Genomic DNA, 57,260 nt, shown 5'->3' with positions numbered 1-57,260 from the left:
ATCGCGTAATTGCTCTTCGTCTAAGCCGCGTACGGCTTGGCGTAGGCTGGGATCGGCAACATAGTCGTCGACTGCGAAGAATAACTTCTCAAGGGTGTTGAACTCGGAACCAGCCACTTGATCCTCATCGTACTTGAATAACCTAAGATAGGCAGGTTCGAATTCCTCGACGTCAATCTGCCGATTCGCGAATTTGAAAATCAGGTCCCTGTACTTTTCAGTCATACGCTGGACCTTTGCTCTATCGGCCGACATTAATCTCCACCTCCCAATTTTCCGCCATTCATCACATGCTGAAGTTGTTCGGGACTGAGCTTAAAGCCCGATACGAACGAGCCATCAGGGGCCTGGATGACACACAAGCCAGTTTTGGGATCATAGTTGAGAATAGCCGGATTGCCGCGATACTCGCCACTAATATGCACTGTGGCGGGATCATCGACGAACTGCTTCAATGCGTCATCGAATTTATTGAAGCCTGCACTTCCACGGGGGTCCGTGACGCCGAAGTCCACGGCATGCTTGTATTTAGATTCGACTTGACGGCGGTCGGTTTGTAGCGGAACTTCTCCGATCCGCGGAGGACCTGGCGGTCCGCTCGGACCACCCTTCGGTGACTCAGCGCCGCCGCTGCCTCCTTTGCCGCCTGCGCTGGAGCCGCCTTTCCCGCCTGTGCCAGGACCTTTTCCGCCAATGGGACCGCCGCCGCCCTGGACCGTTCCTGTTTTCGGATCGAACTGCGTCGGGCCCGGCGAGACCGGCTCGAATGGTCCATGCGCGGGCTGATCGGTGTAGGGGTCCCATTCGTGGTCCAGCTTGAAACCGGCGCCCAGCGCCCGAGCCGCGGCTGGCGCTTGTGATTCGGCGAACGTGACAGCACTCAGAGGTGCGCTGGCGGTGGTGATCTTGGCGGCGATCGCTTGGTCGTGGGCGACCAGTAGCGCGGCGCGTTGTTGGATGTCGGCGGCGTACACCTGCGCTTGCGCCTGCGCTGCCACACTGGCTCGCGGCGGTGTGACCGAAAGATCTTCGCCCACAGCGTATCCGGCGCTGCTGGCGTCTTCGACCGCGTCGAGCACGCTGCGCTTGGCGGAATCGAGTGTGTCAGCTCCCCGGCGCGCTATGTCAGCGGATTCGTGCAGGACATCGGCCAGTCCTCGTACCTTGACCAGATCGGCGAAGGCTCTTTCCTGTGCGGCCTCAGCGGCGACGCCCTCCCACACCGTTCCGCCCGGCGACACGGTAACCCGATGAATCGAACTGAATGAGGACTCCCAATGCTCGGCAGTGGCTTTCCAGTCCGTCGCCGCACTTTCCAGGTGGGCGACATCCCAGGCCCGGATCTCCGACAGGGTCGGAACCCCCACGCCGCCGACCCCCGCCACCGGTCACACCCGGGGTATCGAGGCGGCGATAGCGGCGGCTTGTTGCGCGCCATCGGTGTCCGTCGTGGCAAACTCCGCGCCCGCCATGGCCGATTTGACCGCGCTTGTTTGCGCGCGTTGGGCTAACTTCGCGATGACGCCACCAACGGCCGCACGGGTAGCGCCGACGGCACCCGATGTCGCCTGGATCGGTAGCCCAACTTTGGGCAGCGGAGTCGCGGCCACCAGCTCCGCCGACACTGTCTCGCAGTGTGCCGCCAATGCCTGCAGCCCCTCATCACTGACCCGAAGAACGTCGGCCACCTCGACAAGTTTCGGCCGGTACTGCCGATTAGCACTTCACCTCGTTCGAAGGCGGATCGCCCGGCTATTAGGCTGCCCTGCATGACCGAAGTAACTTCGTCGGCCCAGGTGACGACCGACCAGGTCGAGGCCGCCCGGCACGACACCAAGCTGGCCCAGGTGCTCTACCACGACTGGGAAGCCGAGACCTACGACGAGAAATGGTCGATCTCGTATGACCAGCGCTGCGTGGATTACGCCCGCGGTCGCTTCGACGCCGCGGTGCCCGACGAGGTCCAGCGTGAACTCCCCTACGACAACGCTCTCGAATTGGGCTGTGGCACAGGATTTTTCCTGCTCAACCTAATCCAGGCCGGCGTCGCGCGACGCGGATCGGTTACTGACCTGTCACCCGGCATGGTCAAGGTCGCCACCCGCAACGGGCAATCGCTGGGCCTGGATATCGACGGCCGGGTCGCCGACGCCGAGGGCATCCCGTATGAGGACAACACCTTCGACCTGGTGGTCGGGCACGCCGTGCTGCACCACATTCCCGACGTCGAGCTGTCGCTGCGTGAGGTGATCCGGGTGCTCAAGCCGGGCGGGCGGTTCGTCTTCGCCGGCGAGCCGACCAATGTCGGCGAGATCTATGCCCGCAGGTTGTCCACGCTGACCTGGCGAGTGGCCACCAACGTCACCAAGCTGCCCGGCCTGGGCGGCTGGCGGCGCCCGCAGGTCGAGCTCGACGAGTCCTCGCGGGTCGCGGCGCTGGAAGCCATCGTCGACCTGCACACCTTCGCGCCGGAAGACCTGGAGCGCATGGCCGGCAACGCCGGCGCGGTGCAGGTCGAAACCGCCAGCGAGGAGTTCACCGCGGCGATGTTCGGCTGGCCGGTGCGCACGTTTGAGGCATCGGTGCCGCCGGGACGCCTGGGCTGGGGCTGGGCGAAATTCGCCTTCAACGGCTGGAAGACGCTGAGCTGGGTGGACGCCAACCTCTGGCGGCACCTGGCACCGAAGGGTTGGTTCTACAACGTGATGGTCACCGGGGTCAAACCCTCCTGAGTGCTGGCCTGCGCTTCACCACCGACGACGTCGGTTACCTGCGCTCGGATTCGGGTATCGCGGCGCTGGCATTGGTCGCCGCATTCGCGCTGACCGACGCGACCCGGATCGCCGATATCGCCGCCGCGCGGGCCCGCTTCGGTGACCGGGCACCCGTGCTGGTGGAGACCACGTTGCTGCGCCGCCGCGCCCCCGAAAAGCTGGGGAAGTTGCGTGACGTCTCGAACTGGCTCTTCACCGACGAGGCGTTGCAGCAAGCGACCGTGGCACCGGTGGCCCAGCACCGGGCCAGGCGATTGAGCGCATTCGAGACCGTCGTACACGATGCGACCTGCTCGATCGGCACCGAAGTGGCCGCGCTTCGCGACGCGGGCGCCGTCGCGGTGGGCAGCGATATCGACGCGGTGCGGCTGGCGATGGCGGCCCACAATCTGGGGCCCGCCACGATTCTCTGCCGCGCCGACGCGCTGCACCCGGTAACCCGCGACGCGGTGGTCGTCGTCGACCCGGCGCGGCGCAGCGGCGGGCAGCGCCGGTTCAACCCGGCCGATTATCAGCCGGGCCTGGGCGAGTTGATCGACTGCTACCGGGGCCGCGATCTTGTCGTAAAGTGCGCTCCCGGAATAGATTTCGAGTCACTGGGACGGCTCGGCTTCGACGGCGAGATCGAGGTGACGTCGTATCGCGGCTCGGTGCGGGAAGCGTGCCTGTGGTCGGGCCGGTTTGTCGAGCCGGGTGTCCGCCGGCGAGCCAGCGTCCTGGATCGCGGCGAACAACTCACCGACGCCGAGTCCGACGAGTGCGCAGTGCGGACCGCCGGGCACTGGATCGTCGACCCGGACGGGGCGGTGGTGCGGGCCGGGCTGGTACGCCACTACGGCGCGCGGCACGGCCTCTGGCAACTCGACCCCGACATCGCCTACCTGTCCGGCGACAGCCTGCCGCCGGGCGTGCGCGGCTTCGAGGTGCTCGAGCAGCTGGACTTCGACGAGCGCCGGCTGCGGCAGGCACTCTCGGCGCGCGACTGCGGTGTGCTGGAGATCCTGGTGCGCGGTGTGCAGGTCGACCCGGACGCATTGCGGCGACGGCTACGGCTGCGCGGCAGCCAATCTCTGTCGGTGGTCATCACCCGCCTGGGCTCCGGTGCCGCCGCCCGGGCGACGGCGTACGTCTGCCGCCCGTCGCGGTAGCGCCCGGTACGCTGTCGGCGGCCACTTTCCGGGGGGCCTCTTCGTCGACGGGGACAATCGAGTTATGCGCTATCTGATCGTGGCCGCGGTGCTGGTCGGGACTGTTCTGCTGGGCTGGCCCGCTGCCGCCGAGCCGCCGTCGTGTGTAAGCCTGGGCGGCAGCGTCGGGGACGGACAGCTGTGTCACATCCGCGCGACCGGGCCCAACTACACGCTGAACATGACGTTTCCGGCCGACTACCCCGATCCGCAGCCGCTGATGGACTACATCACACAGAACCGGGACGGGTTCCTCTCCGTCGCGCAGACGTCCGGGCCGCGTGACCAGCCCTATCAGCTGGAGGCGACCGCCGAGCAGCACTTCGCCGGTCAGCCGCCGCACAACACCCGCAGTGTGGTGCTCAAGTTCTTCCAGGACGTCGGCGGATCGCACACGTCCACGTGGTACAAGACGTTCAACTACAACCTCGGGACCAAGCAGCCGATCACCTTTGACAACCTGTTCGCCCCCAACACGCCGGCGCTCGAGGCGATCTTCCCGCTGATCCAGCGTGACCTGCAACGGCAGAACGCGCTGGGTGCGGCCATCTTGCCGTCGTCGGGCCGCGACCCGTCGCACTATCAAAACTTCGCGATCACCGACGACCAGCTGATCTTCTACTTCGCACCGGGGGAGATGCTGCCCGCCTTCGCCGGCCCGTGCCAGGCCCAGGTACCGCGCAACGCGATCCCCCCGCTGGCCGTCTGACGGATTCAGGCTGGGGCGAAGCCGTACACCTGACCGTCGCTGGTGGCGGCCACGACCCGCCGATCGTTGCCGATCGCGAGGCCGACGGGATAGCCGGTGGCCGCGGGCAGCGGATAGCTGTTGATCGTGTGGCCGTTGCCCGGATCGAACACCAGCAGCGACATGCCGGGGACATCATCGTGCGGCGGCCCGCTCACCACCGTGTAGCCGACGCCCGGACCGGCCAGGCCCGCCGCCGACAACGGCGTGACGTCATCGCGGTGCCACACCTGATCGCCGTGATCGCCGGCGTCCTTGAAGGCCGTCAGCTTGGTGTCGGGTCCACCGCCGGAGACGATCAAGCCCTGCGGGGTGATCGCGGGCGGCGTCTGCGCCAGGAAGCCCAGCGGTGCCGACCACTTCGGCTTGCCGTCGGCGGAGTTGAGCGCCCACAACCGTTGGTCGCGGCCGTTGACGTAGACGGTTGACCCGTTGGCGGACAACACCGGGCTGCCGATCACCCCGGCGGCAACCGCGTCGCTGGTCCACTCGCGGGTCAGCAGGGGAGTCTGCCCCCGGTGGTATTTCAGCCCGATCAGTCCCGCCGCCGGGGCGCCCGGCTGCCACACGCCGAGCACCGCCATCCCGCTGGCTGCCGAGAAGGCGGGGGCCGCCGCGACCGGGCAGCCCGGCCGCGCCGGGCCGCAATCGGTCAGCCCGCGCGTCGCGTCCGTCGGGTCGATCCCGTCGACCAGGTCCAGCGGACTGCCGACCACCATGCCGCGGTGTGCGTCGAAAACCAGCACCTGTCCCAGGTGCGTGCTGACCAGAAGTTGGCCGTCGGCGAGAAACCGTGGGGTGGAAGGCATTCCGATCACCGGCTGGCGCCAGCGCGTCCATTGCGTCACCGGGAACGACAGAAAAGCGCCCGGCTGGCCGACGTAGAGATTATCGAAGCCGTCGAACAGGGGACCGCCGACGCCGCCGCCCTGGAACAGCCGGACGCACCAGCGTTGCCGGCCGTTGTCGTTGTTCTCCCATTCCATCAGCGAACATCCGGCCGGCGTCTGCGCGTTCAGGGCGAGGTAGTTGCTCGAGCCCAGCGCCGGTCCGGCTCCGAGGCTGCCCTTGACCGACCGCGTCCACTGCAGCGACAGCTTGTTGGCGCCAGCGGTTGGCGTGTAGCTGCTGTTGGCCGCGTCGGCGTATTGCGCGGACCAGCCCGGCGCCGCCGCCGCCTCGACCCACGAGTCGGTATTGCCGCAGCCGGCGAGCCCCGCCGTGAGCACGGACGCGAGCGCCGCAGCTGACCAATGCCGGAGTTGTCGGGCAAACACCTCGATTTTCCAAATCCTTTCGGCACGCGGGTCGCTCGGTACAGGTGAGGGTAACCCGTGGCGGTTCGCGCACTGTCGATTGACCGGGCTAGGCTTTCCGGCTGTGACAAGCATGTGGGGAGCCCCGGTACACCGTCGCTGGCGGGGCCACCGGCTGCGAGACCCACGTCAGGCCAAGTTCTTGACGATGGCCTCGCTGAGGTGGGTGCTGCGAAACCGCGCCTACACGCCGTGGTACTTGGTGCGCTATTGGCGGCTGCTGAAATTCAAGCTGGCCAACCCGCACATCATCACCCGCGGAATGGTGTTCATCGGCAAGGGCGTCGAGATCCATGCGACACCCGAGTTGGCGCAGTTGGAGATCGGCCGCTGGGTGCACATCGGCGACAAGAACACGATCCGCGCGCACGAGGGCTCGCTGCGGTTCGGCGACAAGGTCGTGCTGGGCCGTGACAACGTGATCAACTGCTACCTCGACATCGAGCTCGGCGACTCGGTTCTGATGGCCGACTGGTGCTACGTCTGCGATTTCGACCACCGGATGGACGACATCAACCTGCCGATCAAGGATCAGGGCATCATCAAGTCCCCGGTGCGGATCGGCCCGGACACCTGGGTCGGGGTCAAGGTGACCGTTTTACGTGGCACCTCGATCGGGCGGGGCTGTGTGCTCGGCTCGCACGCGGTGGTGCGCGGCGTCGTTCCCGACTATTCGATCGCGGTCGGTGCGCCGGCCAAGGTGGTCAAGAACCGGCAGCTGTCCTGGGAGAGCTCCGCCGCGCAGCGGGCCGAATTGGCCGCCGCCCTCGCCGATATCGAGCGCAAGAAGGCCGCGCACTGACCTCCCCGGGCCAATACGGTCCCGCGCCGACGCGTCCCGGCTGGGACGTGGCACTGTCCGTCGTGCTGATGGTCGTCACCGTCGTGGGCTGGGGGGCGGGCGCCGGCATGGAATTCATGTTCCTGGCATTCACCGATTACTGTCCGCCACAACACTGCAGCGCCGACCGGGCCGTCACCTCGGTCCTGCTGTCGGTTTCGCTCGCGGCCGCGGTAATGGTGCTCGGGTGTATCGCGACGGTCATCCGGCTGGTGCGCCGGCGGTCGGGCTGGCCTTACGCCGTCGCGACGCTGGCCATCTGCGCGCTGGCCGAATTGCTGGGCGTGGTGGGGTACTTCGCCGCGGTCGGTTACTGACCCCTAGGGCGAGGACGGCGTGTCGTCGACGACGAAGTGATAGTCGACCGTGCCGGCGTCAACGCCGGTGACGGAAACATTCACGCCGTAGTTCTGGCCGCCCGTGACGAGGCGGCACCGCAACGTCGCGCCCTGCACGCCTTTGAGGTTGTCGGGACAGGTCACCGATTCGGGCTTGGTCCCGACCTGTTGGGTGATGTTGTCGCTGATCGCTTTCTCGACCTGAGACTTGTCGACGGTCTCCACCATGTCGAACTTGACATTGCTGCCTTCGACGCTGGTCACCGTGACGTTGACGCCGTAGTTGGCGCCCTTGACCATCATCGAGCAGTTCAGCTGCGCACCGACCTTCGCGGGAAGGTCACCGGGGCAGTCGACCGAATCGGGCTTGTTGCCTTGAGCGTCGGTCAACTTCTGGGTGATCTGGCTTGCGACGTCCTTCTTGTCCACCGCGTGCGACGACGACGAACCGACCGAGCACGAACAGGCGCCGGCGGTGGCCATCAGGCCGGCGGCAGCACCGGAAATCAGTAACGTCTGAACGATCGAATGGGCCATATCGCCTCCCTGGCGCTTGACTTGACGACTGTGAATCGGCTGATGATTACATGCCAAATAGGTATGGGAAGGTGATTTCGGCAAAACTTTGTTTCGGTCTGCCGTATATTCCGCGCGCCAGGTGAGCGCGGGGTGGCTAAGAGCCGATGTCCTGGTAGCGGCGCAGCGCCTCGGCGCGCTCGGTGCCGTGGTCGACGATCGGTTCCGGATACCCTTGCGGCCGTTCGCCTTTGCGTAAGTGCACATCCTCGGCACCGCGGAGTTCGGGGACCCAGTGCCGGATGTAATCGCCTGCGGGATCGAACTTTTGGCCCTGGGTGGTCGGGTTGAAGACCCGGAAGTAAGGTGCGGCGTCGGTGCCACAACCCGCGCACCACTGCCAGCCGTGCTGGTTGTTGGCCATGTCGCCGTCGGTGAGCTGGTCCAGGAACCACTCGGCGCCCCACTGCCACGGCAGATGCAGGTCTTTGACCAAAAACGACGCGACGATCATCCGTACCCGGTTGTGCATGAAGCCGGTCTCGTGGAGTTGGCGCATGCCGGCGTCGACGATCGGGAATCCGGTCCTGCCAGCCTTCCACGCTTCGAGCCGACGTTTGGCTTGCGCGCCCGTATCGGTCTGGATGCCGTCGAAGTCGCTGTTCCAATTGCGCCAGGCGCTGGCTGGCCAATAGTGCAACACCCCGGCGTAGAAGTCACGAAAGGCCAACTCCCGCAAGTATGTCTGCGCTCCGGCTGCACCCAGGTTCATCGCCGCCACCATGGTGCGGGGATGAATGGTGCCGAACTTCAGATGGGCCGACATCCGGCTGGTGCCCGGCAGGTCCGGCCGGTTGCGGTCCTCGGCGTAGCGTTGCAGCCCGTCGTCGGCGAACTGCTTCCACTGCGAAAGTGCCGCCGCCTCACCGGTTTCGAGACCCAGCTCGACGCCGGGGTCGGGGATCTCGCACCGTTTGACCACGTGGGTCGGGTCGAGCCAGCGTGCCGAATCGGCGCTCGACTGTGCGGGTTTGCGCCATCCTTCTTCTCGCCACTTCCGCAGAAACGGGGTGAACACCTTGTAGGGTTCACCGTCGTCTTTGGTGACGCGACCGGGCGACACCAGATACGGCGATCCGGTCGCAACCAACGGCACCGAACCCAGTGCGGCGCGCACCTTTTCGTCGCGGCGTTTTCCGTAAGGCGCGAAATCCTGCGAAATATGCACTGCTGTCGCGTCGATCTTCTTGGCGATGCGGGGAATCTGCTCCTCAGCGCGGCCCCGGGTCACCAGTAGCCGGCCGCCCAGGTCGTCGTGCAGTCGTCGCAGTGTGTCACCCAGGAACTGCAGGCGGCGCTGCCCCGACGAGTTCTCGAGCCGGGGGTCGACCACAAAGCAGGCGAGCACCTCCTCGGATTCGGCCGCGGCGAGCAGCGCGGGATGATCGCGCAACCGCAGATCGCGGCGAAACCACAAGAGGGCAGGCACTATCGGTTCAGCCGCCAGATGTGGGTGGACAGCACCGTGGCGAAGGCACACCACAGCGGGTAGGGCGCCAGGGCCGCGCCGGCGCGAGGGTCGGCCGCGGCGGCTCGGCGGGCGAGATCGGCGCTGCTGACCGTCAGCGCGGCCGCACCGAGCACGGCCGCGCCGAGTTTGTGAAACCGGAAGAACAGCCAACTCCATCCGGCGTTGAGCAACAGGTTGACGGTGAGGGCGGCGGTATAGCCGCGCGCCTTGTCATGCTGTCCCGCCGCGCGGAACTTGTCCACGGTCACCGCGGACGTGGTCGCGATGTCCGCGTAGAGCGCGGTCCACACGATCGGAAAGGCGACGCTAGGCGGCTGGTATGCGGGTTTGCGTAGTCGCGTGTACCACCCGGGCACGCGTCGGGGGCTGGCGATGCTTCCGGTGCCCGCGGCGACGGCTACGGCAAGTGACGTCACGGCCAGAGTTGAGCGCTTCACAGCGTACTCCGTTCATATTGGATCGAATTGCGCTGTTGCGCAATGACTGTCGATTCAGTTGGCTTTGCGGGCCACCAGATGCGATCGCCGATGAGGGCGAACAGAGCGGGTATGACCAGCGTGCGCACCACAAAGGTGTCGAGCAGGACCCCGAGGCCGACGATGATCCCGAGCTGGGTCATCACGATCAGCGGCAATACTCCCAGCACACAGAAGACCGCTGCTAGAACGATTCCCGCGCTGGTGATCACGCCGCCGGTCGCCGACACGGCTCGAATCATGCCATCGCGTGCCCCGTGCCGTGCCGATTCTTCACGGGCTCGGGTGACCAGAAAGATTGTGTAGTCCACGCCGAGGGCGGCCAGGAACAGGAACGCGAACAATGGGGTGCTGTTGTCCAGGGCCGGAAATCCGAAGACATGCAGGCTCGTCCAGCCGCCGAGACCAAGCGCCGCCAGCGCGCCGAGAATCGTCGCGGACAGCAGGTTGGGCGGGGCCAGTGCCGAGCGCAGCAGCACGAACAGGACGACGAGTATCACGATGAGGATCGCCGGGATCAACGTCAGCCGGTCGTGCACGGCGGCGTCGCGGACGTCGAGGGCTTGGGCGTCGGGTCCGCCTACCAGCGCAGCGGGGGAGGCGGATTTCGTCGAATTGCGCAGTGCGGCAATGGTGGCGAATGCTCGGTCCGACGAGGGCGCGGCGCTGGTCACCACCGACCATCTCGTCAGACCGGAGCTCGACTGACCCGCTTCGGTCACCGAGACCACCCCGGGAGTCGCGGCGATCGCCGTCCGCACCTGGGCTGCCTGGGAGCTGGGGGCCACGACCACCGTGGGGTTGGCCAAGCCGGCGGGAAAATGCGCGGCCACGACGTCGTAGCCGGAGACCGAGTCGGCCTGTACCCGGAATTGTTCGTTCTGGGACAAGCCGATTCGAGTTCCCAGCAGGCCCCCGGCCAATGCCGCCAGCACCGCGATCGCCACGACGGCAACGACGGCGGGACGACGGGCCACCTGTTCGGCGACCCGGTGCCATGCTCCGGATTCCACAGTGGCGGCGCCGTCGGGCCGGGGAATCAACGGCCAGAACAGTCGCCGGCCGCACAGCGCGAGCAGCGGTGGCAGCACCACCAGTACCGACAGGGCCGCGATGACCAGGCCGCAGGCTGCCAGTGCGCCCAGGCTGCGGGTGCTGGGAGTCGACGCGAAGAGCAGGGTGAGCAGTGCCAGCACCACGGTCGCATTGCTGGCGACGATCGCCGGCCCCGCCCTGCGCACCGCCAGGCGCAACGCGTCGCGGTGGTCGGGATGGCTCCGAAGTTCTTGCCGGTAGCGGGAAATCAGGAGCAGCGCGTAATTGGTGCCCGCCCCGAACACCAGCACGCTGGTGATCCCGGAGGTCGCGCCGTCGAAGCTCAGGCCCGTCACCGACGACACCGCGGTCCCCACCGCCGCCGCCACCCGATCCGCGAAGCCGATGACCAATAGCGGTGCCAGCCACAGCACCGGTGAGCGGTAGGTGGCGATCAGCAGCAGCGCGACCACGGACGCGGTCACCGCCAGCAGCGTGATGTTGGCGTCGGTGAATGCGTTGGCGATATCGGCGCCGAACGCCGGGCCTCCGGTGACATGGGCCGCCAGATCGGCGGGCAGGCCGTCATGTGCCGCCGTGCGCAGCGCGGCGACTCCCTGGTTGAGCACCATGCCGGACAGATCGGCCCGGATGGTCACCAGGCCGATGGCCGCCTTGCCGTCCGCCGACACCATCGGCGGCTGCATGTTTGCCGCCGCGAACGGTGCGACGACGCGCTGCATTCGGTCACGGGCGGCCTGGGTCGCGGTCACGTCGGCAGAGTCCAGTGGCGCGCCGTCGACACGGCTCACCACCAACAGCAGCGGAGCCTCATCGCCGCCGGGGAACTGCCTGGCCAGAGCGTCGATCTTGGCCGATTCCGAGTCGCTGGGTACCGACAGCGGCGCCTGCCCGGCCGATGCGTTTGCGCCGATCAACACGATCAACCCAATGCCTAACAGGGCCGCGGCCAATCCCAGCCGCCACGAGCGACGGTTGGTCACCCACGAGGCGAGAGTGTACGACATCGGCACCATTATTTCAGTCAGTTAATCATTAATCAACTTAACATTCTGGGTCAGAAAGCGCTATGCTGCGATTCTGATGTACCCCAACGAGGGCTCCACCGAACGTGTTCGGCTCGAAGCACTGATTGCGGCCGACGCACGTAGCCTCAGCGCCGAGTCCGACCAGATGGGTCGAGTGTTCGCGGCGGTACACCGGTTGCATCCCAATGACTTTCGCGCCCTTTTGCACATCCTGGTGGCCGAGACTTCTGGCGCGCCACTGACATCGGGGGAGTTGGGTCAACGGATGGGCTTGTCCGCGGCGGCCATAACCTACCTGGTCGAGCGCATGATCAATTCGGGTCACATTACCCGCGATTCGGACGCCAACGATCGGCGTAAGGTCATCCTTCGGTACTCCGATCCCGGTATGGCGACCGCCCGCTCGTTCTTCAGCCCGTTGGGCATCCACACTCGTGCGGCGCTGGATGACTTACCTGATGCGGATTTGGCTGCGGCGCATCGGGTCTTCACGGCACTTATCGCCGCGATGCGCCACTTTCAGGGTGAGTTGGGTTCAGCCCAACCCTAGCCGCGCCGCACGGTCACCAAACGTTCGATCGTGCCATCGCGCCAGCGGCGCGGGTGCCCACCAATTTCGGCCGCCAAGCACATGCATGAATGCCGGCACGAGTAGCACGCGCACCACAGTCGCATCCATCAAGACGGCGATCGTCAGCCCCAAACCGAACATCCGCATAAACGACACCCCGGCGGAAATCAGCGCCGCGAACGAGATCGACATCAGCATCGCCGCGGCGGTGATGATGCGGCCCGTGCGGGCCAGACCCCGGGCGATACTTTCATCGTTGTCCGACCGTGTCCGCGGTGAGCTGAGCCAATACTCGCGGATCCGGGCCAGCAAAAAGACCTCGTAATCCATCGACAACCCGAATGCGATGCAGAACATCAGCACCGGGACGTTGACCGCCAGCGTGCCCGTCGATGTGGTTCCTGCTGCGCCGAGGTGACCGTCCTGAAAGATCCACACCAACGCACCGAACGTCGCAGTCAGCGACAGCATATTGAGTAGTACCGCCTTGACCGGAAGTATCACGCTGCCGGTAAGCAGGAAGATCAGCACCATCGTCACGACAGCGATGAAGGCGAACACGAACGGCAACCTCGACGTGATGCCGTCGATGCAATCACGATTCGTTTGTGCCAGCCCGGTGATCAGGACAGGCCGCTCTTGCGGCGGGACGACCGCGTGCAATCCAGCCAATTGTGCCTCTGACGCTCGGGTGAAAAGCGGTGCCGTGCTTTCAACGGTCAGGTAAGCGCTGCCGCCGGCGATCCCGGCGGGAGCCGACGGCGGACCCTTGGCCGCACCGGCGACGAAGGTTCCGGTTGGAGAGGACACCGCCGAGACATCGGTGACTCGGGACAGCCGCATGGCGTAGTTGTCCAGCTCCGTGGTTGTCAGACCGTCGGATTCGGGAAAGACGACCTTCACCCGGGTCTCAGAATTCGTGCCGAATTCGGTACGGACTCGATCGTTGACGACGCGGGCCGACGACGATCTCGGCAGCACGCGGTCGTCGGGATAGCCCCACCTGACACCGAGGAACGGCGCACCGAGTACAAGCAAGACTGCCGTGAGGGCCATCCCCACTGGGATTGCTTGACGCATAACGAATTTCGCGATGCAGTACCAGAAGCTCTGTTCCAGGGTCCGTTGTGCTGACGGGCGAGAGAGCAGCCGACGACCCCATTGCCCGACGTTCAGAGCGTCGAGCCGGTCTCCGATCAGCGCGATCGCTGCCGGCGCCACCAACACCGCCGCCACGGCGGCGAACACGACCACTGCCGTACCGGCGTACGCGAAGGACTTGAGGAAGTACATCGGGAACAGTGCCGTCGCGGCCAGTGCGAGGGCGACCGTGCACGCCGAGAACAACACGGTCCGGCCGGCCGTGGTCACGGTTTTCACCAACGCCTCGTCGCGGCCCACCCCGTCCGCGCGCTCGTCGCGGTAGCGGCTGATGATCAGCAAGGTGTAGTCGATGGCCAGGGCGAACGCCAGTGCCACCGTCACGTTGAGGGCAAAGACCGATACATTCGTCAGCAACGCGATCGCGCGCAATACCGCGAGTGAACCCGCGATCGCCAAAGCGCCTACGGCCATGGGAAGCGCCGCGGCCGGTATCCCGCCGAACACCCAGACGAGAGCGATGAAACTCAGCGGTATCGCGATGACCTCCATGCGAAGTAAGTCTTTTGCGGTCTGCTGATTGATCTGTTCAAACACCAACGCCGAACCACCCGCCCGCACGGTCACACCTTGCCGGTCGCCGACGTAACGCTCTGCGAGTGTCTGAGCATGTTTAGGAGCGCTGTTCTCATCCCCCTTGAGTGCGACGAGGATCATCGCGGTGTTGGCGTCGGGGGTGAGTAGCCCCGGCGCAGAAGGGGAGTCCCAGGGGGATGCCACCTGAGACACGAAGGGAGATTTCGCGAGTTGCCCGACGATCTCGGTACCGACCGCCCTCGCCGGGCCGTCCCGGGCGCCGCCCGGCGAAGTCACCAGCAGAATGAGTTCCAGCTCACCCTGACTGAACTTTTTCGCGAGTACTGCCGCCCCGCGGGCCGATTCGGAGGCTGGGTCCATGAATCCGCCGGCCGACAGGCTGTCGGCAGCGGGCAGGCCGAATACGCTGCTGGCAAACAGGACCAAGAGTGCTATTCCGATAACTCGCTTGGGGTGTTGCACACACAATCGTGCCGCTCGGGCCAAGGGGCCGCGGCCGGAATCGACCCGCGGCGGGCGACTGCGGGCGAGCAAGCGCCGGTTGCGCGGTCGGGTTATCCGGCGATACTTCACCGACTTCTGGCGGACGGCGAATCCCACGGCGAGTGCGACCTCCAACCGTTGATTCCCGCGGCTTCGGCGCCGATGATCGATCCCGAGATTACGTTAAGTAAATGAAATATTCAAGTATTTAACTAATATGGAATTTGCGTTAGGCTGGCGTCGTATTCCCAATGAGTGAGGTCGCTGTGTTCGGGTCGATTGCAAGCATGGTCGGACAGCTGCTCGAGGCGGCTGGTTCGGTGGTTGGTTACCGTCACGGCACCGAGGAGCCCGACCACAGCGTCGAGAAGCTGACGGACAACGTAGAAATCCGCCGCTACGGTGCGCGGATCGCCGCGGAAACGACGGTGCGAGCCGACGAAGAGAGTGCCCGCAACGCCGGCTTCCGGCGACTTGCCCGCTACATATTCGGCGCCAACCGCGACAGCCAGAAGATCGCCATGACGGCACCAGTTGAACAGCACACCGGAGAGGACGAGGACGTCGCGACTGCGGTGGCGAACTCGCCGTCGGACAACGCAGACTGGGTGATCAGGTTCTTCATGCCTGCCGACAAGACCCTGGAGTCATTACCGGTGCCCGACGACGCGGAAATCAGGTTGGTGCCCTTGCCGCCGGAGACGATGGCAGTGCGTCGCTTCTCCGGCAGTCGCAGTGCCAGCGCTGTCGCCGCGCAGGCCGCTGAGTTGTTGAGCACGTTGCGCGACCACGGATTCGAAGCCACCGATACGCCCGCGGCGTGGTTCTACGATCCGCCGTGGACAGTTCCGCCGTTGCGGCGCAATGAAATTGCGGTGCCGGTCAAGCGGACCGGATGACAATGACGGCCGATCGCGCTGAGTTGACCACGCGCAAACGCCGACACATCGACGTTTGTCTGCACGATGACGTCGGGTATCAGGGCACGACGACGGGTTTGGAACGCTACACGTTGCCCTACAACGCCTTGACCCAGACCAACCTCGACGATATCGACTTGTCCACCGAATTTCTCGGGGTGCGGCTGCGGGCGCCCGTGCTGCTGGGCGCGATGACCGGCGGCGCACAGTTGTCGGGCACCATCAATCGACATCTGGCCGCTGCCGCGCAAAGACTCGGCCTTGGGATGATGCTGGGGTCACAGCGGATCATGCTCGAAAGTGCGTTGGGCGAGCGGGCCGCTCCCAGCTTCACCGTGCGTGACGTGGCACCCGACGTGCTGCTGTTCGGCAACATCGGGCTGTCGCAGTTCACCAAGGATGCGATAGGCGACATCGCGCAAGCGCTTGACCGGGTGGGGGCGAATGCACTTGCCGTGCACACCAACCCGTTGCAGGAGGCGATGCAGGACAACGGCGATACCGACTTCGCCGGTTCACTGGACCGACTCCATGACCTCACCGATAAGCTCGGTTACCCCGTGCTGTTGAAGGAGGTCGGCCACGGCATCGGCGCCACAGCGATCGCCGAATTGTTACGGCCGACCGGTGCGGCGCCGGTGGCGGCCATTGATGTGGCGGGCGCGGGCGGCACGTCGTGGTCGCGCGTGGAGCAATTCGTCCGCTACGGCGAGCTGCGCTATCCAGATCTGGCGGACTGGGGCATACCCACCGCGCAAGCGGTGCGCGAGGTGCGTGCGGCCCTGCCGGCCATACCGTTGGTCGCCTCCGGTGGAATCCGAACCGGCACCGATGCCGTCAAAGCGCTGTGTCTGGGTGCTGACGTCGTGGCCGTTGCTCGCCCGCTGCTGTCGGCTGCCGTCGAATCAGCCTCTGCGGTAACCGACTTCCTGCAGGGATTCATCGACGAGATGCGCATATGCCTGCACGGATGTGGTGCACGAGATCTGGGCGCACTCCGAGAGATCGGCGTGAGCACAGTCCCGTGAGGCAAGCGCGAGTTCTGGCGTACGGGTCGCCCGCGCTCGGCCACGTGTATCCGCTGGCGGCGCTGCTGCGGGAAATGGCGGCGCGCGGTCACCAAGTGCACTTGCGCACCCAAGCGGCGCAGGTGCAAGCCATGGCGGCCATCGGATTTCGCGCCGAGCCCGTCGATCCGCGGATCGAGGCGATCACCGGGCAGGATCGGCTGGCCACCAACCCCTTTGGGATGTTGAAGTCCACCATCGACGTGCTGTGCCGGCGGGCAGTCGTGGAGGTCGACGACCTGCGCCGTGCTATCGAGTCCGTGGCGCCCGACGTGATCATCGTCGACGCCAACTGCTGGGGGGCTATCTCGGCTGCCGAGGCCAGTGGCGTTGCGTGGCTGGTGTTTTCCCCCTTCACCCCGTACCTGAGTTCACGCGCGGCCCCACCGTTCGGCCCCGGTTTCCGGCCCATGGCCGGCCTGGCCGGACGCGTCCGTGACGCACAGGTACGTCCAATGGTCCACCATCTCTTCGATCGCCGGATACTGAAGAGCGTCAATCCGATTCGGGCAGCGTTGAAGGTGAGCCCGGTCGGCTCGGTGGATGAACTGATGAGACGCGCTCCGCTGCTGTTGGCGGTGGGGGGTGAACCCTTCGAATATCCGCACCCCGATTGGGACGACTCGGTGCACTTCCTTGGTGCGTGTTTTTTCGAGCCCACCCCGGTGGTGGTGCCCGAGTGGTTATCGGCCATCGACGATCCGATCGTATTGGTGAGTACGTCCTCGATCCCGCAGGCCGACGCCAAGCTGGGGCAGATGGCGTTGCGCGCGTTGGCCGATCAGCCCGTCCACGTGGTCGCCACCTTCCCGGCCGGCGTGCCCGCGGAGCTGCCGCGCACAGCCAACGCCACCGTGTGCCAATTCGTGCAGCACAGCGTGGTACTCGACCGCGCGATCTGCGCGGTGACGCACGCGGGGATGGGGGCCACGGTGAAGGCGCTCAGCCGGGGTGTGCCGGTCTGCGCGGTGCCGTTCGGGCGCGATCAGGCCGAGGTCGCGCGCCGCGTTGAGGTGGCGCGGTGCGGCACCCGGCTGCCGGCGCGAAGGCTGACACCCACCCGGCTCGCCGACGCGATCCGCAAGGCATCGGCGATGACCGATGGTGCGCGCCGGGTGGCCGAGGGTTTCGCCGCTACCGGGGGCGTGGTACGCGGTGCCGACCTGATCGAGCAACGCTTGTTGGGCACCGCACGGCTTACTGCGCCAGACCCTGACGCCGACGTGACTCCGCGGGTTCGGAGTTCTCAGACGAGTTGGGCACCGAGGTGAGGACTTCCTGCTCGAACGTCGACATCGCCGTGATCATCGCGGTGAAGACACGGTGTGCGGCCATCAAGTCCTCGTCGCTGAGGTCGGCCATCGCAGTGGTGAAATGCGCACCGAGAGGTTTGAAGAAGGAATGCGCCATGGTCATACCGGTGACCTCGTAGCGCAATAACCACTTGCGCCGGTCCTTCGGGTCGGGTTCACGCCGGATATGTCCGGCTTCGATCATCCGATCGACGAGATAGGTGACCGCCGCGGGAGAGACGTCCATTCGCTGCCGCAACTGCGCCAACGTCAACGGCTCCCCGGCCGTCTCGGCGACCATGATGTGCAGCAGCGCGTGGAAGTCGCTGTTGCTGACTTCGTTCATGCGCGCGAAATGACGGCCCACCCGGTCGGACCGCGCGGTCATGGCCCGCAGATCGGCCGACAGCGATCTCTCCAGCTCAGCACGGCTGAGTTGGGGGTCGTGCGCACCGCTGTTGGTCACTTACCGGATCCTTCACTAGTTACACCAGGGTATCCGCGCGCTTTGCCGAGAACGACTCGAGCGGCGTGCCAGAGGTGAACCTAGCGCAGCGGCCGAGTCAAACGCGTCAGGTTCGGGTCGGGTCGTGGCCCTTGTCGGTCAATACCTGCGCCTTTCTGTCGGTCGAGTTCGGCCACCGGGCGGATCATGGTCAGCTGCCGGAGCGGATCCGATATCGGCGTTCGGCGTAGTCGATGTCGTCGCGCCACAGCCGCTTGGTGGCGAAGCGCACCAGGCGCGTGATGATCGGTGCCGCACGCCCGGCAAATCGGAATCTGGGTCGCTCCGAATGCGCGACGACGGCTTCAATGACGGCGACCCGCGGACGTCCATCCGGCCCCGGGCCCAGCGGCGTGGCATGGGTTTCCACGACGCTGCCGGTTCCTTCGCCTTCGACGATGCGCATCACGACGGTGCGGGCCTCCGGGCTGGTGAATTCCGCTATCACCGGAACGCCGACGGGGCCCATCCGGAACGTGACCGCGACGATGAAACGGTCGTCGTGCTCGGTCGGGGCGGTGAGCACCTCCAGCTCGGTGAACGAGTAAGGGTGAAACCATGCGCCGTGCCAGGGGTCGAGCCGGTTGGCGATGATGTCGGCCGGCTCGCAGCGGCCGACCAGGTGGGCGACGGTGTGCACCGTTTCGCCGGTCGGTCGGGTAGGGATGACCGGCGCGTCCAGTGGCGCCTCGCCGCCGACGGAGTCGAGGCGTACCCAGGCCAGCACGCCGTCGTCATGACTGGGATAGGGGCGCCAACGCATGTCACATGTCCGGCCGTCCAGCGCCAGGCCGTGCCAACGACAGAACAACACACCCTCGCGCACCACCCCGGTGGAAAGGTCGGCCCCCAGATGTGGACAGCCCGCCGGCCCGACGCACAGTCGGTGGTCTTTGTCGCGCCAGGCGACCATCTCGATGCCCGCGACGCACGCGCCGAGCGGACGATCGCGACGGATGTCTCGGCTCGCCGCAAACGCATACCAGTTGCCGGTGGGCCTGGACTGGGACCGGGCCAACGTGGCCTCGATGAGGGCCGGGTTCGCCTGGCGATAGGTCGGTTGCTGCTCGGACCACGGGCTGCGCGGCATGATCTCAACCGGCCAGTCTTTGGGCAGCCGGCGGCGTAGCTGATCGCGGACGTTCATCGCGAGCGTCCTTGCCGTTCGGCCAGCGACCGAAGCAACCTCGACCGGCCACGGATCGGAACCGTGCACAGCTCGTGGCCGGCCAGTCCCCACTTCGCGAGCAGCCGATTAGCGGCCACCCAGCCGGTCGTGGCGGCCCGTTCCATCAGTGCCACGGGCAGATCCACCCGAACACCGTCACCGGCCAGCATCAGGGCGGGCTGTGGTGTGGTGACGGTCGGGCGGCGCCCGTAGGTGCCGGGGGCGAACAGCGGGCAATCGCTTCGGCGCAGCACACGCTCGCGCACCACTCGCGCAGTTGCGGTCTCGGGGTACATTCGGTGCAGCTGTCCAATCGCCGCTTCCTGCGGGGTATCGCTATCGATTGCATACGAATGTAATTCGACAACGGAGCCACCGGTGCGGCGGGTCCATTCGGCGGCTTCGCGCTCATAACGCTCGAGCACGCTGATGTTGTCCAACGGGGGATGGCCGGCGGTGCCGAGGAAGGGTGCTCGCCCCCGGTCGACCGGCCGGTCCAGCCACAGGCGATGAACCACGAATGGCGGCGCGGTCCGTAATTCGCGAATCCTGTTGTACCACTCGTCGTCTCCAAGGCCCGGGGATGCGGCCGCTACTTGCTGTAGACCGCGCGTGTCGAGTGCGAGTACCACGGCGTCGGCGTCGAACCGCTCGGCCGAATTCGTCTCCACCCGCAGGCAGCTGTTCGCGCCAGAGGCAACACGGCGAACCTCTGTACCGAGGTGCACCCGAACGCCCCGGTCTGCCAAGTATTCCCGCAACGGATTCCACAGGCTCACATTGAAGTTCGCGTTCGCAACATCGAAGAGCAGGCCTTCGTTGGAACCCAGGAAGTAGATGTGGAACATGGTCGCCAGTTCCGCGGCCGACAACTGGTCCGGCGCAGCGAAGAAGCTGCGCGAGAACACTTCGAACGCGAGGTGACGCGCCGACTCCGGGAAGTTGAGGCTTTTCAAGAATGATTCGGCGTCGATGTGGTCGAGCTGCCGGTAGATGTCGGGCACCGAGACCGCCGCCAGCGGTGCAGCGGTGCGAGCATCGATGCGAGCCAGGTCGCCGAGGCGAAAAGTCGGGCTGCGCAAGGCGAATGCGAGCGCATTCCACGGCGGTGTCCGCGGGAGGCCTTCGAAAGTGTCCCGCCGGCCCGCGCCGTCGACCAACGGATAGTCGTCGACTGCGACGAGCATCCGGAGTTGTGGATCGACGCGGCGCAGCAGTGAGCGCAGGTTGTAGTACTGCCGGAAGAACGCGTGGAACCCGCGGTTCATCGCAAAGTCGTTGTCTGGCTGAAGTTCTCCAGGTTCGGTCCAGCCCCCGACCCGACCACCCAGGTAGGCTTCGCGTTCGACGATGTCGACGGTGACACCGCGTTCGGCCAGGCCGGCCGCGGCAGTCAGGCCGGCGATGCCCGCTCCGACGACCACGGCACGGGGCCGCGACGGCAGGGCCCGTGCGTCGGGCAACCCCGGCGGTGCCGGGTGAAGGTAGCGGCGGCGGTCGGTCATTGCGGCGCATCCGCCCGGAATGTGTGGACGATGTTGCGTTGCCAGCCGGGGACCGTGTCGCCGCGCACCGAGGTGAAACCCGCGTCACGCATCCGGCGCTGGAACCGCGCCGCCCCGTCGAAGGTCAACACGCTGCGCCACAGGTGGCGGTACAGCACCGTGTCGCGCGTTTGCAAGCCGCCGGCGGGAATGATGATGCCCCAACATACCGCATGCCAAATCCACTGCGCCACAGTTGAATCGCGCACCGAGTACTCGTGCACCACCAGCGTGCCGCCCGGGCGCAGCAGGTCTCGAAACGCGGACAGCGCAGCGTCGGGATCGGCGAGGTTGCGCAGCAGATACGCCGCCAGGATGCCGTCGAATGGTCCGTCGACACCGTGCTCGCCGAGTCTTTCGACGCGCGAATGCACAAACCGCACGGATGGCGGCCATCGCTTTTTCCTTGCGGCGTCCAGCATTCCGCTCGCCGCGTCCACCGCGACGATCTCGGCTTCGGGCGCCACCTTCAGCAGCGCCGCCGTGGATGCGCCGGTACCGCAACCCGCGTCCAGCAATCGCAGACCCCGGCCGCGGCCGGGAAGTTGCATACGGTGTGCGGACAGCTGAAGGGCGGAGTGGTAGCCCGGGTTGGCTCCGACCAACCGGTCATAGGCGTGCGCGCCGACGTTGAACGCCGTCGGCACGTCGTCGCGGGGCAGACCCCTGTCATCTATGCGCACGCTGGTACTCCCAGAGCAATAATACGGCCGTGACCATTGCGAACCCGAACAGGAAATCTTCGATCGGGATGTCGAACGGGAACCGAATCCCGCTGGTATCGCGGTCGTTGTACAACACGATAGGCGCGCTGCGCTTGGTCAGCCAGCCGTCGACCGGTACTTGGAAACCGAGCACGATCACCATCGACAACCAGTAGGCGAGTCGCCTGAACAGCCCGGTACGCAGCAGGGCGAACTCCAGCCCGATCACCGCCAGTACCGACACGACGGCGGGCACGGTGTAGCCCAGCCCGGTCATCGGCGTCGGCCCCGGTCCAGGATGGCGGTGACCGCGTTGTAGGTCAGCAAGGCGCACAACGGAATCACGACGAAGAAGAGCAATTCCTCCACGGGGATGCGAAACGGAATATGCAGGCCGCTGAGGTAGGCCGTGTTGTATGTCCACACCCCGGCGGCGATCGCGACCGCGTCCCACACCAGGAACACGACGGCAACCGGGAGCACTGCGCGCAGCAGGCGCAGCGGTTGGCGGTAGACGCCGGGCCTGAACAACTCCAGCGGCGCGGTGATCGCCAAACACAACCCCAGCACGATCAGGTACTGCCAACGGTCGCTCACACGACACCGCGCTTGCGGTGTTCGGGGTCGGCGTCGGACTCGGCGAACCGCAGCCGCCAGGACCACAGCAGTCCCTTCGCGGCGACTTGGAGTCGTCGCGGCATCCCGACCGTCGCCCGGCCGGTGAATACCGAGAAGTCGGTCTCTTCAATGCGGTCCAGGATCTCGGAATACAGCGTCAACGCGGTCGCGACGCAGGGCCGCGACCGCGGTGCCAGCAGCGAGATCCCATTGGCGGCGTAACGATAGATTTTGCGGGTGATGTCGTGCTGAGCCGCCAGTGCCTCGCGCACGCGCGGATCGGTTTGGCCGTGGCTGTGACACCACATCAGCAGGTCGCGATCGACACCGTGGCTGGCGAGTTCGTCGGCGGGCAGATAGACCCGGTTTCGCTGCAGATCTTCGTCGACGTCGCGCAAGAAGTTGGTGAGTTGAAAGGCGCGGCCCAGGGCCGCCGCACATGACGCTGCCTCTGTCGGGTCCCCGACTATGCCGAGTATCGGAAGCATCTGCAATCCAATGACTTCCGCGGAGCCGCGCATGTAGACATCCAGTGCGTCGCGGTTCGGGTAGTCGGTGACGGTGAGGTCCATCCGCATGGAGGCGAGGAAGTCCTCGAACAGATCCGCAGCGATGCCATAGCGACCGATGGTGTGGGTGACCGCGACGAGAACGGGTTCATCCTCATGCGGGTCGGCCGAGAACAACCGGTCGGACAGCCGCTGCAACCGCTCTGCGCGCACCTGCGCGTCCAGGGCCGCGTCGAACTCATCGAGGATGTCGTCGGCGTGGCGGGCGAAGCCGTACAACGCGTGGACAGCCGGACGCTGATCCGGCGCCAGCAGGCGAGTCGCCAAAAAATAGGTGCGGCCGTTCTTGGCCGCGATCTTGCGGCAGTGGCGATAGGCGAGCCGAAGCCGCGGGTCGTCAACTCCGGCTGCATCCAATTCGGTGCGGATCATCGCAGCGGCGCCTTCATATCGAGAACTGTTGCGGTCCGTGCCTTTTCGACGGCAACCCCGGTAATCCGGTCGGCAGCCAGCCGTCCGGAGATCAGCGTGGTCGGCACACCCACGCCGGGCACCGTCGACGAGCCGGCCAGCACGGCGTTCGCTATTCCGCGCACGGTGTTGGCGGGCCGGAAAGGACCGGTCTGGGCGAAGGTGTGGGCGAGCGCGAACGGAGTGCCGGCCGCCATGCCTTGACCTGCCCAATCGGCGGGGGTGACGACGCCGAGGATTTCGGCGCTGTCGCGTACTCCGGGCAGCAGGCGTTCCTGCACCGTATCCAGCAAGGTGTCCGCGTATGCGGGACCGCGGTGCGCCCAGTCGATGGGTCCGTGCGCCAGGTTCGGCGCCGGGGCCAACACATAGAGCAGGTCGCGTCCGTCGGGGGCCAGACCAGGGTCGCTGACGGTGGGCCGAGTCACCAGCAAGGACGGGTCTCTCATGGTGCGGCCGTCGCGGATGATGTCGGTGAACGTCTGCTCCCAGGACTCGCCGAAAAGTATGGTGTGATGCGCTTGTTGGGCCGCATCGGCGGCGTCACAGCCCACATGCATGACCACCGCCGACGGGGCCGGGCGCGCCGGCAACAGCCGGCGTGGTCGCCGGCCCAAGAGCTGATAGGTAAGCGGCAGTTCGGTGGTCAGGACGACCGCGTCGCACTCAATGCGATCACCGTCGGCGGTGCGCACCGCGGTGACCTGCTCACCGTCGCGGTCCAGCGCGGAAATCGTTGACCCATAACGAAATTGGACTCCGGCCTCGATGGCGGCCGACGCGAGGGCGTCGGGCAGCGCGCGGACGCCGCCGCGGGTGAAGAAGACGCCGGCGACCGTGTCCATGTAGGCGATCACGGCGTATACGGCCAGCGCCTGCTGCGGCGCGACTCCGGCATAGAGGGACTGAAAGGTGAAAATCCGCCGTAGCCGCGGGTCACTGATGTGACGCCGGACCATGGTTTCCCACCGCCGGAACCCGCCCATCGCCGCGAGTTGCACCAGCCTGCGGTTCACCAGTGATAGCGGAGAGTTGAAGTTGGATCCGATGAAGCCGTCGAATTCCGTGCGGTACAGGCGATCCAGCCAGTCGCGTAGCTGTAGGTAGCCGGACGCCTGCTGTGGGCCGGCGAACTCGCGTATCGCCGCGGTCATCGCCGCGGCGTCGGTGTGGACGTCGATGCTGGTACCGTCGGCGAACCTGGCCCGGTAGGCCGGATCGATCGGCATCAAGTCGACGAATTGCGAGCGGTCTTTACCGACCGCGGCAAACGGCTCGTCGATGATGTCGGGCATGGTGAGCACCGTGGGTCCGGTGTCGATCCGATAGCCGCCGACGTCGAGTCGGCCGGCGCGTCCACCGGGCCAAGCCTCACGCTCGACCACGGTGACCTCGCGGCCTCGGCCGGCCAGATGCAACGCTGCCGACAGGCCCGCGAATCCGGCTCCGACCACGACGACGCGGTCGCTTCGTGCGCTCACGCGGCCCGCCTGGTGCAGACGCTGGCCATGTCGACCAGTGCGCCCATGATCAGATCGTCGATCGATCCGTCGGCCAGGGCGTTACACGCCTTGGCGACACTGTCATCGATCAACCCCTCGATGAATTGCACCGCCCCGGTGGCCAATATCATGTTGCGCCAGTATTCCACCGCGGCCTCGTCAAGGCACTCGCAATTCATCAGCTCGCTGAACTGCCGTCGGGTGGCCGCATCGGCGAGTTGGTAGGCAGCCACCACGACGCTTGTCGCTTTGCGCTCGCTGAGATCGCCCCCGTTGGGCTTTCCCGTCACGGTGGGAGAGCCGAAGACGCCGAGGATGTCGTCGCGCAACTGGAACGCCTCGCCGATGGCCGCACCGTACTGGCCAAGGCTGGTCAATGCCCGTTCGTCGCAGCCCGCCATCGCCGCACCGATCTCCAACGGTCGTCGTACCGTGTAGTTGCCGGACTTCATCCGGGCCACCTGCAGGACCGAATCCATCGTCGGCAGATCGCGCAGATCGGTTGCCAGGTCGGCGAATTGGCCTACCGCCAGCTCGGTACGCATGGCGTCGTAGCGCGGCCAGGCGCGCTGCAGCGGCTCGGCCGCCAGCCCGCTGTCGCGAAGCATCTGTTCGGCCCAGACCAGGCACAGGTCGCCGAGCAAGATCGCCGCCGATTCTCCGAACCGCAGCGACGAACCGGCCAGACCGCGCTGTCGATGCCAGTCGGCGAACTGGACGTGCGCCGCGGGACGGCCGCGCCGCGATGGTGAACAGTCCATAACGTCGTCTTGCAGGAGGGCGAACGCCTGCAGTAACTCGAGACTGGCTGTCGCCGACAGCGCCGCACTGTCCGGCCCTGCGCCACAAAGCCAGCCCAGATACATGAACGTCGAACGCAGGCATTTTCCGTCTCTGACAAATTCCAGCAAAACATCCCCGGCGACGTCGACGCCGCAGCGGCCCAAGTCGTCGGCGCAGCGCACGGCGACGAACCGCGTCAGCTCGGCCAGGACGGCTTCTCTCAGGCCGCTTCGCCACGCTCGCAGTTGACCCGGCTGGGGTGGCAGCACAGCAGTCGACGGCATCGCTTCGACCGGGCGTACTTGCGGAAACGAACGCACGGTGGCCACCGAAGCACCCCCAGCACGGTTGGTCGGCCGCTGTTGGGAACGGCTCAGATTCACGCGTTGGTACCCCTTCGACGAGACAACAAACGGGCGACTGCCGGTTCTCGGGCGATGTCTGTCCACCGGTCAGTTGGATATGCCTTCTGGTTCACTAGCTTAAACATTAAATTACTGAACGAACCAGCGCATCCCAACGATACGGGTTTGATCGGCTTCATGTCGGGTACCTGCAGCGACACGCACCGCCGTGCGTTATTCGCACAGATCAATGTGGGTTTAGTGGTCCTTAGCAGTTTCGAAGAACCGAAAGAGGAGTCCGCCGGTGAGTGTTTCCGACGTTGTGGCGCTGCCGTTCCGATTGGGATCGGCGGTCCGCGGTCGCCGGTTTTTTCATCCGGCCGGCGTACTCGCCAAAGGCCACGCGCAGCGGCTAGCAGCGGCGCAATGCGGTCTGCCATTTCCGTCGGGTGACGTCGTGGTGCGCTGGTCCAAGGCGGTGGGCACACCCGGGTCGTTTCCCGATTTCATCGGCTTGGCCATCCGCATCGCGGACGCGCAGCCCCGCGCGGGACTATGGGACATCTTGCTCGTCTCGGCCGGGTCGGGAGTAGTGACGCGCGCGTTGGCGTTGCGGCCGGTCGCATCGTGGACTGGGCAGACGATGACTAATCTCATGCCCCTGCGCTACCGGGAAAGGCCCTGGTGGTTGCGGGCCCGCATCGAGACCGAGATCGGCGGCACCGGCCTGTCCCTGCAGGATGTAGCCGGCCAGATCGAGTCCGGCGGAATCGATGTCACCCTCGACCAGGCCGGGGGAAGAGGTGATTTCACACCGTTGGCACGGCTGTACGTGTCAGATCTCGTCGACGCGGGGCGCGCAGATGTCTCGTTCGATCCCGTCCTCAATACCGCGCCCGGCGTGACGCTGTATCCGGGCTGGCTCGCCGATCTTCGTGGGCGGGCTTACCAGCGCAGCCGGGAAGGCAGGTTCTCCGGGCTGTTCGCGACCCGCCGCGAGTCCTAACCGCGCACAGTTTCACGACCGAGCAGGTGGCGTAGTGCGCCGTTCAGCTCGGGTTGGCGGAAGCGGTGCCCGGCGCGGTTCAGCTTCTCCGGCTCAACCCGCTGATTGGCCAGGGCGAGTTCCCGCGCCCCCTGTTCGCCGAGCAAGATTCGCGGCCCCAGCGGTGGCACCGGCAGCACCGCGGGTCGCCGCAACACGTGGGCCAGCGTGCGGGTGTACTCGCTGTTGCGAACCGGTTGCGGCGCAACAGCATTCACCGGACCAGATAGCGTCGTGTCCCACAGTGCCCGGTGATAAACGTCGATCAGGTCGTCAATCCCTATCCACGACAACCACTGTCGGCCGTTGCCCAGCCGGCCACCGAGACCGGCGCTGAACAGCGGACGCATCAGCTTCAACGTGCCGCCGCGAGGCGATTGCACGATGCCGGTGCGTACCTGCACCACCCGCACCCCGGCCTGCCCGGCCGGCGCGGTCGCGTCCTCCCAGTCCGCGACGACATCGGCCAGAAATCCGTCGCCACGCTCGCTTGCCTCGGTGAGCGTCTCGTCGTCGCGGTCGTATCCGTAGTAGCCGATGGCCGAAGCAGAGATCAGCATCGGGGGGGCGGCGGTGGTGCTCGCCACCAGTTCGGCCAGCCGACGGGTCGGACCAATCCTGCTGTCGTGCACCGCTTTCCGGTGTTCCTCGGTGAACCGGCCGGCGATCGAGGCGCCGGCCAGATGGATCACGGCGTCGAGGCCCGTCAGCAGATCCGGGTCAGGGTCCTCGGGATTCCACTGGCGCTCGTCCTCACCCCGCGCGGGGTGGCGGACGAGTCGGATGACGCGATGTCCGCCGGTGCTCAGGAACGCGCACAGCGCCGACCCGACCAGTCCCGACGCCCCGGTGACCGCCACGGTCAGCGGTCTCAGTCCGTGCTGGGCCGCCAGCCGATGGGCCGCCAAATCGTCGGCCAGCTGGCGGTGCCGATAGATGAACATGGGCCGCAACGCGGCGCCGGGCACCGGGGTTTGGACGCGGTCGATCACCTCGGTCCGGTTGTCCCCGAGGTCGTCGAATTCGTGGATGTGTCGCCACCGCACGGCGACGCGTGCGGGCAGCGAGGCCAACCCGTCCCTGCCGATGGTGTCGACGAAGCGCCGTGGCGGGTCGTAGCCGTCGGCCTGGTGCTGGGCCACCCAGCGCAGCCCACCGGGCAGGGCGAGTTCGGCCCGCCCGTCTTCGAGTGAGGCCGCCTCGGTGACCAATCGCATCGGCGACCACGGGGGCGACAGCCGCTCGAAGGCGCCCGGGCGTGCGTACCAGGCGAACACGTCCTCGCGCGGCGCATCCACCACGCTTGAATATTCGAGTCCCATCGTTCGATTCTTACCCCATGACGACGAAGGCATGCCTTGCGCCGTGGTGGGTAACAGAGACGGCATGAGTATTAACGGCGCACTGCGGTCGCTGCTCGACACCACCCTGGACCGGTCGATCGTCGGAGGCTATACCCGCCTCGGCTATCAACTGCGCAGCCGGAGATGGCCCGACGACCCGGCGCCGCACGCGCTGAAGGGGAAAACGGCGCTCGTCACCGGCGCTAACCGGGGCATCGGCAAGGCGATTGCGGCGGGCCTGGCGGAGTTGGGAGCGAGCGTGCTGTTGACGGTGCGCGACGAGACGAGCGGAGAGCTGGCCCGAAAAGAGATCGTCGACGCCAACCCCGAGGCCGACGTGCAGGTGGAGGTGTGCGACGTCGCCGACCTCTGCGCGGTGCGTGCCTTCGCGGCCGAGTTGTCCGCCCGGGTGTGGGAATTGGATGTGCTGATCCACAACGCCGGGGTGTTGCCGCCGCAGCGGGCCGAGACCGCCGATCGCCATGAGATCACCCTGGCCACCCATGTGCTGGGGCCGGTGCTGTTGACCGAGTGCTTGCTTCCAGTCCTGCGTGGCGCCGAGCACCCGCGGGTGATCTTCATGTCCTCGGGCGGGATGTACACGCAGGCGCTGCCCGCCGACGACCCCGAATATTTCGACGAGCCGTACAGCGGGGTCACCGCGTATGCACGGACCAAGCGGATGCAGGTGGCGTTGACGCCGATCCTGTCCCGCCACTGGGCCGACGACGGCATCCGCGTCTACTCGATGCACCCCGGATGGGCCGATACTCCCGGGGTGGCAACGTCGCTTCCCGGTTTCCGTGCGCTCACCGGTCCGCTGCTGCGCACGCCCGAACAGGGAGCCGACACCGCGATCTGGCTGGCCGCCACCGAACCGGCGCCGCCCAGCGGCGGTTTCTGGCACGACCGGCGGCCCCGCCCGGAGCACTATTTGCCGTTGACCAGGCACGGCGAGCGTGAGCGCGAACGCCTTTGGCGCTATTGCGCCTATTCGATCGGCATCGACAACGCGTGAGACTCAGCGGTCGGGCAGCGCGTGCTCGGTGATTGGCAGCCGGGGCAACTGCCGAGGCTCGCCGCGCTTGGCCGCCAGATACACCTGCGCGGTCTGTCCGGCGACCGTGCGCCAATCGAAGTCCGAAGTGAGCCGCTCGCGGGCGGCGCGGGCGCGCTGCTGCGCGGCGTCGGGATCGTCGAGCACTGCCCGCACCGCCGCGGCCAGTCCGGTCACGTCGCGCGGCGGGCACGACACCCCGGTCTGCCCGTTGATCACCGCTTCACCCAGGCCGCCGATGTTGGAGGTCACCAAGGGAGTGCCGGCCGCGGCGGCCTCCAAGGCCACCAGCCCGAACGGCTCGTAATGGCTGGGGAACACCGCGGCGTCGGCCCGATGCAGCGCCGCCAGCAGTTCATCGTGGTGCAGGTGCCCGACGAAGCGAGTTGCCTTGAGTACCCGGTGTTTACGGGCCTGCTCGACGAGCCAGTCTTGCTGGGTTCCGTCGCCGGCGATGGTCAGCGTGGTGCCCGGGTTGGTACGCCTGATCCGCGGCAGCGCGGCGATCAGGTCGTGCACCCCCTTCTCGTACTCCAGCCGCCCCACGTAGAGGAGTTCGGCGGGCCCGGTGCGGGGGCGCCGCAGCGCGAACGGCCAACGGGCCGCGTCGATTCCGTTGGGGATCACGGTGGTTTCGGCCAGGCCGGGTCCGAACAGTTCGGTGATCTCGTCGCTCATTGACGCCGAACATGTGATCAGCGAATCGGATTCACGCACCAGCCACGATTCGACCGCGTGCACCTGACGGCTGATCGCTCCGGATACCCAGCCCGAATGCCGGCCGGCCTCGGTCGCATGGATCGTGGAAACCATTGGTACGTCGTAGTATTGGGCGAGCGTGATGGCGGGATGGGCAACCAGCCAATCGTGGGCATGCACGACATCGGGACGCCACATTCGATCAGCGCTTGGTTTCTTAAGTGCGAGCCCAGCGCGGATCATCGCGTGCCCCATTGCCAGGGTCCAGGCCATCATGTCTGTGCCGAACGCGAATTCGTGTGGATCCTGGGCGGCGGCGATCACCCGCACGCCCTCGCTGATCTCGTCGGAGGACGGGTGCGTGCTGGGGTCGGTGCCGGTCGGGCGGCGCGACAGCACCACCACGTCGTGACCGGCGGCGGCCAGCGCGGTCGACAGGTGATGCACGTGACGGCCCAGACCGCCGATCACGACCGGCGGGTACTCCCACGACACCATCAGGACTTTCACGCCCAGCCCCCTGGCCGCGGCAGCCTTCGGGCATCCAGCGCGCCGAACAGACCGTCGGCGCGGTTCCATCCGTCGGCGAGCCGCTGCGCGGTGTCGCGGCGGCCCGAGGCCAGCGCCCCGGCGATCTCGCGGGTGGCGTGCGCGTGCAGATGAGCCCGGTAGCGGGCGTAGTCGGCGGCGGAGTCCTTGCTGACCATGAACGGCCAGTCGCTGGACACCGTCAGCAGCGTCTCCCGCAGGATCTGGTCGGCGACGCGGTCGCGCGGGGTCGGGCCGTCGCAGTTCTGCGACAGCGCCTTGTCCACGGTGCTCAGCGCGGTGTCGACGACCTCGGTGTTGAGCTGTACCAGGTCGGCCACCTTCTCCCCGGCCCACACCTGCCAGTCCTTGCCCGAGCCCCACGAACTGGGCGGCAGCGCCACCGGCTCGCCAACGAATCCGCCGTCCAGCGCATCGGACAACGTGCCGACCCGCACCCCGGCGGCGGGCAACGCCCGCAGCACCCGGGCCAGCCACGTCGGACCTTCGAACCACCAGTGGCCGAACAGTTCGGTGTCGAAGGCGGCGATGACGTGAGCCGGGCGCCCGATCCGCTCGGACTCGCTGCGCAGCCGGCTGCGCACGACGTCGACGAAGTCGTCGACATGCACGTCGACCGCGCGCTCGGCGCGCTCCGGGTCATACGGCGCCTTGGCGTCCGAGGACACATTGCGCCCGGTGACCCGCGCCGGCTTGAGCCCGGTGAGGTGGTCGTAGGTGTGGAAGTCGCGGTACGCGGCGTGTCCGGGGTAGCCGGATTTCGGCGACCACACCCGGTAGCTGACCTGCAGGTCGCGCCCGAACGCCACGACATTCGTGTCGCCGACGGGTCGCCCCAGCGCGGTGTCGCCGTGCAGCGAGGGACCGTCGACCATGAAGTGGGTGACCCCCGCGCCGGCGTAGTCGCGTTCCATGCCCGGGTCGTAGGCGCACTCGGGCGCCCAGATACCGCCGGGGCGGTATGCCAGCCGGTGCTGCGCGTCGGCCAGGCCCTCGCGCAACGCGAATTCACGTAGCCGCGGGGCGAGCAGCGGCTGGAAGGGGTGGGCCAGCGGGCCGCCCAGCAACTCGACGGTCCCGGCGTCGATCAGGCTGCGCAGTAGCGGGCTGGCGCCGTGCTGCCACAGCGTGGCGAAATCTTCGAGCGCCCGGTCCGCCTCCGCGCACTCGCGAATCCCGAACTCCCGCAACGCTTCCGGTGTGCAGGATTGGTAGCCGGCCGATTTCGACTTGGGAATCGACCGCACGCTGGCGGCCTCGACCGCCCGCAGCCTCCAGTTCGCCAGCCAGTGATGCATGCCGTCGAGGCAGTACGGGTCGTCGAGCTGCGCATTGACCACCGGGGTGACGCCGAGGGTGACCAGACGGTGGCGATCCTCGTCGGCCAGGGTGCGCAGCACGCGCAGCAGCGGCAGGTAAGCCGCGGCCCACGATTGGTACAGCCATTCCTCGCCGACCGGCCACCGGCCGTGGTGGGCCAGCCACGGCAGGTGCGTATGCAGCACCAGGGTGAACATGCCGGGCACCGGTGTCGCGGAATTGCTCACGGCCGCACCGCAATCGCGACCAGATCCAGGCTGTCGTCAATAGGATGCGTGTCGCGGTCCCCGGCGCCGACCAGCTCGAAGTCGTCGATGGTGACCGCGGCGACGTCGGCGGCCAGCTGCGGCGGCCACGGCGCATCGGCGACCGCGCGCTGGATCTGTGCGTCGATGATCGAACCGCCGTGCCGCACATCCATTTCGCGCAGGCGGGCGCCGTGGAACAGGCCGCTGACCGCCACCTGGGTGAACCCCGCGTCGACCAGCAGCTCGGTCAGCTCGTCGGCGTTCAATTCCCGGGTGTGAAACGGGTTGATCGGGGTGTCGCGGCCGGGGGAGAAGGTGATGCGGTTGGGCGTCGACATCATCAGCAGCCCGGACGACCGCAGCACCCGCGCGCATTCCTTGACGAATTGAGTCTGGTCCCACAGGTGTTCGATGACCTGGAAATTCACCACGACGTCCATCGATGCGTCCGGCAACGGCAGCTGGGCCAGGTTGGCCTGCATGACGTCCACCCTGGGGTAGCGGCGGCGGACGTGAGCCACCGCCGCCTCGTCGTAGTCCACCGCGATCACCCGGCGGGCGACGTCGGCGATCAAGTCCGCGCCGTAACCTTCGCCACATCCGGCCTCGAGCACGTCACGGTCCACACAGTGCTTAGCCAGCCGCTGGTACACCACTTGATGGCGGCGGAACCAGTAGTTCTCGATGTCCAGGTCAGGAATGGTGCGCTCGCCCGTCAGCGTCAACACCGCCGGACTAGCAGGTAAGACCTCCGGCGACGTGCCGGCGGGCGGGTGCTGGGGGGCGTCGGGGACGAATGCGCTCATTGCATAGGGAGGCTAACGCGAAGTGCCGGATTCGCGAACCGCTGCGCGGGTAGGCCAGGGTCGCGGGGGGAGGCGGGCCTGCAAGAACCTGCAGTACGACCCGCTATGGTGTGAGAGCAGGCCGCACAAAGTTACCCAGTAGTAACACCCATGTGCGTTGCGAAACACGTACTGAAAAGTCTCGTTGCTGACTGCCGCGGGACTCCTTCGAGGAGGACGAACCACACTCATGACGAACATCGTGGTCCTGATCAAGCAGGTCCCTGACACCTGGTCGGAGCGCAAGCTGAGCGACGGCGATTTCACGCTGGATCGAGAGGCCGCCGACGCCGTGCTGGACGAGATCAACGAGCGCGCCGTCGAAGAGGCCCTGCAGATTCGCGAGCGTGAGGGCGGTGAGGGTTCGGTGACGGTGCTGACCGCCGGACCCGAGCGCGCCACCGAGGCGATCCGCAAGGCGCTGTCCATGGGTGCCGACAAGGCCGTGCACCTCAAGGACGACGGCCTGCACGGATCGGACGTCATTCAGACCGGATGGGCACTGGCGCGCGCGCTGGGCACCATCGAGGGCACTGAGCTGGTCATCGCCGGTAACGAGGCCACCGACGGCACGGGCGGCGCGGTGCCGGCGGTCATCGCCGAGTACCTGGGCCTGCCGCAGCTGACCCACCTGCGCAAGCTGTCCATCGAGGGCGACAAGGTCACCGGAGAGCGCGAGACCGACGACGGCGTCTTCACGCTGGAAGCCACGCTGCCCGCGGTGGTCAGCGTCACCGAGAAGATCAACGAACCGCGCTTCCCGTCCTTCAAGGGCATCATGGCCGCCAAGAAGAAAGAGGTCACGGTGCTGACCCTGGCCGAGATCGGCGTCGAGAGCGACGAGGTCGGGCTGGCCAACGCCGGGTCCACCGTGCTGTCCTCGACGCCGAAGCCCCCCAAGACCGCGGGTGAGAAGGTCACCGACGAGGGCGAGGGCGGCAACGACATCGCCAAGTACCTGGTCGGCCAGAAGATCATCTAAGACGAGCACCCACCCAAGACACGAGAAGAGCGAGATAACCCATGGCTGAAGTTCTGGTGCTCGTTGAGCACGCCGAAGGTGCGGTCAAGAAAGTCACCGCCGAATTGATCACCGCCGCCCGCGCGCTGGGCGAGCCGTCCGCCGTCGTCGTCGGCGCCCCGGGCACCGCCGCGCCGCTGGCCGACGGGCTCAAGGAGGCCGGCGCCGCCAAAATCTACGTCGCCGAGTCCGACGACGTGGACAAGTATCTGATCACCCCGGTCGTCGACGTGCTGGCCTCGCTGGTCGAATCCGCTTCTCCGGCAGCGGTTTTGCTGGCCGCCAACGCCGACGGCAAGGAGATCGCCGGCCGGCTCGCGGCCCGGCTCGGGTCCGGCCTGCTGGTCGACGTGGTCGAGGTCAAGGAAGGCAATAAGGCGACCTACTCCATCTTCGGTGGCGCGTTCACCGTCGAGGCGCAGGCCAACGGCGACACCCCGATCATCACCGTCCGTGCCGGTGCCGTCGACGCGGAGCCGCAGGCCGGTGCCGGCGAAGAGGTCAAGGTCGAGGTCCCGGCGCCCGCCGAGAACGCCACCAAGGTCACCTCGCGTGAGCCCGCCGTCGCCGGCGACCGCCCGGAGCTGACCGAGGCCACCATCGTGGTCTCGGGCGGCCGCGGTGTCGGCAGTGCGGAGAACTTCGAGGTTGTCGAGAAGCTGGCCGACTCGCTGGGCGCGGCCGTCGGCGCGTCGCGTGCCGCCGTCGACTCCGGCTACTACCCGGGCCAGTTCCAGGTGGGCCAGACCGGTAAGACGGTGTCGCCGCAGCTGTACATCGCGCTGGGCATCTCGGGCGCCATCCAGCACCGCGCGGGCATGCAGACCTCCAAGACGATCGTCGCGGTCAACAAGGACGAAGAGGCGCCGATCTTCGAGATCGCCGACTACGGCGTGGTGGGCGACCTGTTCAAGGTCGCGCCGCAACTGACCGACGCGGTCAAGACCCGCAAGGGCTGATCTCCGCTCAACGCAAACGCCCCCGCGCCCACGTCGCGTCGGGGGCGTTTGCGTTGCCGGACCACCGATGCGTCGCCTAGCCGGCTACCGCTTGGTCGCCGATGTTGGCGTTGACCCAGTCGACGACTTCGCCCACGGTGTCGAGCGGCCTCTGCGGGTCTTTGAGCCGCATCTTGAGGTGACTTTCCAGGGTTGCTACCAGTTCCATCTTGCGGGGCGAGTCGTAGCCCAGGTCGTCGACGAGATGCGAGTCGCCGGTGACCGGAGCCATCCGGTCCGGCGCCAGCCGGGTGACGATCGACACGACGGAATCATTGACGCTACTCACAGTGCTCTGACCTCTCCTAAGACCGCTCCGAACATCTCTTTGGCCGCGACGTGGCGGATCTTGCCCGACGGTGTCTTCGGAACCTTGCCCTTGCCGACCAGCAGCACCGTCGGGCTCAATCCCGTTGCGCTGCGGACTTTTCGGCCGATTTGGCGACGGATCTCGTGTGCGGCTTCGCCCGGATCCTCCTGGACCGTCTCGGCGACGATCCGGATCTCCTCGCGCTGATCGGCGAGCGTGACGCCGAACGCGACGACTCCACCGCGCCGGATGCCGTCGACCGAGGCGGCCAGTCGCTCGATGTCGGAAGGGAAGATGTTGCGGCCGGCGACGATGATGACGTTCTTCCGGCGCCCGCACACCACGATCTCGCCGTCCTCGGTGAGGTAGCCGAGGTCGCCGGTGTAGAACCAGCCGTACGCATCGACGGCGGCCACCTCTCCTTGCGCCGTCAGGTAGTGCCGCGTCACCGCGTCGCCCCGGATGGCGACCTCGCCCATGTGCCGCGCCGGCCGGGTGCCCCGGTCCTCGTCGGCGATGCGGACCTCAACCCCGGACATCGGACGACCCAGCAGGACGAATTCCTTCTTGGGCGACCCGCAGACGCAGCCGGTGACCGCGCGGCCGTGGGTTTCCAGTTCGTCGGCGCACACGTTCTCGACCGCCAGCGGCCGATCCACCCGGGAGAACGACACCGCGACCGTCGCTTCGGCCAGACCGTAGGCCGCGCCGATCGCCGAAACCCGCATCCCGAACCGCGCGGCCTGCTGGGCGAACTCGTACATCGTGCCCGGGTCGATGGGTTCGGCACCGGAGACCACGCAGCGCAGCGCGCTCAGGTCGTAGGCGCCGTCGCTGACCGCCCGCAGCCTGCGGCTGACGATCGAATAGGCGAAGTTGGGTGCCGCGGTGACGGTGGCCCGCTGCTCGGTGAGGATTTGCAGCCAGGCCAGCGGTGACTTCACGAACTCCGTGGGCGGTATGTAAACCGCCGCGTTGCCGGCGAACATCGGCGAGAGCAGATAGGCGATCAGGCCCATGTCATGCGAGAGCGGAAGCCAGCTCATCGTGACGTCCACGCACGCGTCGATGCGGACTTCGGCCACCATGGCGGCGATGTCGGCATACAGGTTGCCGTGAGTGATCGCCACGGCCTTGGGATCCCCGGTCGATCCCGAGGTGAGCTGGTAGATGGCGACGTCGTCCTCGCCGGTGGGTTCCTCGACCGCGTCGGCCCCGGCCCACGTGTCGGGCACCTCGATGACCCGGTATCCCGAGGCCCGCAGGGCGTCCGCGACCGCGACGAACGGTCGCCCCACCAGCACGCAGTGCGCGTCGAGCAGGCTCAGCGCGCGCAGGGTTCCCTCGTGCCACTCGCTGAGGTCGGCCTGCGACGTGGGTTGCTGCAGCATCGTCATCGCCGCACCCAGCTTCCAGATGCCCTGGACGACGGGTGCGACGTCTTCGGCGTTGGCGGCCAGCACACCCACCCTGGCCCCGCGCGTGACTCCCTCGGCGGCCAGCCGGCCCGCGACCTTGCCCGCCGACTGATTGATGTCATGCCAGCTCGCGAAATGCAGATTGCCCGCGGTGCCAAAGCGAAGGCCCAACGTGGAATCCGCGGCCACCTTCGCGATGCGGTCAGTAAATCTACTCATAGCCGTGCGCTGTCCTCACTGAAGAATTCGTAAATAGCTGCGCGCCAACAACATTGAAGAATCGTCTGTTAATCTTCATCGGCATTGAGCACAGCCGAGGCGATCACGTCAACGGCACGGTCGATCTGCGCCGGCGAGTGTGTGGCGGAAACGCAGCAGCGCATCAGGGCGTCGTTCTCACCGACCGCGGGTGCGACCGCCAGCGAGCAGAAGACACCGTTGTCGAATGCGTCATTCCAGGCCGCGATCGCGCGCGCTTCTGCACCGAGCCACACCGATACATGCGGGGCCACGACGTGGGAGCCGTCAGCACGAACGATTCCCGCCCGTACCTGCAAGCCGTGGGACATCAGGCCGTCGCGCAGGGCGCGTGCGTTGGCCAGAACCGCCTCGGCGCGCTGAGATCCCTCCGGGCTGCGAATGATGTCAATCCCGGCGATGCTGGCCGCCATCGCCGCCGGCGCCCCGGTGGCGGTGAACATGTGCTGGCTGGAACGCAATCGGAGCACATCGATCAGGTCCCGCGAGCCGACGATGAAACCACCGGTGGACGCGATCGCTTTCGACATACTGCCCATCAACACGTCGACGTCCTTGGCGCAACCGTATTCTTCGGCGATCCCGGTTCGGTTGGGCCCGAAGACGCCGAGGCTGTGCGCCTCGTCGACGTAGAGGGCGACGTTGTATTTGTTGGCCAGCGCGACAATGCTTTCCATCGGCGCCACGTCGCCCTGCATCGAGTAGAGGCCGTCGATCACGATCAACTTGGTGCCCCCGCGCTCGGCGGTGCGGATCAGGTTGCGTTCCAGCGAATCCAGGTCGTTGTGTGCGAAGTATCGGGAGCTGGCGCCCGAGAGCCGGATGCCGTCGTGCAGCGACATGTGGGCCTCGCTATCGGGGAACGCGAGATCGGCCGCGCCCAATAGGGCAGTGATGGCACCGACATTGGCCAAGTAGCCGCTGTTGAAGACCAGCGCCGCTTCGGTGCCGTACCAATCGGCCAACAATTCTTCGAGCTCGACCTTGACCCGCAGCGTGCCGCAGTGCGGAGGCGCGCCCCCACAGGCCGGCCCATACAGTTCGGTCGCCCGATTGGCCGCCTCGACCAATCGCCGATCGCCGCACAAGCCCAGAGAATTGTTCGACCCGAACATAATTCGAGTCTTTCCTTCGACGACGGACGTCGGACCGGGAGCGGATTCGACGCTCCTGAAGAACGGCAATCGGTTGCACGCGGCGTAGTAACGCAGGCTGGCCAGTCGGCTATCTTCTTGTGCCCGCGCTTGGATATTCAGCTTGGAGGTCTGCAGCACGCCTACATCAAACATGGCGCGTTGCACTCCGGTATCCGATTCGCTCTAAATTGGCGAGCACGTTAATAGCGACCAACGTGCGAGTGTTTATTGCGTTGCCGCTCTTGCGAATACGCCGTTAGATCCACCTGGTGCGGGATTGTGTTGGCGCTATCTCGGGCGCATTGCGTACGGTGAGCGTCAGCGTTACGTACGCCACACTTCACCGTCGGCACACATTTCGTCATCTTGCGTGCACCAACACGTCATAGCGCCGATGCCGATTCGCTCCTCGATTACGCCACGTTGTTTCCCATGAGCATTGCTTCTGTCCTGATACCGAGTGATACGCCGGACGGAGCTGCGACCAGCTCGTCTGGGCCGCGTTACTCGCTGTTGCTGTCCACCGACCCCAGTTTGGTCGAGGCGGCGCAGCGGCTTCGGTACGACGTATTCACCAGCACACCTGGTTTCGCGCTGCCGGAATCGGGTGCGGGGGACCGGGACGTGGACCGCTTCGACGAATTCTGTGATCACCTGCTGGTGCGTGACGACGACACCGGCGAGCTGGTGGGGTGTTACCGGATGCTGGCGCCGGCGGGTGCGATCGCGGCCGGGGGCCTGTACACGGCGACGGAATTCGATCTCGGCGCGCTCGACCCGCTGCGGCCGTCGCTGGTGGAGATGGGCCGGGCGGTGGTGCGTGACGGGCACCGCAATGGCGGCGTCGTGCTGTTGATGTGGGCGGGCATTTTGGCCTACCTGGACCGCTATGGCTACGACTACGTGATCGGGTGTGTGTCGGTGCCGATCGGCAGCGAAGCGGACTCCGAAACGGGGCAGGACGCGCCGGGCAGCCAGCTTCGGGGGGTGCGCGACTTCGTGCGGAGTCGGCACGCGGCGCCGCCGGAGTACCGGGTGTACCCGCACCGACCGGTCGTCGTGGACGGCAAGTCCCTCGACGAGATCGCGCCGCCGCCGCGGCCCTCGGTTCCGGCGCTGATGCGCGGCTATCTGCGGCTGGGCGCCAAATCCTGCGGCGAGCCGGCGCTCGACCCCGACTTCGGAGTCGGCGATTTCTGCGTGCTGCTGGACAAACGCCAGGCCGATACCCGATATCTGCGACGACTGCGGTCGGTATCGGCGGCTTCGGAGATGGCGGGCGGCGACCGATGAACGCTCCCGCAGTCACCACCGACCATGCCTGGCTGCCGCGCGCGACGTGCGACAGCAGCTGTGTAGGGGTCGGCCCCGCCTCGTCGCGGTTGGTCGTGGTGCTGCGGGTGACGCTTCGCGTCATGCTGGTGGTGTTGCTGCTGATGGGGGCGCCGATGGCGCTGGTGCCCTGGCGGGGGCAGATGCGGGTGCGACAGTTCTACTGCCGGATGGTGCTGCGCGTTTTCGGCGTCCGGATCAGCGTGTCGGGTGCTCCGATCCGAAACCTGCGTGGCGTCCTGGTGGTAGGTCCGCACATGTCCTGGCTGGACGTCTTCGCCATCGGTGCGGTGCTGCCCGGCTGGTACGTCGCCCGCGCTGACATGTTCGGTGAGCTCGCGCAGCGGCTGCTGAAGATCATTCCGATCGAACGGTCCAGCTTGCGGCGGTTGCCCGCCGTGGTGGAAACCGTCGCAGACCGGCTGCGCGGCGGTGAGACCGTGGTGGCCTTTCCCGAGGGCACCACGTGGTGCGGGGTGGCCTGCGGCTCGTTCTACCCGGCGATGTTCCAGGCCGCGATCGACGCCGGCCGCCCGGTCCAGCCGCTGCGGTTGACATATCACCACGTCGACGGCCTGATTTCGACCGCTCCGGCCTTCGTCGGGGACGACACCCTGGCGGCGGCGATGGGCCGGCTGATCACCCAGCGCCGCACGCTGGCGCACGTCCATGTGGAGTCTCTGCAGCTGCCGGGCACCGATCGGCGGGGGCTGGCCCGCCGCTGCCAGTCGGCGGTGGGCGTCGGCGTGGGGCGGCGCCCCGGTCAACGCTCGGATCGAGGCCACGTGCTGGCCGCTTAGGGGAACTGGGCGGCCCGGTATCCTGGGGCGCGTCATGGTCTACCTCGATCACGCTGCCACCACCCCGATGCACCCCGCTGTCATCGAGGCGATGACGGCCGTGTTCGGCATGGTCGGCAACGCCTCGTCGCTGCACACCAGCGGTCGCACGGCCCGGCGCCGCATCGAGGAGTCCCGCGAGCTGATCGCGGACAAATTGGGCGCGCGGCCGTCCGAGGTGATTTTCACCGCGGGCGGCACCGAGAGCGACAACCTGGCCGTCAAGGGCATCTACCGTGCCCGCCGCGAAGCCGATCCGCGTCAGCTGCGCATCATCACCAGCCAGGTGGAACACCACGCGGTGCTGGATTCGGTCGACTGGCTCATCGAGCATGAGGGCGCGCAGGTGAGTTGGCTGCCCACGGCCGCCGACGGCTCGGTGTCGGCTGCCGCGCTGCGGGAGCTGCTGGAGAGTCAGGACGACGTCGCGCTGGTCTCGGTGATGTGGGCCAACAACGAGGTCGGCACCATCATGCCCATCGCCGAACTCGCAGCCGTCGCAGCCGAATTCGGCGTTCCGATGCACAGCGATGCCGTGCAGGCTGTTGGGCAGCTGCCCGTCGACTTCGCCGCGAGCGGGCTGTCGGCGATGAGCGTCGCCGCGCACAAGTTCGGGGGCCCGCAGGCGGTCGGTGCGCTGCTGTTGCGTCGAGACGTGGCCTGTGCGCCACTGCTGCACGGCGGCGGACAGGAGCGCGACATCCGTTCCGGCACTCCGGATGTCGCCGGTGCCGTCGGAATGGCCGCCGCGATGCGGCTCGCCGTGGACGGCCTCGAGGCCAACACCGCACGGCTGCGCGCACTGCGCGATCGGCTGGTCGAGGGTGTGTTGGCCGAGATCGACGACGTCCGCTTCAACGGATCCCGTGATTCGAGACTTCCCGGCAATGCCCACTTCACTTTTCGTGGCTGTGAAGGCGACGCTCTGTTGATGTTGTTGGATGCCAACGGAATCGAATGCTCGACCGGTTCTGCATGCACGGCCGGAGTCCCGCAGGCCTCGCACGTGCTGATCGCGATGGGTGCCGACGCCGCGACCGCGCGGGGATCGCTGCGGCTGTCGCTGGGCCACACCAGTGTCGATGACGACGTCGACGAGGTGCTGCGGGTACTGCCGGCCGCGGTGGATCGGGCCAGGCGCGCGGCGCTGGCCGCTGCGGGGGCGTCGGGGTGAAAGTTCTTGCCGCAATGAGCGGCGGCGTCGATTCGTCGGTCGCCGCGGCTCGGATGGTCGATGCCGGACACGACGTGGTCGGCGTGCACCTCGCGCTGTCGTCGGCGCCCGGTACGCTGCGCACCGGCTCGCGGGGTTGCTGCTCGAAAGAAGACGCTTCGGATGCGCGCCGTGTGGCCGATGTACTGGGAATCCCTTTCTATGTTTGGGATTTCGCGGAGAAGTTCGCCGAAGACGTGATCGACGACTTTGTGTCGTCCTACGCGCGTGGCGAGACGCCCAACCCGTGTGTGCGCTGCAACCAGCGCATCAAGTTCGCCGCACTGTCGTCGCGTGCCCTGGCCCTGGGTTTCGATACGGTCGTCACCGGCCATTACGCGCGCTTGTCGCAGGGCCGGCTGCGACGCGCCGTCGACCACGACAAGGATCAGTCCTACGTGCTGGCGGTGCTGACCGCAGAGCAGTTGCGCCACGCCGCTTTTCCGATCGGGGATACTCCCAAGCCGCAGATCCGGGCGGAGGCGGCTCGTCGCGGCCTGGCCGTCGCCGACAAGCCGGACAGCCATGACATCTGCTTCATCCCGTCCGGGGACACCCGGGCGTTTCTGGGGGAGCGGATCGCCGTGCGACGCGGCAACGTCGTCGGTTCCGACGGCGCTGTGCTGGCCAATCACGACGGCGTGCACGGTTTCACGATCGGCCAGCGCAAGGGCTTGGGCATTGCCGGCCCGGGGCCGGACGGCCTGCCGCGCTACGTGACGGCAATCGACGCCGACACCGCGACGGTGCAGGTGGGCAGTGCCGCCGATCTCGAAGTGCATGCGCTGACGGGACGGGACCCGGTCTTCACCGCCGGAGCCGCACCGGCGGGGCCGATCGAGTGTGCCGTGCAAGTGCGGGCCCACGGCGAAACCGCGAGTGCGGTGGCCGAATTGGTCGGCGACGAGCTCTGCGTGCGGTTACGCGTCCCGCTGCGCGGGGTGGCGCGCGGTCAGACCGTCGTGCTCTATCGCCCGGATTCGGCCGGCGACGAGGTGCTCGGCAGCGCCACCATCGCCGGCACCTCGCGCTGATTGCCCTGCTCAGCGGCCTTCGCTGCGGCTTCCAAGGATTCTCCAAGAGCTTGCGGAGAGCATTCGTCTCGTAATTGATCGACGCATGAGCGGGGAAGGAACGAATGACGATGAACGACAACCACATCACCGCGCAGGCGCAGGCAGTACAGACCAACGGCCTTGCCGTTGCGGCTTTCGTGCTCAGCATTATGGGCATGTACGGCAGCCCGATCCTGAGTAGCGTTCTCGCTCTTGCCGGCATCTGGCAGGTCAGGCGCCGTGAAGAGCAAGGCTTCGCGCTGGCGATCACCGCTCTGGCCGTCTCCGCGGCTGTCACGGCCCTGCATGTCGCGATGTGGATCCAGTGCGGCCACCAGAACTTCGCCTTGGAGACCACGGCGCACTGGTGAAAACCATTGGCGTATAAGCAGTTTAGAGAAATCTACCGCGGAAAGTTGGCGACGATGTTCGTCATCACGATGTCGGAGACCGACTGCGGGAAGCCGCAGAAGGTGACTTCCACCAATGCCACCGACTGCACCCGGTAGTCGCGGCCGCAGCCGCCCGGACCCAGGTGCAGCGAGGTGGCATCGGATTTCCAGTCGCCGACGAACACTTCGCCGGCCGAGCCATTCGCGCAGTCGGTGACCGTCGACACCAGAGCGGTGAAAGCTTGCTGGGCGGTCGCGCCATCGCGATAGGCGGCGGCGCCCTCAGAGATCAGGGCGCCGTCGGGCGGATCCTGGAACGTGGTCTTGTGGAACTCCTCGATGTCGGGCCCGAACGTCGCGGTCTCGGCGAACAGGAACCGGCAGGCGCGCGGCGTGGTGTTGGCGAGCGTGTCGATGTCGACCGGGGTGCGTCCGTCCATCGACGGAATGATCGACAGGTGTTCGCCGGCGCCCGTGATCGCCTGCATCCGCGCCTGGTCCAGCAGGATCGTGTCGACATTGACCCCATTGATGCCCTTGGCGCCGCCGGTAAACCCCGGCAATGCCACGCCATCCACCACCCGGGTGCACGCCGCACTCAGCACCACCGCGCCACACATCAGCAGCGGCCACCCGAATCTTGCCTTGCGCCACACCGTTTTGCACCCCTCTAAACCCTCGAGCCTAGCCGTGCTGGCCGACCACAACACACCCCTGGCCGCCCGGCCGTGATGCGACGTCGAATACGGTTGCCGGGTGAGTGTTTTCGCATCTCCGTTCGCGACGGCCAGCGGCGTGGGTTCATGGCCCGGCACCGCGATACGGCCGTCGACGGAGGTCGTCGTCGGTGAGTTGGCGGCCGCGATGGCCCACCTGGTGGAGCTGCCCGCCAGGGGAGTGGGCGCCGACCTACTGGGGCGAGCCGGCGCGCTGCTCGTCGATGTGGCGATCGACACCGTGCCGCGTGGTTACCGCATCGCCGGACGGCCCGGTGCGGTGACCCGCCGCGCCGTCAGCCTCCTCGATGAGGACATGGACGCCCTCGAGGAAGCCTGGGAGACGGCGGGCCTGCGTGGTGGCGGACGGGTGGTCAAGGTGCAAGCGCCGGGCCCGATCACGTTGGCCGCCGGGCTGGAGCTGTCCAACGGCCACCGGGCCATCACCGACCCGGGCGCGGTGCGCGACCTGACGGCGTCGCTGGCCGAAGGCGTTGCCGACCATCGTGGCGCGCTGTCGCGCCGCCTCGATACGCCGGTGGTCGTGCAACTCGACGAGCCGTCGCTGCCCGCGGCGCTGGGTGGGCAGCTGAGCGGGGTCACCGCGCTGAGTCCGGTTGCCGCGCTCGACGAGTCGGTGGCTCAAGGCCTGCTCGACAGCTGCGTGCAGACGGTGGGCGCCGAGGTGGTGCTGCACAGTTGCGCGGCCGAATTACCGTGGGATCTGTTGGCGCGCAGTGCGATTAGCGCAATATCGATCGACGCCGCAACGCTGCGGCCCGCGGACCTGGACGGGATCGCGGCGTTCGTCGAATCGGGTCGCGCCGTGATGCTGGGCGTGGTCGCCGCCACTGCTCCGCAACGCCGGCCCGCTGCCGAGGAGGTGGCCGCGGCCCTCGTCGCGGTGACCGATCGGCTCGGATTCGGCCGCTCGGCGCTGCGCGGGCGCATCGGCGTCACCCCGGCATGTGGGCTGGCCAACGCCACGCCACAGTGGGCACGCACCGCGATCGAGCTGGCCCGCAAGGCCGCCGAGGCGTTCGCCGAGGACCCCGATGCCATCTAGGCGGCGACCCGCTTGGCTGGTACGGCAGCAGGCGCGACCGGGCGTCAGCGGCGGGCACTGTCCCCACCCTTCGATAGCCTGCCAAGGTGAGTTCGCCAGAAGCTGACCCTGTGGCGCCCGAGGTTCGGCGTCAATGGCGTGAATTGGCCGACGAGGTGCGCGAGCACCAGTTTCGCTACTACGTGCGCGATGCGCCGGTCATTTCCGACGCCGATTTCGACGACATGTTGCGGCGGCTGGGCGCTCTCGAGGAGCAGTACCCCGAGCTGCGCACTCCCGATTCGCCGACGCAGCTGGTCGGCGGCGCGGGATTTGCCACCGATTTCACCTCGGCCGAGCATCTGGAACGGATGCTGTCGCTGGACAACGTGTTCAGCACCGAGGAATTCGACGTGTGGGCCAGCCGCATCCACGCCGAGGTCGGCCATGACGTGCCGTTCCTCTGTGAGCTCAAGATCGACGGCGTCGCACTGGCTCTGGTGTACCGCGGTGGCCGCCTGGTCCGCGCGGCCACCCGCGGTGACGGCCGCACCGGCGAGGACGTCACCAACAACGCGCGCACCATCGAGGATGTCCCGGAACGGCTGACGCCCACCGACGACTACCCGATCCCGGACGTCCTCGAGGTCCGCGGCGAGGTGTTCTTCCGGGTCGCCGACTTCGAGGCGCTCAACGCCGCCCTGGTCGAAGACGGCAAGGTCCCGTTCGCCAACCCGCGCAACAGCGCCGCGGGCTCGCTGCGGCAGAAGGATCCCGCGGTGACCGCTCGCCGCAAGCTGCGGATGATCTGCCACGGCGTCGGACATGCCGAGGGATTTCGGCCGGCCAGTCTGCACGACGCCTACCTGGCGCTGGGCTCCTGGGGGCTGCCCGTCTCCGGCCACACCGCCCGGGTCCCCGGCGCCGGTGGTGCGCTGGAACGCATCGCCTACTGGGGAGAGCACCGCCACGACGTCGATCACGAAATCGACGGTGTCGTCGTCAAAATCGACGACTTCGCACTGCAGCGCAGGCTGGGGTCGACCTCGCGAGCGCCGCGCTGGGCGATCGCGTACAAGTACCCGCCGCAAGAGGTGCAGACCAAGCTGCTGGATATCCGGGTCAACGTCGGGCGGACAGGACGCGTCACACCGTTCGCGGTCATGGTGCCCGTCAAGGTCGCGGGTTCGACGGTCGAGATGGCCACCCTGCACAACGCCGCCGAGGTCAAACGCAAGGGCGTGCTGATCGGCGACACCGTGGTGATCCGCAAGGCCGGCGACGTGATTCCCGAAGTGCTCGGCCCGGTCGCCGATCTGCGCGACGGCACCGAACGCGAATTCGTGATGCCCACACACTGTCCCGAATGCGCCACCCTGCTGGCCCCGGCCAAAGAGGGTGACGCCGACATCCGCTGCCCCAACTCTCGATCCTGCCCAGCGCAGTTGCGGGAGAGGGTATTTCACGTCGCCGGTCGCGGCGCCTTCGACATCGAGGGGCTGGGTTACGAGGCGGCCATCGCGTTGCTGGCGGCCGAAGTGATCGTCGACGAGGGCGACCTGTTCACCCTCACCGAGAGTGACCTGTTGCGCACCGAATTGTTCACCACCAAGGCCGGCACGCTGTCGGCCAACGGCAAGCGGCTGCTGGCCAACCTCGACAAGGCCAAGGCGCAGCCGCTGTGGCGAGTGCTGGTGGCGCTGTCGATCCGGCACGTCGGCCCGACCGCGGCGCGCGCGCTGGCGACCGAATTCGGCAGCCTGGAGGCGATCACCTCGGCGTCGACCGACGAGCTGGCCGCGGTCGAGGGCGTCGGCCCGACCATCGCCGCCGCGGTCACCGAATGGTTCACCGTCGACTGGCACCGCGCGATCGTCGAGAAGTGGCAGGCGGCCGGCGTGCGGATGGCCGACGAGCGCGACGCGAGCACCCCGCGCACGCTGGCGGGGCTGAGCATCGTGGTCACCGGGTCGCTGAGCGGGTTCTCCCGCGACGAGGCCAAGGAGGCCATCGTGTCCCGTGGCGGCAAGGCCGCGGGTTCGGTGTCGAAGAACACCGCCTATCTCGTGGCCGGCGATTCGCCGGGGTCGAAGTACGACAAAGCGGTCGAGCTGGGTGTGCCCATCCTCGACGAGGACGGCTTCCGCCGGCTGCTGACCGACGGGCCGGCGGCCGACAACATAGCCGATTAACAGCGCAGTACTGGTCCGTACCGGTGTTCCGGCTCTATGGTGGGCGCTATGACCCAGACGGCCGATCAGTACACGGAGCCATCGCCGTGGTCTCCGCGCGAGGCCGAACTGTTGGCGGTGACCTTGCAGCTACTGCAAGAACACGGCTACGACCAATTGACGATCGACGCGGTCGCCAGTGCTGCCCACGCCAGCAAGGCCACGGTGTACCGGCGCTGGCCCTCGAAGGCCGAACTGGTGCTGGCTGCCTTCATCGAAGGTGTCCGCCAGGTCGCGGTCGCGCCGAATACCGGTAGCCTGCGCGACGATTTGATCAGTCTCGGCGAGGTGTGCGGCGAGCACGGACGTCAGCACGCCAGCACCATCCGCGCGGTGATGGTCGAGGTATCGCGCCATCCGGCGCTCAACGAGGCCCTGCAGGATCAATTCCTCAAGCAGCGCAAGGCCCTGATCAAGCACGTCATGCAGCGCGCCGTCGATCGCGGCGAGATCGCCAAAGATGCCTTTGTTGACGAACTTTGGGACCTGCTACCCGGCTATCTCATTTTCCGGTCCATCATTCCCGACCGGCAACCTACTCGCCAGACGGTGCAGCTTCTGGTCGACCAGTTCTTGATGCCGGGTTTGACCCGCAACGTCGGGTAACGCGGCAGCCAGCTACCCACGCCGTTGAAGAATGTGTACGGGCGCGTCTCTTGTAGAGTACGGTCCAGTACCGTACTGTGAAGTCCGTCCGTTCGCGCCGGTGCGGGGCAACGGTCGTAGTCATAGAGTGATCGAGAACGCCCGACCATCGAAAGGCCGAGGGTGAAGGCGATTTCAATGTCCAACCTGCTTCGGCAGGGCTGGATAGTGTTGGTCGCGATACTCGTCGTCGCCGTCGCTGGATTCGGCATCTACCGCCTGCACGGAATCTTCGGCTCGAACTACAAGACCTCGGCCAACAGCGGCCTGTCCAACGAGATCGTCTCGTTCAACCCCAAGTCGGTGGTGCTCGAGGTCTTCGGTGCACCGGGGGCGACGGCGACGATCAACTACCTGGACGTCAACGCCCAGCCGCAGCAAGTCAAGAACGCGCCGCTGCCCTGGTCGTTCACGATCACCACGACGGAGCCCGCGGTCGTGGCCAACGTCGTGGCGCAAGGCAACGGAGACACCCTCGGTTGCCGCATCACCGTCAATGGTCAAGTCAAGGACGAACGCACCGTCAACAAGGTCGACGCCTACACCTTCTGTCTGGATAAGTCGGGATGAGCAACCAAACCAACCAACAGCAGACGCGACCCTACGTGGCGCGCAACATCCGCCGGCTCGCGCTGCCGATCCTGCTTTTCTGGGTGGCGCTGGCCGCCATCACGAACATTGCGGTGCCGCAGCTCGAAGAGGTGGGCAAGACCCACAATGTCGCGCTGAACTCTCCGGATGCCCCGTCGCTCAAGGCAATTAAGCGGATCGGCCAGGCGTTCCATGAGTTCGACACCGACAGCTCGGCGATGATCGTGTTGGAAGGCGACAAACCGCTCGGCGCGGACGCCCACCGCTTCTACGACGAGATGATCCGCAAGCTCGAGCAGGACCGCAAGCACGTCGAGCACGTTCAGGACTACTGGGGCGACACCTTGACCGCGGCGGGATCGCAAAGCAGTGATGGCAAGGCTGCTTACGTTCAGGTCAACCTCGCCGGCAATCAAGGCTCGGCATTGGCCAACGAGGGCGTCGGTGCGCTGCGCGACATCATCGACCACATGAAACCGCCGCCGGGGGTCAAGACCTATGTGACCGGCGCGGCGCCGCTGATCTCCGATCAGTTCGACGTGGGCAGCAGGGGTACCGCGAAGGTCACCACGATCACCGTCGGGGTGATCGCTCTGATGTTGTTCTTCGTTTACCGCTCGGTACTGACCACGCTGCTGGTTCTCGCCACGGTCCTGATCGAAATGTCAGCTGCCCGAGGCCTTGTCGCCTTCCTCGGCAACGAGGGAATCATCGGCCTGTCGACCTACGCGACAAATATCCTGACGCTGTTGGTGATCGCTGCCGGGACGGACTACGCGATATTTTTCGCGGGCCGTTACCAAGAAGCGCGCGGGAACGGTGAGGACCGCGAAACGGCTTTTTACACGATGTATCACGGCACCACTCACGTCGTGTTGGGATCCGGACTGACGGTGGCCGGCGCGGTGGCTTGTCTGAGCTTCACCCGGCTGCCGTACTTCCAAAGCCTGGGAATCCCAGCGGCATTGGGTATCCTGGTGGCGCTGGCGGCCGCGCTGACGCTGGGCCCGGCGATTCTCACCCTGGGGGCCAAGGCCGGCATCTTCGACCCGAAGCGGGCAATACAAACGCGCGGTTGGCGCCGGATCGGCACTGCCATCGTCCGCTGGCCGGGCGCCGTTCTCGCCGCCGCGAGCGCGCTGGCGCTGGTGGGCCTGATCGCCCTGCCCGGATACAAGACCAGCTACGACACCCGTCCCTACATGCCCGCCGACGCTCCGGCGAATATCGGTTACACCGCCGCCGAGAAGCACTTCTCGCGGGCGCGGCTGGAGCCCGAACTGCTGATGGTCGAATCGGATCACGACATGCGCAACCCGGCCAGCATGCTGATCCTGGACAAGGTGGCCAAGGCCGTGTTCCACGTTCCCGGGGTCGCCCAGGTGCAGACCATCACCCGGCCGTTGGGAACCCCGCTGGTTCACAGCTCGCTCGCGTTCGTGGTCAGCAATTCCAGTGCTGCCCAACAGCAAAACCTGACCTATCAACGAGATCGGGCCGACGACGCCCTCAAGCAAGCCAACGAACTATCGAAGACGATCGACATATTGCGACAGCAGTTCGTCCTGCAACAGCAGTTGGCCGGCACCACCCACGACGAAACCGAAAGCTTCCGCGACACCCTCGCCACGATCAAAGACCTGCGCGACAAGATCGCGAATTTCGACGACTTCTTCCGGCCGATTCGCAGCTATTTCTATTGGGAGAAACACTGTTACGACATTCCCGCCTGCTATGCGTTCCGGTCTTTGTTCGATGCGCTCGACGGCATTGACCAGCTCACCGAGAAGTTCGAGAACCTCACGGCTTCCCTGGACAAGCTCGATGCGCTGCAACCGAAGCTGGTGGCGTTGATACCGCCCCAGATTCAAAGCCAGGAGACCAATCGCGATCTGACCCTGGCGAATTACGCCACGCTGTCCGGCATCTACGCGCAGAACGCGCTCGCGCTGGAAAACTCGACAAAGTTGGGTGAGGCCTTCGACCAGGCCAAGAACGACGACACTTTCTATCTGCCACCAGAGGTGTTCGACAACCCCGACTTCAAACGCGGGCTCAAACTGTTCCTCTCGCCCGACGGTAAGGCCGCGCGCATGATCGTCACACATGACGGCGATCCCGCTACCACCGAAGGTATTTCGCACATCGACCCAATCGCGAAGGCCGCGCACGAGGCCCTGAAGGGCACGCCGATGGCTAACGCGGGGATCTATCTCGGCGGCACCGCCGCGACGTACAAGGACATCCAAGAGGGCGCCAAGTACGACCTGATGATCGTGGCATTCGCCGCGTTGAGCCTCATCCTGCTGATCATGATGATCATCACGCGCAGCCTGATCGCCGCGCTCGTCATCGTCGGCACTGTCGCGCTATCCCTGGGCGCTTCGTTCGGGCTGTCGGTTCTGGTGTGGCAGTACATGTTTGGTATCGAGTTGTATTGGGTCGTGCTCGCACTGGCGGTGATTTTGCTGCTGGCGGTCGGTTCGGACTACAACCTGCTGTTGATCTCCCGGTTCAAGGAAGAAATCCATGCCGGTCTCAACACCGGCATCATCCGCGCGATGGCCGGCTCCGGCTCGGTGGTCACCTCGGCCGGCATCGTTTTCGCCGTCACGATGTGTGCGTTTGTTTTCAGTGGCTTCCAGGTGCTCGGTCAGATCGGGACGACGATTGGTCTGGGCTTGTTGTTCGACACGCTGATTGTGCGGTCATTCATGACGCCCTCTATCGCAAGGCTTCTCGGACGCTGGTTCTGGTGGCCGCAAGTGGTGCGTCCGCGTCCGGCCAGCACCATGCTGCAGCCCTACGGTTCGCGCCCGGCGGTTCGTCAGCTGCTGCTGTGGGAAGACGGCGATGCCGCGGCGCCGAAACCCCCGGTCGCCGCGCGCTGATTCAGCGCAGCATGGTGGCCACGATGCCGGACAGGTAGCCCAGACGGGCCACCTCCGACGGCCGGAATTCGGGACCCGGACGGCCCAGCACCACCGCGGTCTGTGGGTCGCCCAGTGGCGCGGCGACCATCGTGATGTCCAGGTCGCGCCACGCCTGCGGCACCCACTCGGCGGTGCCGTCCAGCGTCGCGGCCTCCTGGATCGGCAGCCAGGGAGCCGATACCGCGCGGGTTTCGGGCGCGCCCGGGCTCGCGGCGAGGCGCCGCAGTTCGCCCTCGGCGCCCTGCAACACCGTGCACCAGCTCACCCGCAGCACCCGGGGCGCCTCGTCGGCCAGCACCTGCAGCCGCGCCGCCTTGTCCTTGGCCGCGGCGACGTGGTCGAGAAGTTCCAGCTCGCGATGCGCTTCCAGCAGACCCGTGTGCGGGCGCACGCTGTCCACCCGTACACCGTTCAGGGACTCGGCCGCGGTGATCAGCGTGTCGGGCATGGCCCCGACGGGCAGTTCGATGACCAGGTCGTCGGTGGCGTACCCCGCGCTGCGGTCGACGACGTCGAGCGACAGGATGTCGGCGCCCACCGAACCGAGCGCAACCGCCAGCGCGCCCAGGCTTCCGGGGCGGTCGACGAGCTCGATGCGCAACAGGTACGACGGCACGCGCCCACTGTCGCACAGAGCCGCGCTTACGGCATTTCCGCAGGGTGGGTGCCAGCTGCATGCGCGTGACCGCAGCACCGATAGGCTTTTCGCTCGTGTCCCAGATCTCCCGCGACGAGGTCGCGCACCTGGCCAGGCTGGCCCGGCTGGCGTTGACCGATACCGAGCTGGACAGCTACGCCGGCCAACTCGACGCCATCCTGACCCACGTCAGCCAGATCCAGGCGGTCGACGTCACCGGCGTCGAGCCGACCGACAACCCGCTCAAGGACGTCAACGTCACCCGCCCGGACGAGACCAGGCCGTGCCTGACCCAGCAGGAGGCGCTGGCCGCTGCGCCCGCGGCCGTCGACGGCCGCTTCGCCGTCCCGCAGATCCTCGGAGACAGCGAGTGAACGAGATCATCCGGTCCGACGCCGCGACGCTGGCCGCCAAGGTCGCCGCCAAGGAGCTGTCGTCGGTTGAGATCACCCAGGCCTATCTGGACCGGATCGCGGCGACCGACGACCGGTACGGCGCGTTTCTGCACGTCGCGGCCGACGAGGCGCTGTCGGCGGCGGCCGCGGTCGACGAGGCGGTGGCGGCCGGGGAGCAGCTGCCGTCGGCGCTGGCCGGCGTGCCGCTGGCGCTCAAAGACGTGTTCACCACCGTCGATATGCCCACCACCTGCGGATCCAAGATCCTTCAGGGCTGGCGGTCGCCCTACGACGCCACCGTCACGGCCCGGCTGCGCGCGGCGGGCATCCCGATCCTGGGCAAGACCAACATGGACGAGTTCGCGATGGGTTCGTCGACGGAGAATTCCGCCTACGGCCCCACCCGCAACCCGTGGGACCTCGAGCGGGTGCCCGGCGGCTCCGGCGGTGGCAGCGCCGCGGCACTGGCTTCCTTCCAGGCGCCGCTGGCCATCGGCACCGACACCGGGGGCTCTATCCGCCAGCCGGCCGCGCTGACCGCGACCGTCGGCGTCAAGCCCACCTACGGCACGGTGTCGCGCTACGGCCTGGTGGCCTGCGCATCGTCGCTGGATCAGGGCGGCCCCTGCGCGCGCACCGTGCTCGACACGGCCCTGCTGCATCAGGTGATCGCGGGCCACGACCAGATGGATTCGACCTCCGTCGATGCCGCGGTGCCCGACGTGGTCGGCGCCGCCAACGCCGGTGCCGCCGGCGATCTGAGCGGCGTGCGAATCGGTGTGGTCTCCCAGCTGCGTGGTGAGGGTTATCAGCCCGGAGTGCTGTCGTCGTTCGAGGAGGCGGTCAAACAGCTGACCGCGCTGGGTGCCGAGGTGAGCGAAGTCGACTGTCCGCACTTCGATTACGCGCTGGCGGCCTACTACCTGATCCTGCCGTCGGAGGTGTCGAGCAACCTGGCGCGCTTCGACGCGATGCGTTACGGGCTGCGGGTCGGTGACGACGGCAGCCACAGCGCCGAGGAAGTGATGGCGCTGACCCGGGCCGCCGGCTTCGGTCCAGAAGTCAAGCGCCGCATCATGATTGGCGCCTACGCGCTCTCGGCAGGCTACTACGACGCCTACTACAACCAGGCCCAGAAAGTGCGCACCCTGATCGCCCGTGACCTCGACGAGGCCTACAAATCCGTCGACGTGCTGGTGTCGCCGACAACCCCGACCACCGCGTTCCGGCTGGGGGAGAAGGTCGACGATCCGCTGGCCATGTACCTGTTCGACTTGTGCACGCTGCCGCTGAACCTGGCGGGGCACTGCGGAATGTCGGTGCCGTCGGGACTCTCGCCCGACGACCAGCTGCCGGTGGGCCTGCAGATCATGGCGCCCGCGCTGGCCGACGATCGCCTTTATCGCGTCGGTGCCGCCTACGAAGCGGCGCGTGGGCCCTTACCGGCCGCGCCGACCGTCTAGCCGTACGCCGCCCCGATTTGCCCCGACGGCGGCTTAGACAGGCAAGATAAGAGGATGCGGATCGGAATTCTCACCGGGGGCGGCGACTGTCCGGGGCTCAACGCCGTCATCCGGGCGGTGGTGCGCACCTGCGACGCCCGGTACGGCTCGTCGGTCGTCGGCTTCCAGGACGGATGGCGCGGGTTGCTGGAGAACCGGCGCATCCAGCTGCAGAACGACGATCGCAATGACCGGCTGCTGGCCAAGGGCGGGACAGTGCTGGGCACCGCTCGCGTGCATCCCGACAAGTTGCGGGCCGGGCTGGACCAGATCAAGCAGACCCTGGACGACAACGGCATCGACGTGCTCATCCCGATCGGCGGCGAGGGCACGCTGACGGCCGCACACTGGCTTTCGGAGGAGAATGTTCCCGTCGTCGGAGTGCCGAAGACGATTGACAACGACATCGACTGCACCGACGTCACTTTCGGTCACGACACCGCGCTGACCGTGGCCACCGACGCCATCGACCGTCTGCACAGCACCGCCGAGTCGCACCAGCGAGTGATGCTGGTGGAGGTGATGGGCCGCCACGCCGGCTGGATCGCGCTGAACGCCGGGCTGGCATCCGGCGCGCACATGACGCTGATTCCCGAGCAGCCCTTCGACATCGAGGATGTGTGCCGGCTCGTCAAACGCCGTTTCCAGCGCGGGGATTCGCACTTCATCTGCGTGGTGGCCGAAGGAGCCAAGCCGATCCCCGGGTCGATCCCGTTGCGGGAGGGCGGGATTGACGAATTCGGCCATGAGAAATTCACCGGCATCGCTGCGCAGCTGGGCGTTGCCGTGGAGAAGCGAATCAACAAGGACGTGCGAGTGACCGTGCTGGGCCACGTCCAGCGGGGCGGCATCCCGACGGCCTACGATCGCGTGCTGGCCACCCGGTTCGGCGTCAACGCCGCCGACGCCGCGCACGCCGGCGAATACGGCCAGATGGTGTCGCTGCGCGGGCAGGACATCGGACGTGTCTCGCTGGCCGACGCCACCCGCCACCTCAAGCTGGTGCCCGACGCACGCCACGATGAGGCCGCCGCGTTCTTCGGCTGAGACCGCCGCGGACCGGCAGCTCTAGCTGACGCAGCGGCGGGCAAACGGCCGATGGCAGCAGCCTGACGGTTGTGTGAAATTGCCGGCTCAACCGGCCCGCGCTGCGGAACGGGCGGAATTTCGGAGTTTAACCACCGGGACGAAACGGCTACACCAGCCGTTATGAGCAACCGCGAGGGAGTTCGCGGAGTCAAAGCGCTGTCTGCTGCTCCGGCACATCCGTCGAGCTCCGCCGGGCCCGCGGCTTCGGTGCCGAGCTGGCGAGCCAATGCCGACCCGACGGCGGCCACGGTGCCCGAGCCGCGCCTGCCCGCGAAGCCGGCCTGGTCAAGCGGGCCCGCGACGCCCAACCGGCTGGCCCGGGCACGGCGAGCCGCGGCACCATACCGTCGCGACCTGACATTGGGCGGGACCGCCCTCGACGGCCTGGACTTCCGGGGGGAGTCGCAGCCGAGCAGGTTCAACTGGCGAGCGGCGATCCACCGGGTGACCGGAATCGACCTCGGCCCCGGCAAGCACGCCGCATACGAGCGGGAGCTGCGCGAGCGCATCGGTGCGCCGACGGGTGGTGCGTTTCCGATCGCGGTGCTGAACTTCAAAGGCGGCGTCGGCAAGACCGCGGTGGTCGAGGCGCTCGGCTCCACGCTGGCCGAGGCGCGCGGCGACCGGGTCATCGCCGTCGACATCGACGCCGGCGACCTGGCGGAGCGCCACGGTCGCCGCAACCCGCTGAGCCTGGCCGACCTGCTGGCGCGCGATTCGGTGACCCAGTATGCCGAGGTGCGCGCGCATACCCATATGAACAGCTTCGGCCTCGAAGTGCTCGGGCTGCCCGACTACGGCCACACCGACTGGCGGCTGGAGCGCCAGGACATCGCCAAGACCTTTTCGATTCTGCGCAAGCACTATTCGCTGGTGCTGGTGGATTGCGTCAAGGCGATCAACTCCGGCGTGATGGACGCGGTGCTGCCCGAGGCGCGCGCTCTGGTCGTGGTCTCGGGCACGTCGATCGACGCGGTGCGCAAGACCAGGACAACACTGGAGTGGTTGTCCAACAACGGACATCGCCGCTTGTTGAAGTCGACAGTGCTTGCCATGAACTACACCGAGCCGGCCAAGCTGGACGGCGTGGTCACCAAGGAATTCGAGGCCCTGTCGGCGCGCGTTGCGGCCACGGTGACGCTGCCATTCGATCGGCACGTGCGCGAGGGCAAAGAGCTCGGGCTGGACCGGCTGAGTAGGGAAAGCCGATGCGCCTACCTGGAGCTCGCCGCCGCGCTGGGCGACTTCATCGTCGGCCGGCCGGAGCGAGAAGCTGCGCTGCGGTCGTGGCGCTGAGCCGCTTGTCCCGAGCCTGGGCTGTGATGCCCCCGCTGGGGCACCATTAGGATCGTTGCCATGACTGTTACTTCCGGAGCGGCTGAGCTGCTGGATTACGACGACGTCATCGCACGTTTCGATCCCGTGCTCGGGCTGGAAGTACACGTCGAGCTGTCCACCGCGACGAAGATGTTCTGCGGCTGCTCAACCACATTCGGTGCCGAACCCAACACCCAGGTGTGCCCGGTGTGCCTGGGGCTGCCCGGTTCGCTGCCCGTGCTCAACCAGAAAGCGGTGGAGTCGGCGATCCGCATCGGACTCGCGCTCAATTGCGAGATCGTGCCGTGGTGCCGCTTCGCCCGGAAGAACTACTTCTATCCGGACATGCCGAAGAACTACCAGATCTCGCAGTACGACGAGCCCATCGCGATCAACGGCTACCTCGAGGCGCCACTGGAAGACGGCACCACCTGGCGGGTCGAGATCGAACGTGCCCACATGGAAGAGGACACCGGCAAGCTCACCCACCTGGGCAGCGAGACGGGACGCATCCACGGTGCGACGACGTCGCTGATCGACTACAACCGCGCCGGCGTCCCGCTGATCGAGATCGTCACCAAGCCCATTGAGGGAGCCGGAGCCCGGGCGCCGCAGATTGCCCGGGCTTATGTGACGGCATTGCGAGACCTGTTGCGCGCCTTGGAGGTATCCGATGTTCGGATGGACCAGGGCTCGATGCGTTGTGATTCCAACGTCTCGCTCAAGCCCACCGGTGCCACCGAATTCGGCACCCGGACCGAGACCAAGAACGTCAACTCGCTGAAAAGCGTCGAGGTCGCGGTGCGCTACGAAATGCAGCGCCAGGCTGCCGTTCTGCTTTCCGGCGGCTCAATCACGCAGGAAACCAGACACTTTCACGAGGCGGGATACACCAGTCCCGGCCGCGCCAAAGAAACCGCGCAGGATTACCGCTATTTCCCCGAGCCCGACCTGGAACCCGTCGCGCCCAGCCGAGAGCTGGTCGAGCAATTGCGCCAGACGATCCCCGAGCTGCCCTGGTTGAGCCGCAAGCGGATTCAGGACGAGTGGGGCGTATCCGATGAGGTGATGCGCGATCTGGTCAACGCCGG

The 57,260-nt window shown here is 66.8% G+C and carries 55 protein-coding genes (2 of these 55 cut by a window edge); 28 read left to right on the top strand and 27 right to left on the bottom strand.

The genetic code is table 11. From position 1 onward, the window contains the following. The 3 genes in view from AAHS21_RS26495 to AAHS21_RS26485 are tightly spaced (at most 29 nt apart) and all read right to left on the bottom strand, a layout consistent with a single transcriptional unit that may run on beyond the window. Positions 1-225, bottom strand: partial view of a colicin immunity domain-containing protein gene (locus AAHS21_RS26495; protein ID WP_342930495.1) — the 5' portion only. It extends 51 nt beyond the left edge of the window; only the first 225 of its 276 coding nucleotides appear in the window; its start codon is at positions 223-225; its stop codon lies off the left edge, out of view. A gap of 29 nt (positions 226-254) precedes the next feature. After that, the gene (locus tag AAHS21_RS26490; protein WP_342930494.1) at positions 255-1,385 is read right to left on the bottom strand and encodes a colicin D domain-containing protein; all 1,131 of its coding nucleotides are present in this window, start codon (positions 1,383-1,385) and stop codon (positions 255-257) included. 3 nt (positions 1,386-1,388) lie between these two features. Continuing rightward, the gene (locus AAHS21_RS26485; RefSeq protein ID WP_342930493.1) at positions 1,389-1,688 is read right to left on the bottom strand and encodes a hypothetical protein; all 300 of its coding nucleotides are present in this window, start codon (positions 1,686-1,688) and stop codon (positions 1,389-1,391) included. A gap of 81 nt (positions 1,689-1,769) precedes the next feature. Between AAHS21_RS26485 and AAHS21_RS26480 the strand changes: the two genes are divergently transcribed. The 3 genes from AAHS21_RS26480 (at position 1,770) to AAHS21_RS26470 (ending at position 4,670) form a co-directional block, all read left to right on the top strand. Continuing rightward, positions 1,770-2,732 (top strand): class I SAM-dependent methyltransferase, encoded by a 963-nt coding sequence (locus AAHS21_RS26480; RefSeq protein ID WP_342930492.1) that lies wholly within the window; start codon positions 1,770-1,772, stop codon positions 2,730-2,732. Beyond that, the gene (locus AAHS21_RS26475; RefSeq protein ID WP_342930491.1) at positions 2,690-3,922 is read left to right on the top strand and encodes a class I SAM-dependent methyltransferase; all 1,233 of its coding nucleotides are present in this window, start codon (positions 2,690-2,692) and stop codon (positions 3,920-3,922) included. Before AAHS21_RS26480 ends, AAHS21_RS26475 begins: the two co-directional genes overlap by 43 nt. 64 nt (positions 3,923-3,986) lie before the next feature. After that, positions 3,987-4,670: an esterase gene (locus AAHS21_RS26470; protein ID WP_342930490.1), complete on the top strand. Its 684-nt coding sequence runs from the start codon at positions 3,987-3,989 to the stop codon at positions 4,668-4,670. 5 nt (positions 4,671-4,675) lie between these two features. Here AAHS21_RS26470 and AAHS21_RS26465 read toward each other — a convergent pair whose 3' ends face one another. Continuing rightward, complete coding sequence (locus AAHS21_RS26465; RefSeq protein ID WP_342930489.1) at positions 4,676-5,986, bottom strand: PQQ-binding-like beta-propeller repeat protein; 1,311 nt, start codon at positions 5,984-5,986, stop codon at positions 4,676-4,678. A gap of 103 nt (positions 5,987-6,089) precedes the next feature. On the opposite strand from AAHS21_RS26465, the gene AAHS21_RS26460 reads away from it, so the two are divergent. Together AAHS21_RS26460 and AAHS21_RS26455 are read left to right on the top strand one after the other, a co-directional pair. Further along, the gene (locus AAHS21_RS26460; protein WP_342930488.1) at positions 6,090-6,827 is read left to right on the top strand and encodes an acetyltransferase; all 738 of its coding nucleotides are present in this window, start codon (positions 6,090-6,092) and stop codon (positions 6,825-6,827) included. A 47-nt stretch (positions 6,828-6,874) separates the two neighbouring features. After that, entirely contained in the window at positions 6,875-7,183 is a 309-nt protein-coding gene (locus AAHS21_RS26455; protein WP_342930487.1) for a hypothetical protein, read from the top strand. Positions 7,184-7,186: 3 nt separating this feature from the next. Here AAHS21_RS26455 and AAHS21_RS26450 read toward each other — a convergent pair whose 3' ends face one another. From AAHS21_RS26450 to AAHS21_RS26435, 4 genes are all read right to left on the bottom strand, one after another. Then, positions 7,187-7,741 (bottom strand): DUF4333 domain-containing protein, encoded by a 555-nt coding sequence (locus AAHS21_RS26450; RefSeq protein WP_342930486.1) that lies wholly within the window; start codon positions 7,739-7,741, stop codon positions 7,187-7,189. A gap of 136 nt (positions 7,742-7,877) precedes the next feature. Continuing rightward, positions 7,878-9,209, bottom strand: coding sequence for a deoxyribodipyrimidine photo-lyase (locus AAHS21_RS26445; RefSeq protein ID WP_342930485.1), 1,332 nt, complete (start codon positions 9,207-9,209; stop codon positions 7,878-7,880). Beyond that, positions 9,209-9,688, bottom strand: coding sequence for a TspO/MBR family protein (locus AAHS21_RS26440; RefSeq protein WP_342930484.1), 480 nt, complete (start codon positions 9,686-9,688; stop codon positions 9,209-9,211). Before AAHS21_RS26440 ends, AAHS21_RS26445 begins: the two co-directional genes overlap by 1 nt. Then, positions 9,685-11,790: an MMPL family transporter gene (locus tag AAHS21_RS26435; RefSeq protein WP_342930483.1), complete on the bottom strand. Its 2,106-nt coding sequence runs from the start codon at positions 11,788-11,790 to the stop codon at positions 9,685-9,687. Before AAHS21_RS26435 ends, AAHS21_RS26440 begins: the two co-directional genes overlap by 4 nt. Positions 11,791-11,866: 76 nt before the next feature. Here AAHS21_RS26435 and AAHS21_RS26430 point away from each other — a divergent pair, with 76 nt between their 5' ends. Beyond that, a complete protein-coding gene (locus tag AAHS21_RS26430; RefSeq protein ID WP_342930482.1) occupies positions 11,867-12,361 on the top strand; it encodes a MarR family winged helix-turn-helix transcriptional regulator in 495 nt (164 codons plus the stop codon). Here AAHS21_RS26430 and AAHS21_RS26425 read toward each other — a convergent pair. After that, positions 12,347-14,506, bottom strand: a complete 2,160-nt coding sequence (locus AAHS21_RS26425; protein WP_342930481.1) for an MMPL family transporter — start codon at positions 14,504-14,506, stop codon at positions 12,347-12,349. The two genes, AAHS21_RS26430 and AAHS21_RS26425, sit on opposite strands and share 15 nt — an antisense overlap. Positions 14,507-14,814: 308 nt before the next feature. Here AAHS21_RS26425 and AAHS21_RS26420 point away from each other — a divergent pair, with 308 nt between their 5' ends. From AAHS21_RS26420 to AAHS21_RS26410, 3 genes are read left to right on the top strand one after another with little or no spacing between them, the layout of a single operon-like run. Beyond that, positions 14,815-15,462: a heme-binding protein gene (locus AAHS21_RS26420; protein WP_342930480.1), complete on the top strand. Its 648-nt coding sequence runs from the start codon at positions 14,815-14,817 to the stop codon at positions 15,460-15,462. A gap of 2 nt (positions 15,463-15,464) precedes the next feature. After that, a complete protein-coding gene (fni, locus tag AAHS21_RS26415; protein WP_342930511.1) occupies positions 15,465-16,511 on the top strand; it encodes a type 2 isopentenyl-diphosphate Delta-isomerase in 1,047 nt (348 codons plus the stop codon). After that, on the top strand, positions 16,508-17,821 hold the full coding sequence (locus tag AAHS21_RS26410; protein WP_342930479.1) for a glycosyltransferase: 1,314 nt from the start codon (positions 16,508-16,510) through the stop codon (positions 17,819-17,821). Before fni ends, AAHS21_RS26410 begins: the two co-directional genes overlap by 4 nt. Here the strand turns inward: AAHS21_RS26410 and AAHS21_RS26405 are convergent. From AAHS21_RS26405 to AAHS21_RS26365, 9 genes are all read right to left on the bottom strand, one after another. Next, positions 17,748-18,308: a MarR family winged helix-turn-helix transcriptional regulator gene (locus AAHS21_RS26405; RefSeq protein ID WP_342930478.1), complete on the bottom strand. Its 561-nt coding sequence runs from the start codon at positions 18,306-18,308 to the stop codon at positions 17,748-17,750. The two genes, AAHS21_RS26410 and AAHS21_RS26405, sit on opposite strands and share 74 nt — an antisense overlap. Before the next feature lie 190 nt (positions 18,309-18,498). Then, complete coding sequence (locus tag AAHS21_RS26400) at positions 18,499-19,494, bottom strand: DUF5914 domain-containing protein (protein ID WP_342930477.1); 996 nt, start codon at positions 19,492-19,494, stop codon at positions 18,499-18,501. After that, positions 19,491-21,020 (bottom strand): FAD-dependent oxidoreductase, encoded by a 1,530-nt coding sequence (locus AAHS21_RS26395; RefSeq protein WP_342930476.1) that lies wholly within the window; start codon positions 21,018-21,020, stop codon positions 19,491-19,493. Before AAHS21_RS26395 ends, AAHS21_RS26400 begins: the two co-directional genes overlap by 4 nt. Further along, positions 21,017-21,742, bottom strand: a complete 726-nt coding sequence (locus tag AAHS21_RS26390; protein ID WP_342930475.1) for a class I SAM-dependent methyltransferase — start codon at positions 21,740-21,742, stop codon at positions 21,017-21,019. The genes AAHS21_RS26395 and AAHS21_RS26390 overlap by 4 nt, the downstream gene beginning before the upstream one ends. Beyond that, on the bottom strand, positions 21,729-22,040 hold the full coding sequence (locus tag AAHS21_RS26385; protein ID WP_342930474.1) for a lycopene cyclase domain-containing protein: 312 nt from the start codon (positions 22,038-22,040) through the stop codon (positions 21,729-21,731). The genes AAHS21_RS26390 and AAHS21_RS26385 overlap by 14 nt, the downstream gene beginning before the upstream one ends. Next, positions 22,037-22,360: a lycopene cyclase domain-containing protein gene (locus AAHS21_RS26380; RefSeq protein WP_342930473.1), complete on the bottom strand. Its 324-nt coding sequence runs from the start codon at positions 22,358-22,360 to the stop codon at positions 22,037-22,039. The genes AAHS21_RS26385 and AAHS21_RS26380 overlap by 4 nt, the downstream gene beginning before the upstream one ends. Further along, a complete protein-coding gene (locus AAHS21_RS26375) occupies positions 22,357-23,322 on the bottom strand; it encodes a phytoene/squalene synthase family protein (RefSeq protein WP_342930472.1) in 966 nt (321 codons plus the stop codon). The genes AAHS21_RS26380 and AAHS21_RS26375 overlap by 4 nt, the downstream gene beginning before the upstream one ends. Further along, positions 23,319-24,842 carry a phytoene desaturase family protein gene (gene crtI, locus AAHS21_RS26370; RefSeq protein WP_342930471.1) on the bottom strand — a complete coding sequence of 508 codons (1,524 nt, stop codon included), beginning with the start codon at positions 24,840-24,842 and terminating at the stop codon, positions 23,319-23,321. Before crtI ends, AAHS21_RS26375 begins: the two co-directional genes overlap by 4 nt. Further along, a complete protein-coding gene (locus AAHS21_RS26365) occupies positions 24,839-25,930 on the bottom strand; it encodes a polyprenyl synthetase family protein (protein ID WP_342930510.1) in 1,092 nt (363 codons plus the stop codon). The genes crtI and AAHS21_RS26365 overlap by 4 nt, the downstream gene beginning before the upstream one ends. A 364-nt stretch (positions 25,931-26,294) precedes the next feature. Between AAHS21_RS26365 and AAHS21_RS26360 the strand changes: the two genes are divergently transcribed. After that, complete coding sequence (locus AAHS21_RS26360) at positions 26,295-26,996, top strand: phosphodiesterase (RefSeq protein ID WP_342930470.1); 702 nt, start codon at positions 26,295-26,297, stop codon at positions 26,994-26,996. Here the strand turns inward: AAHS21_RS26360 and AAHS21_RS26355 are convergent. Next, positions 26,993-28,357, bottom strand: coding sequence for a TIGR01777 family oxidoreductase (locus AAHS21_RS26355; RefSeq protein ID WP_342930469.1), 1,365 nt, complete (start codon positions 28,355-28,357; stop codon positions 26,993-26,995). The genes AAHS21_RS26360 and AAHS21_RS26355 overlap by 4 nt on opposite strands. A 64-nt stretch (positions 28,358-28,421) precedes the next feature. Here AAHS21_RS26355 and AAHS21_RS26350 point away from each other — a divergent pair, with 64 nt between their 5' ends. Beyond that, on the top strand, positions 28,422-29,396 hold the full coding sequence (locus AAHS21_RS26350) for an SDR family NAD(P)-dependent oxidoreductase (RefSeq protein WP_342930468.1): 975 nt from the start codon (positions 28,422-28,424) through the stop codon (positions 29,394-29,396). A 3-nt stretch (positions 29,397-29,399) separates the two neighbouring features. Here AAHS21_RS26350 and AAHS21_RS26345 read toward each other — a convergent pair whose 3' ends face one another. From AAHS21_RS26345 to AAHS21_RS26335, 3 genes are read right to left on the bottom strand one after another with little or no spacing between them, the layout of a single operon-like run. After that, the gene (locus tag AAHS21_RS26345) at positions 29,400-30,644 is read right to left on the bottom strand and encodes a glycosyltransferase family 4 protein (RefSeq protein ID WP_342930467.1); all 1,245 of its coding nucleotides are present in this window, start codon (positions 30,642-30,644) and stop codon (positions 29,400-29,402) included. Next, on the bottom strand, positions 30,641-32,230 hold the full coding sequence (locus tag AAHS21_RS26340; RefSeq protein WP_342930466.1) for a glycoside hydrolase family 57 protein: 1,590 nt from the start codon (positions 32,228-32,230) through the stop codon (positions 30,641-30,643). Before AAHS21_RS26340 ends, AAHS21_RS26345 begins: the two co-directional genes overlap by 4 nt. After that, positions 32,227-33,057, bottom strand: a complete 831-nt coding sequence (locus AAHS21_RS26335; RefSeq protein WP_342930465.1) for a class I SAM-dependent methyltransferase — start codon at positions 33,055-33,057, stop codon at positions 32,227-32,229. Before AAHS21_RS26335 ends, AAHS21_RS26340 begins: the two co-directional genes overlap by 4 nt. A 229-nt stretch (positions 33,058-33,286) precedes the next feature. Here AAHS21_RS26335 and AAHS21_RS26330 point away from each other — a divergent pair, with 229 nt between their 5' ends. Both AAHS21_RS26330 and AAHS21_RS26325 read left to right on the top strand, forming a co-directional pair. Beyond that, the gene (locus AAHS21_RS26330; RefSeq protein ID WP_096285892.1) at positions 33,287-34,078 is read left to right on the top strand and encodes an electron transfer flavoprotein subunit beta/FixA family protein; all 792 of its coding nucleotides are present in this window, start codon (positions 33,287-33,289) and stop codon (positions 34,076-34,078) included. Positions 34,079-34,119: 41 nt separating this feature from the next. Beyond that, entirely contained in the window at positions 34,120-35,076 is a 957-nt protein-coding gene (locus tag AAHS21_RS26325) for an electron transfer flavoprotein subunit alpha/FixB family protein (RefSeq protein ID WP_342930464.1), read from the top strand. Between the two features lie 76 nt (positions 35,077-35,152). Here AAHS21_RS26325 and AAHS21_RS26320 read toward each other — a convergent pair whose 3' ends face one another. The 3 genes from AAHS21_RS26320 to AAHS21_RS26310 all read right to left on the bottom strand — a co-directional run bounded on the left by AAHS21_RS26320 (position 35,153) and on the right by AAHS21_RS26310 (position 38,390). Beyond that, positions 35,153-35,404, bottom strand: coding sequence for an acyl carrier protein (locus AAHS21_RS26320; RefSeq protein ID WP_342930463.1), 252 nt, complete (start codon positions 35,402-35,404; stop codon positions 35,153-35,155). Further along, entirely contained in the window at positions 35,401-37,062 is a 1,662-nt protein-coding gene (locus AAHS21_RS26315; protein ID WP_342930462.1) for a fatty acyl-AMP ligase, read from the bottom strand. The genes AAHS21_RS26320 and AAHS21_RS26315 overlap by 4 nt, the downstream gene beginning before the upstream one ends. A 68-nt stretch (positions 37,063-37,130) precedes the next feature. Beyond that, complete coding sequence (locus AAHS21_RS26310) at positions 37,131-38,390, bottom strand: aminotransferase class I/II-fold pyridoxal phosphate-dependent enzyme (RefSeq protein WP_342930461.1); 1,260 nt, start codon at positions 38,388-38,390, stop codon at positions 37,131-37,133. Positions 38,391-38,669: 279 nt separating this feature from the next. Here AAHS21_RS26310 and AAHS21_RS26305 point away from each other — a divergent pair, with 279 nt between their 5' ends. From AAHS21_RS26305 to AAHS21_RS26285, 5 genes are all read left to right on the top strand, one after another. Continuing rightward, positions 38,670-39,530, top strand: a complete 861-nt coding sequence (locus AAHS21_RS26305; RefSeq protein ID WP_342930460.1) for a GNAT family N-acyltransferase — start codon at positions 38,670-38,672, stop codon at positions 39,528-39,530. After that, positions 39,527-40,369 (top strand): lysophospholipid acyltransferase family protein, encoded by an 843-nt coding sequence (locus AAHS21_RS26300; RefSeq protein WP_342930459.1) that lies wholly within the window; start codon positions 39,527-39,529, stop codon positions 40,367-40,369. The genes AAHS21_RS26305 and AAHS21_RS26300 overlap by 4 nt, the downstream gene beginning before the upstream one ends. 34 nt (positions 40,370-40,403) lie before the next feature. After that, the gene (locus AAHS21_RS26295; RefSeq protein WP_342930458.1) at positions 40,404-41,582 is read left to right on the top strand and encodes a cysteine desulfurase family protein; all 1,179 of its coding nucleotides are present in this window, start codon (positions 40,404-40,406) and stop codon (positions 41,580-41,582) included. Further along, positions 41,579-42,655, top strand: a complete 1,077-nt coding sequence (gene mnmA, locus AAHS21_RS26290; protein WP_342930457.1) for a tRNA 2-thiouridine(34) synthase MnmA — start codon at positions 41,579-41,581, stop codon at positions 42,653-42,655. Before AAHS21_RS26295 ends, mnmA begins: the two co-directional genes overlap by 4 nt. A 104-nt stretch (positions 42,656-42,759) precedes the next feature. Further along, entirely contained in the window at positions 42,760-43,047 is a 288-nt protein-coding gene (locus tag AAHS21_RS26285) for a DUF4190 domain-containing protein (protein WP_342930456.1), read from the top strand. Between the two features lie 32 nt (positions 43,048-43,079). Here AAHS21_RS26285 and AAHS21_RS26280 read toward each other — a convergent pair whose 3' ends face one another. Continuing rightward, positions 43,080-43,688: a sensor domain-containing protein gene (locus tag AAHS21_RS26280; protein ID WP_342930509.1), complete on the bottom strand. Its 609-nt coding sequence runs from the start codon at positions 43,686-43,688 to the stop codon at positions 43,080-43,082. Positions 43,689-43,824: 136 nt separating this feature from the next. Between AAHS21_RS26280 and AAHS21_RS26275 the strand changes: the two genes are divergently transcribed. The 5 genes from AAHS21_RS26275 to AAHS21_RS26255 all read left to right on the top strand — a co-directional run bounded on the left by AAHS21_RS26275 (position 43,825) and on the right by AAHS21_RS26255 (position 51,187). Further along, positions 43,825-44,850, top strand: a complete 1,026-nt coding sequence (locus tag AAHS21_RS26275) for a methionine synthase (protein WP_342930455.1) — start codon at positions 43,825-43,827, stop codon at positions 44,848-44,850. Positions 44,851-44,936: 86 nt separating this feature from the next. Next, positions 44,937-47,021, top strand: coding sequence for an NAD-dependent DNA ligase LigA (gene ligA, locus AAHS21_RS26270; protein WP_342930454.1), 2,085 nt, complete (start codon positions 44,937-44,939; stop codon positions 47,019-47,021). A gap of 36 nt (positions 47,022-47,057) precedes the next feature. Beyond that, complete coding sequence (locus tag AAHS21_RS26265; RefSeq protein WP_342930453.1) at positions 47,058-47,666, top strand: TetR/AcrR family transcriptional regulator; 609 nt, start codon at positions 47,058-47,060, stop codon at positions 47,664-47,666. A 177-nt stretch (positions 47,667-47,843) separates the two neighbouring features. Next, positions 47,844-48,275, top strand: coding sequence for an MmpS family transport accessory protein (locus AAHS21_RS26260; RefSeq protein ID WP_342930452.1), 432 nt, complete (start codon positions 47,844-47,846; stop codon positions 48,273-48,275). After that, on the top strand, positions 48,272-51,187 hold the full coding sequence (locus AAHS21_RS26255; RefSeq protein ID WP_342930451.1) for an MMPL family transporter: 2,916 nt from the start codon (positions 48,272-48,274) through the stop codon (positions 51,185-51,187). Before AAHS21_RS26260 ends, AAHS21_RS26255 begins: the two co-directional genes overlap by 4 nt. 1 nt (position 51,188) lies before the next feature. Here AAHS21_RS26255 and AAHS21_RS26250 read toward each other — a convergent pair whose 3' ends face one another. Next, a complete protein-coding gene (locus tag AAHS21_RS26250; protein WP_342930450.1) occupies positions 51,189-51,845 on the bottom strand; it encodes an amino acid-binding protein in 657 nt (218 codons plus the stop codon). A gap of 95 nt (positions 51,846-51,940) precedes the next feature. On the opposite strand from AAHS21_RS26250, the gene gatC reads away from it, so the two are divergent. The 5 genes from gatC to gatB form a co-directional block, all read left to right on the top strand. Further along, entirely contained in the window at positions 51,941-52,240 is a 300-nt protein-coding gene (gene gatC / locus AAHS21_RS26245) for an Asp-tRNA(Asn)/Glu-tRNA(Gln) amidotransferase subunit GatC (protein ID WP_342930449.1), read from the top strand. Then, positions 52,237-53,724: an Asp-tRNA(Asn)/Glu-tRNA(Gln) amidotransferase subunit GatA gene (gatA, locus tag AAHS21_RS26240; RefSeq protein ID WP_342930448.1), complete on the top strand. Its 1,488-nt coding sequence runs from the start codon at positions 52,237-52,239 to the stop codon at positions 53,722-53,724. Before gatC ends, gatA begins: the two co-directional genes overlap by 4 nt. Before the next feature lie 54 nt (positions 53,725-53,778). Further along, a complete protein-coding gene (locus AAHS21_RS26235; RefSeq protein ID WP_342930447.1) occupies positions 53,779-54,810 on the top strand; it encodes an ATP-dependent 6-phosphofructokinase in 1,032 nt (343 codons plus the stop codon). Positions 54,811-54,972: 162 nt separating this feature from the next. Then, entirely contained in the window at positions 54,973-56,148 is a 1,176-nt protein-coding gene (locus AAHS21_RS26230) for a MinD/ParA family protein (RefSeq protein WP_342930446.1), read from the top strand. 60 nt (positions 56,149-56,208) lie between these two features. Then, positions 56,209-57,260, top strand: partial view of an Asp-tRNA(Asn)/Glu-tRNA(Gln) amidotransferase subunit GatB gene (gene gatB, locus AAHS21_RS26225; RefSeq protein WP_342930445.1) — the 5' portion only. Its footprint extends 463 nt past the window's final position; only the first 1,052 of its 1,515 coding nucleotides appear in the window; it begins with the start codon at positions 56,209-56,211; its stop codon lies off the right edge, out of view.

It is taken from the genome of Mycobacterium sp. 050272, from assembly GCF_039023525.1.
GTDB lineage: Bacteria > Actinomycetota > Actinomycetes > Mycobacteriales > Mycobacteriaceae > Mycobacterium.
The sequence above is the reverse complement of the archived record's forward strand: the minus strand, read 5'-3'. Positions and strand labels throughout refer to the sequence as shown.

Coding starts and splice junctions, on each gene's coding strand:
- AAHS21_RS26255 (WP_342930451.1), top strand. CDS start 48,272: ATGAGCAACCAAACCAACCAACAGCAGACGCGACCCTACGTGGCGCGC.
- AAHS21_RS26470 (WP_342930490.1), top strand. CDS start 3,987: ATGCGCTATCTGATCGTGGCCGCGGTGCTGGTCGGGACTGTTCTGCTG.
- AAHS21_RS26450 (WP_342930486.1), bottom strand. CDS start 7,741: ATGGCCCATTCGATCGTTCAGACGTTACTGATTTCCGGTGCTGCCGCC.
- AAHS21_RS26385 (WP_342930474.1), bottom strand. CDS start 22,040: ATGACCGGGCTGGGCTACACCGTGCCCGCCGTCGTGTCGGTACTGGCG.
- AAHS21_RS26350 (WP_342930468.1), top strand. CDS start 28,422: ATGAGTATTAACGGCGCACTGCGGTCGCTGCTCGACACCACCCTGGAC.
- AAHS21_RS26400 (WP_342930477.1), bottom strand. CDS start 19,494: ATGAACGTCCGCGATCAGCTACGCCGCCGGCTGCCCAAAGACTGGCCG.
- AAHS21_RS26265 (WP_342930453.1), top strand. CDS start 47,058: ATGGTGGGCGCTATGACCCAGACGGCCGATCAGTACACGGAGCCATCG.
- AAHS21_RS26480 (WP_342930492.1), top strand. CDS start 1,770: ATGACCGAAGTAACTTCGTCGGCCCAGGTGACGACCGACCAGGTCGAG.
- AAHS21_RS26355 (WP_342930469.1), bottom strand. CDS start 28,357: ATGGGACTCGAATATTCAAGCGTGGTGGATGCGCCGCGCGAGGACGTG.
- AAHS21_RS26325 (WP_342930464.1), top strand. CDS start 34,120: ATGGCTGAAGTTCTGGTGCTCGTTGAGCACGCCGAAGGTGCGGTCAAG.
- AAHS21_RS26395 (WP_342930476.1), bottom strand. CDS start 21,020: ATGACCGACCGCCGCCGCTACCTTCACCCGGCACCGCCGGGGTTGCCC.
- AAHS21_RS26435 (WP_342930483.1), bottom strand. CDS start 11,790: ATGTCGTACACTCTCGCCTCGTGGGTGACCAACCGTCGCTCGTGGCGG.
- AAHS21_RS26235 (WP_342930447.1), top strand. CDS start 53,779: ATGCGGATCGGAATTCTCACCGGGGGCGGCGACTGTCCGGGGCTCAAC.
- AAHS21_RS26230 (WP_342930446.1), top strand. CDS start 54,973: ATGAGCAACCGCGAGGGAGTTCGCGGAGTCAAAGCGCTGTCTGCTGCT.
- AAHS21_RS26280 (WP_342930509.1), bottom strand. CDS start 43,688: ATGTGTGGCGCGGTGGTGCTGAGTGCGGCGTGCACCCGGGTGGTGGAT.
- AAHS21_RS26330 (WP_096285892.1), top strand. CDS start 33,287: ATGACGAACATCGTGGTCCTGATCAAGCAGGTCCCTGACACCTGGTCG.
- AAHS21_RS26305 (WP_342930460.1), top strand. CDS start 38,670: ATGAGCATTGCTTCTGTCCTGATACCGAGTGATACGCCGGACGGAGCT.
- AAHS21_RS26365 (WP_342930510.1), bottom strand. CDS start 25,930: ATGCCGTCGACTGCTGTGCTGCCACCCCAGCCGGGTCAACTGCGAGCG.
- AAHS21_RS26260 (WP_342930452.1), top strand. CDS start 47,844: ATGTCCAACCTGCTTCGGCAGGGCTGGATAGTGTTGGTCGCGATACTC.
- AAHS21_RS26335 (WP_342930465.1), bottom strand. CDS start 33,057: ATGAGCGCATTCGTCCCCGACGCCCCCCAGCACCCGCCCGCCGGCACG.
- AAHS21_RS26315 (WP_342930462.1), bottom strand. CDS start 37,062: ATGAGTAGATTTACTGACCGCATCGCGAAGGTGGCCGCGGATTCCACG.
- AAHS21_RS26375 (WP_342930472.1), bottom strand. CDS start 23,322: ATGATCCGCACCGAATTGGATGCAGCCGGAGTTGACGACCCGCGGCTT.
- AAHS21_RS26430 (WP_342930482.1), top strand. CDS start 11,867: ATGTACCCCAACGAGGGCTCCACCGAACGTGTTCGGCTCGAAGCACTG.
- fni (WP_342930511.1), top strand. CDS start 15,465: ATGACGGCCGATCGCGCTGAGTTGACCACGCGCAAACGCCGACACATC.
- AAHS21_RS26300 (WP_342930459.1), top strand. CDS start 39,527: ATGAACGCTCCCGCAGTCACCACCGACCATGCCTGGCTGCCGCGCGCG.
- AAHS21_RS26285 (WP_342930456.1), top strand. CDS start 42,760: ATGACGATGAACGACAACCACATCACCGCGCAGGCGCAGGCAGTACAG.
- AAHS21_RS26295 (WP_342930458.1), top strand. CDS start 40,404: ATGGTCTACCTCGATCACGCTGCCACCACCCCGATGCACCCCGCTGTC.
- AAHS21_RS26310 (WP_342930461.1), bottom strand. CDS start 38,390: ATGTTTGATGTAGGCGTGCTGCAGACCTCCAAGCTGAATATCCAAGCG.
- AAHS21_RS26420 (WP_342930480.1), top strand. CDS start 14,815: ATGAGTGAGGTCGCTGTGTTCGGGTCGATTGCAAGCATGGTCGGACAG.